Below are 53619 nucleotides of genomic sequence, written 5' to 3' on the forward strand. Positions count from 1 at the left end.
GAGGCCCTGGAAACCCGAGCCCTTCGCCTTGACGACATTGGCCAGGACCGACTTGCCCTGCATGTCGATCCCCGGGGCGCCCCCGCGGATCAGCTCGATATGGTCCACCTGGGCTGCGGGGATACGGCGCAGGATCTCCTCGATGTCGTCGGTCTTGGAGGTGGGCCGGGCGCCGTCGATGAGGATGTTGCCGGCCGAACCCTCGAAGCCGCGGACGTCGTCGCCGCCGTCGATGGAGAAGCCGGGCAGGCGCTGGACCATGTCCAGGGCCGTGGCGGGGCGCTGCTCGGCGAAATAGGCCGGAGGGTAGCTGATCACGCCCTGGGTCGCGGGGGCGGGCTGGGCCGCGGCCATGGCCGGCGCGGCGGCCGCCAGGACGGCGACGAGGCTCAGAGCAGGTATCATGTGACGGTCCCCCCAATGCGCGCAGAGGTGCCTGCGCTCAGGGAGTCACGCCAATTAAATGCCCGTAACCATCGCCGATGGGTCAGCCGGGGCGCTCACGGACTACGCCTGTAATTCAGAGAATTTACAGGCGTAGTTCTTGTGTCAACCGGCGGTATGTGAATTCGCCGTCATGTTCGGCGCCTAGACGCTGGTCCCGCCCACGGTAAGGCCGGTGATCTTCAGGGAGGGCTGGCCGACGCCGACCGGGACGCTCTGGCCCGACTTGCCGCAGACGCCGACGCCGGGATCGAAGTCGAAGTCGTCGCCGATCATGGTGACCCGGGTGAGGGCCGAGGGGCCGTCGCCGATCAGGGTGGCGCCCTTCACCGGCGTGGTGATCTTGCCGTCCTCGATCAGGTAGGCCTCGGTGCACTGGAACACGAACTTGCCGTTGGTGATGTCCACCTGGCCGCCGCCGAAATTGGCGCAGTAGAGGCCCCGCTTGGTGGCCTCGATCATCTCGGCGCGCGGGGTGGTCCCGTTGTCCATGGCGGTGTTGGTCATCCGCGGCATGGGCATGTGGGCGTAGGACTGCCGCCGGCCGTTGCCGCCGGCCTTCATGCCCATCAGCCGCGCGCTCATGCGGTCGTGCATGTAGCCCACCAGGATGCCGTCCTCGATCAGCACCGTGCGTTCGGTGGGGGTGCCCTCGTCGTCGACGGTGAGCGAGCCGCGGCGGCCCGGCAGGGACCCGTCGTCGAAGACGGTGACGCCCTTGGCCGCCACCCGCTCGCCGATGCGGCCGGCGAAGGCCGAGGTGCCCTTGCGGTTGAAGTCGCCCTCCAGCCCGTGGCCGACGGCCTCGTGCAGCAGGATGCCGTTCCAGCCGGCGCCGAGCACCACGTCCATCTCGCCGGCGGGGCAGGGGACGGCCTCCAGGTTCACCAGGGCCTGGCGGAGCGCCTCCTCGGCCTGCTCCTGCCAGTTGGCGGCGCCGATCCAGGCCTCGAAGCCGGCGCGGCCGCCGGCGCCGGTGAAGCCGTTCTCGCGGCGGCCGTCCTTCTCGACGGTGATCTGGACGTTGATGCGTGACAGGGGCCGCACGTCGCGAATCAGCCGGCCGTCGGCCCGCAGGATCTCCACCGTGCGGCGCTCCCCCGACAGCGAGGCCATGACCTGGACGACGCGGGGATCGCGGTCGCGGCACCAGGCGTCGATCTCCTGCAGCAGGGCCACCTTCTCGGAGAAGACCGGGGAGGCGGTGGGATCGTCCTCGCCATACAGCTTGGTGTTGGTGGCGCGCGGCGCTTCGTCGGAGCCGGACACGCCGTAATAGCCGCGCTTGGCGAGCGAGGCCGAGGCCGCCGCGCGGCGGATCGAGGCCTCGGAGATCTCGCTGGAGTGGGAGTAGCCGGCGGTCTCGCCTGCAACCACCCGCAGGCCGAAGCCCTCCGACGAATCATAGGCCGCCGACTTCAGCCGGCCGTCGTCGAACAGGAACGATTCGCTCTCCGAGCGCTCGACGAACAGCTCCCCGTCGTCGGCCCCCTGGAGCGCGTCGCCCAGGATCTCGCGGGCCCGTTCGGGCGAGACGCCGGCGGAATCCAGGATCGAGGGGGCGGGGGAGTGAGCATTCATGAGCGCGGCGCCTTGTCTGAGCAGGCCTCAGAGATAGGGGCTCGCGGCGCGAACGTCACCCCAAACCGCCTGCGGAGGCGGCGTTCGGCCCCTTGGCGCGGTCTTCCGCCGTTCGTCGAGCCAGGGTCTGACCAGGGTGCGTCACATCGTCCGAACGTCGCAGGCGAAGACGCAGATCAAGCCTGCGCCCCCAGGCCCGTCATTCAACCGGCTGACGGCCGTCAAACCCCGCCTTGATTCGCCTCAATCTTCCTTGGCAAGGCCTCGGTGAGCGCGTATGCACCCCGCTGAAGGGCCGGGCCTCGTCAGTTGCGGGGCGCGATCTTCTATGACGGCGGCGGGGGCGATCGCTTCAAGGCGAGACGCAGCCGGCCAAGCAGACCGAGGGGACATGAAGTCGAGGTTTCAGGGTATGCGAGCGCTGGCGGCAGGCGCCGCCGCGGGCGCAATGACAGCGTTTTGGGGCCTCACCGCCCTGGCGGCTGAGGATCGCGTGGGTCAGCCCACGCCGGGGGCGATCGACCTGCAGCCGGGGGTGACCCCGCTGCGTGAGGACGCCATCTTCTTCCACAACATGATCCTGCTGCCGATCATCACGGTGATCTGCCTGTTCGTGCTGGGGCTGCTGGTGTGGATCGTGATCCGCTACAACAAGCGGTCCAATCCGATCCCGGCCAAGTGGAGCCACAACACTCCGATCGAGGTGATCTGGACGGTGGTCCCGGTCCTGATCCTGATGTTCATCTCGATCTTCTCGTTCAAGCTGCTGTTCGCCTACCACGACATGCCCAAGCCCTACATGACGGTGAAGGCCACCGGGTATCAGTGGTACTGGGGCTTCGAATACCCGGACAACAAGATCGGGGAGTTCGTCTCCAACATCCTTCCCGAGGACGAGGCCAAGGCCAAGAACGTCCCCTATCGCCTGGCGGCCACCGAGCCCCTCGTGGTTCCGGTCAACCAGGTCGTCCGCGTGCTGGTCACCGGCGCCGACGTGATCCACGCCTTCGCGGTCCCCTCCTTTGGGGTGATCACCGACGCCGTCCCCGGCCGGGTCAACGAGACCTGGTTCAAGGTGGACCGTCCGGGGATCTATTACGGTCAGTGCCGTGAGCTGTGCGGCGTCGACCACGCCTTCATGCCCATCGAGGTCCACGCCGTGAGCCAGGCCGAGTTCGACGCCTGGGTCGCCGCCAAGGGCGGTTCGGCCGTCGGCGCCAAGCCCGCGGCACCGGCCGCGGCGGACGCCGCGGTCCCGGTCTCGGCCACCGCGCCGGCTCCGGCCTCCCCGACCAATCCCGCCGCGCCGGCTCCGGCCGCTGCGACGCCGACTTCCACGCCGCCTGCGCCTGCTCCGGCGCCGGCCGCGCACTGATCCAGGACACGCGTACGATGGCACATGCCGCCGCTCACGATCATCACGACGATCACGACCACAAGCCCGGGTTCTTCACCCGCTGGTTCTTCTCGACGAACCACAAGGACATCGGCACCCTCTACCTGATCTTCGCCATCATGGCCGGGATCGTCGGTGGGGCGCTGTCGGGCCTGATCCGCTGGGAGCTGTTCGAGCCGGGGATCCAGGTCTTCACCAAGGGCTCGCTCCTCGACCAGCTCGGCGTCGTGGAAGCCTCCAAGCACGGCTACAACGCCGTGGTCACCGCCCACGCCCTGATCATGATCTTCTTCATGGTCATGCCCGCCATGATCGGCGGGTTCGGCAACTGGTTCGTGCCGCTGATGATCGGCGCGCCGGACATGGCCTTCCCGCGGATGAACAACATCTCCTTCTGGCTGCTGGTGGCGGCCTGGGTGATGCTGCTCACCTCGATGTTCGTCGACGGCGGCCCGGGCCGCGGCTTCGGCGGCGGCTGGACGCTCTATCCGCCGCTCTCCACCACGGGCCACACCGGTCCGGCGATGGACTGCGCCATCCTGTCGGTGCACCTGGCCGGCGCCAGCTCGATCCTCGGCGCCATCAACTTCATCACCACGATCTTCAACATGCGCGCGCCGGGCATGACCCTGCACCGCATGCCGCTGTTCGTCTGGTCGATCCTGGTGACGGTCTTCCTGCTGCTGCTCTCGCTGCCCGTCCTGGCCGGCGCGATCACCATGCTGCTGACCGACCGCAACTTCCACACGCACTTCTTCGACGCCGCCGGCGGCGGCGACCCGATCATGTACCAGCACCTGTTCTGGTTCTTCGGGCACCCGGAAGTGTACATCCTGATCCTGCCCGGCTTCGGCATGATCAGCCACATCGTCTCGACCTTCTCCAAGAAGCCCGTCTTCGGCTACCTCGCCATGGCCTACGCCATGGTGGCCATCGGCTTCATCGGCTTCGTCGTGTGGGCGCACCACATGTACACGGTCGGCATGACCATCAATCTGCGGGCCTATTTCGTGGCCGCGACCATGGTCATCGCGGTGCCCACCGGGGTGAAGGTCTTCTCCTGGATCGCCACGATGTGGGGCGGCTCCATCGACTTCAAGACGCCCATGCTCTGGGCGATGGGCTTCATCTTCCTGTTCACCGTCGGCGGCGTGACCGGCGTGGTGCTGGCCAATGCGGGCATCGACTACAGCCTGCACGACACCTATTACGTCGTGGCCCACTTCCACTATGTGCTCAGCCTCGGCGCCGTGTTCGCGATCTTCGCGGGCTTCTACTACTGGTTCGAGAAGATCTGGGGCGTGAAGTACCGCGAGTGGCTCGGCGCGCTGCACTTCTGGATCACCTTCATCGGGGTGAACCTGATCTTCTTCCCGCAGCACTTCCTCGGCCTGCAGGGCATGCCCCGCCGCTACGTGGACTATCCCGAGGCCTTCACCCTCTGGAACCAAGTGTCCACCATCGGCTACCTGATCACCGCCTCGGGCGTGGTGGTCTTCCTGGTGATGCTCCTGGAAGCCGCCGTGTCGCGCCGCAAGGCCGAAGCCAACCCCTGGGGCGAAGGCGCCACGACGCTGGAGTGGACCCTGTCCTCGCCGCCGCCGTTCCACCAGTTCAACGAACTGCCGGTGATCAAGCCCGACCTCCACTAGGTCCGGTCCTCGCCAAAGACTTCAAGAGGGGCGCGGGCTGGAACCTTCCGGCACGCGCCCTTCGTCTGTTGAGAGTATATCCATGGCGATGTCGTCAGCCCTTCCCACGAGCCGCGCCCCCGCGCGCTGGCAGGATTTCCTGCAGCTCCTGAAGCCGCGGGTGATGTCCCTGGTGGTGTTCACCGCCATCACCGGCATGGTCTGCGCCGACTCGCCGATCAATCCGATCCTGGGCGCCATCGCCATCTTCTGCATCGCCGTGGGGGCGGGCGCCTCGGCGGCCCTGAACATGTGGTTCGACGCCGACATCGACGCCAAGATGCGCCGCACCCGCGGCCGCCCGGTTCCGGCCGGCCGGGTCCAGGGCGCCGACGCCCTGGCTCTGGGCGTGGTGCTGTCGATGTTCTCCGTCATGCTGCTGGGCATGACCGTGAACTGGCTGGCCGCCGCGCTGCTGGCCTTCACCATCGTCTTCTACGCCGTGGTCTATACGATGTGGCTGAAGCGCTCGACGCCGCAGAACATCGTCATCGGCGGCCTGGCCGGCGCCCTGCCGCCGGTCATCGGCTGGGCCGCGGCGACGGGGACCGTCCCGCTGAACGCCTGGCTGCTGTGCGCCATCATCTTCATGTGGACCCCGCCCCACTTCTGGGCGCTCTCGCTCTACACCAGCGAGGACTACGAGAAGGCCGGGGTGCCGATGATGCCGGTGGTGGCCGGCGCGGCCTCCACCCGCAAGCAGATCCTGATCTACAGCCTGCTGTTCACGCCGCTCTGCCTGGTCCCGGCCTTCACCGGCCTCGGCGGCCTGACCTACCTGGCGGTGGCGGCCGGCGGGGGACTGATCTTCCTCATCCTGGCCTGGCGGGTCTTCAAGAGCCGGGCCGGGGACGCGGCCGACCCGCGTCAGGACGACGGGCTGTACGACGTCAAGGCTGCGGCCAAGGACGCCCGCAACCTGTTCGCCTTCTCGATCCTCTACCTGACCCTGCTGTTCGCCACCCTGCTGGCCGAGCATCTCCTCGACCTGCCCGCCTTCGGAGGTTTTTGATGAGCGACCCGCAGAACGAAGGTCCCGTGGACGCCAAGGCCCGCCGCGGCCGCAATATCGCCCTGGCGCTCGGCCTGGTGCTGTTCGTGATCCTGGTCTTCATCGTCACCCTGGTCCGGCTGGGAGCCAATGCGCCCCATGCCTAAGCCCTCGCTCTCCCCGCAAGCTCGCCGCAACCGCCTGGTCGGCGTGATCTGCGGCGTCACCTTCCTGGGCATGGTGGGCGCGGCCTACGCCTCGGTCCCGCTCTACAAGGCCTTCTGCCAGCTCACCGGCTTCGACGGCGCCGTGCGCCGGGCCGAGGTGGCTCCCGACACGGTGCTGAACCGCAAGCTGCTGGTCCGCTTCGACACCAATATCCGCGAGCTGCCCTGGACCTTCACCGCCGAGCAGACCACCCAGACGGTGCGAATCGGCGAAACGGGCCTCGCCTATTTCAAGGTCACCAACAACGGCTCCACCGCGATGACGGGCCGGGCCATGTACAATGTCGTGCCGGAGTCGGCCGGGGCCTATTTCCAGAAGCTCGAATGCTTCTGCTTCTCCGACCAGACCATTCCGGCCGGAAAAACCATCGAGTTTCCCGTGGTTTACTTCGTCGATCCGAAATATGCGTCGGACTTCGAGACCAAGGGCAAGCCCGAGGTGACGCTGTCCTACACCTTCTTCCCGTCGGTCGACGCGGAGAAGGCCAGCCGGCGCGCCGATGCATCGCAGGCCAAGGTCCCTTCGGCCCTTGGCGGAAACACCAAGGCGGGGCTATAGCCTGCGCTGAGACTGCCGCGGGCTGCGGAGAGGCGCCCCCGGCTTTGAGATTTGAGAGGGGTTAGGACCGATAATGTCTGCCGGCGACGTCAAGCACGACTACCACCTGGTGAATCCCAGCCCCTGGCCCCTCGTCGGGTCCATTTCCGCGACGGTGATGGCGCTGGGCGGCGTGGTCTGGATGAAGGGCCTGTTCGGCCTGCCCCAGCACACCCCCTGGGTCTTCTACGCGGGCCTGGCCGGCGTGCTCTACACCATGCTCGGCTGGTGGATGGACGTGGTGAAGGAAGCCAACCAGGGCGACCACACCCCGGTCGTCGCCATCGGCCTGCGCTACGGCATGATCATGTTCATCGCTTCGGAAGTGATGTTCTTCGTGGCCTGGTTCTGGATCTTCTTCGAGATGGCCCTGTTCCACGAGGCCCGGACGCTCTCCTCCATCGAGGAGGTCCGCACGGCCTGGGCCACCTGGCCCCCCGCCGGCGTCGAGCTGGTGCCGGCCTGGAACCTGCCCCTGGTCAACACGCTGACCCTGCTGCTCTCGGGCACCACCGTCACCTGGAGCCACCACGCGCTGCAGACCGGCGACCGCAAGGGCGCGAAGATCGGCCTGGTCCTCACCATCCTGCTCGGCGTGATGTTCACCTCGATCCAGGCCTACGAGTACGCGCACATCCTGCAGCACAAGTACTTCTTCAGCGAGGAAGCCGCGAACGCCGGCCTCTACGGCTCGTCCTTCTTCATGGCCACCGGCTTCCACGGCTTCCACGTCCTGATCGGCACCATCTTCCTGACGGTCTGCCTGATCCGGATGCTCGGCGGCGGCTTCACCCCGAAGCAGCACTTCGGCTTCGAGGCGGCGGCCTGGTACTGGCACTTCGTGGACGTGGTCTGGCTGTTCCTGTTCGCCTTCATCTACGTCGTCTTCGGCGGAGCGGCTGGAGCGCACTAATCCATGAGTGGTCACAATCCGCTGCTGGCGGGGCTAGCGGGCCGCTGCCCCAATTGCGGAGAGGGACCTCTCTTCGACGGCTTCCTGAAAGTGGCCGCACGCTGTGAGGCGTGCGGCTACGATCTGGCCAAGGCCGACTCCGGCGACGGCCCCGCCGTCTTCGTGATCCTGATCGCGGGATTCCTGGCCTGCTTCGGCGCCCTCTTCACCCAGTTCTCCTTCAATCCCCCGGTCTGGGTGACCATGATCATCTGGCTGCCCCTGACGCTGTTCCTGTGCCTGGGCCTGCTGCGGCCGATGAAGGGGATCATGCTGGCGGCCCAGTTCGCCAACAGGGCGTCCGAGGCCCGACATGACGGACAGGACTGACCCCGCGCCCCGCAAGGGCTTTCCCCTCGGCCTGACCATCGCCACCCTGATCGCCGCGGCCATCCTGGTCTGGCTGGGGACCTGGCAGCTCCAGCGCCTGGCCTGGAAGGAAGACCTGCTGGCGCGGATCGCCGCCCTGCAGGCCGCCCCGGCCAAACCCCTGGGCGGCGCCCTCGACGCCCTGGCCCACGGCGCCAACGCCGATTTCACCCGTGTGGTCGTCGATTGCCCCGGTCTCGGCAGCGCCCCCTATCTCGAGCTCTATTCCGTCCGTGAGAGCGGCGCCGGCCTGCGGCTGATCTCGGCCTGCGTGGTGGAGAGCGCCAAGTACCGCACGATCCTGGTGGACCGCGGCTTCGTGGCCGACACCATCTCGGCCCGTCCCCCGGTGGACCTCGCCGACCGCACCCCGGTGCGGCTGGTGGGCGTGCTGCGCTCGCCCGACAAGGCCAGCTTCGTGACCCCGAAGAACGACCTGGCGGGCAACCACTGGTATTCCCGCGACATCCCCGCCATGGCCGCCCATCTGAAGGCGCCGTCGCCGGCCCCGGTCATCCTGACCGCCGAGACCAGCTCCAACCCCACCTGGCAGGCCCTGAAGCCCCAGCCCCTGCCGGCGGAGATTCCCAACCGCCACCTCGAATACGCGCTCACCTGGTTCGGCCTTGCGGGCGCCTTGGTCGCCGTCTATGCCGCCATGCTCTGGCGGTGGTGGAAGGCTTGATGCGGTACGTTTCTACGCGGGGGCAGTCGCCCTCGGTCGGCTTTGTCGATGCGATCCTCGCGGGCCTGGCGCCCGATGGCGGGCTCTATGTGCCCGAGGAATGGCCCAGCCTCACCCACAGCGAGATCGCCGCCTTCGCCGGCAAGCCCTACGCCCACGTGGCCGCCGAGATCCTGGCGCGCTTCGTCGGCGACGAGATCCCCCGCGAGACCCTGGCCGACATGTGCGCCGAGGCCTACGCCACCTTCACCCACGCCGCCGTCGTGCCGGTGAAACAGCTCTATCCGGGCGGCTTCATGGCCGAGCTGTTCCATGGGCCGAGCCTGGCGTTCAAAGACGTCGCGATGCAGCTGCTGGCCCGGCTGAGCGATCACGTCCTGGGCGCCCAGAAGCGGACCCAGACCATCCTGTGCGCCACCTCCGGCGACACCGGCGGGGCGGCGGTGGAGGCCTTCCGCGGCCGCGCCAACACCCGCATCGTCGCCATGTTCCCCGACGGCCGCATCAGCGAGGTGCAGCGCCGTTTCATGACCACCGCGGCCGAGGCCAATGTGCGCTGCCTGGCGGTGTCGGGCACCTTCGACGACTGCCAGGCGATCCTGAAGGACGCCCTGGGCGACCAGGTCCTGAAGCAGGCCGTGGGCCTGTCGGCGGTCAACTCCATCAACTTCGCCCGCATCGTCGCCCAGGCGGTCTATTACTTCACCAGCGCGGTGGCGATCGGCGCCCCGCACCGTCCGGTGGCCTTCGCCGTGCCGTCGGGCAATTTCGGCGACGGCTTCGCGGGCTTCATGGCCAAGCGGATGGGCCTGCCGATCTCCAAGATCATCGTCGCCACCAATTCCAACGACATCCTGGCCCGCGCCTTCCAGGACGGCCGCTACAGCCGCGGCGTGGTGGCCCAGACCCAGTCGCCGGCCATGGACATCCAGTCGGCCTCCAACTTCGAGCGGCTCTATTTCGAGGGCGTCCGCCGCGAGGGGACGGAAACGGCCCGCGCCTTCCAGGCCTTCGGAGAGACCGGGGTCATCGACATACCGCCCGGCGCCCTGGCCATGATGCGCGAGACCTTCGTGGGGATGTCGGTGGGGGAGCGCGACACCACCCGCTCCATCATCGCCACCCTCAACGAGACCGGCGAACTGATCGACCCGCACACCGCCGTGGGCATGGCGGCCCTGCGCCGCGCCCGGGACATCACCGACCCGATCATCGTGCTCTCCACGGCCCACGCGGCCAAGTTCCCCGAGGCCGTCAGCGCCGCCTGCGGCGAGACCCCGGTCATGCCGCGCAGCGCCCAGAACCTGGCGGGCAAGCCCGAGCGGTTCGATCGCCTGCCGGCCGACGCAGACACCATCAAGGCCTATGTCCGGGCCTTCGCGGAAAGCTGATCCTGGCCACCCTTCACACCCTCTCCAATGGCGTCCGCGTCGTCTGCGACCCGGTCCCCGGGCTTGAGACCGTGGCGCTGTCCGTCGTCGCCGGCCGCGGCGCGCGGTTCGAGGACGCCGCCCGCTCCGGATGGTCCCACCTGCTCGAACACATGGTCTTCAAGGGTGCGGGCGACCGCTCGGCCCGGGAGATCGTCGAGGTGGTGGAGGCCCAGGGCGGCTCCATCAACGCCGCCACCGGCTATGAGCGCACCAGCTTCCAGATCCGCGCCCTGGCCGGGGGGCTCGACCTCGGCTCGGCGGTGCTGGCCGACCTGATCCAGCGCCCGGTGATCGACCCCGCCGATCTCGCCCGCGAGAAACAGGTGGTGGGCCAGGAGATCGCCGAGGCCACCGACACCCCCGACGACGTGGTGTTCGAGATGGCCCAGGCGGCGGCCTTCAAGGACCAGGCGCTCGGCCGTTCGATCCTGGGCACCGACGCCTCCATCGCGCCCGCCACCCCCGAGACCCTGGCGGCCTGGCGGGCGGCCCTCTACGCCCCCGACAGCCTGATCTTCGCCGCCTCCGGGGCGGTGACCGAGGACGAGGTGCTGGCGGTGGCCGAACGCGACTTCGGCCAGGCTGTCGGCGCCCCCATCCCCGAGGCCGCGCCCGCCGCCTTCACCGGCGGCACGGAGACGGCGTCCAAGTCCCTGGAGCAGGCCAACCTGGTCTTCCTGCTACCCAGCGTCGGGGTCCGCCACGACGACTATTTTCCCCTGCGCCTGTTCGCCGAGATCCTCGGCGGCGGCATGGCCTCGCGACTGTTCCAGGAGGCCCGCGAGAAGCGGGGCCTGGCCTACGCGGTGGACGCCTATTCCGAGACCTACGCCGACACCGGGGTCCTGGGGGTGTTCGCCGGCTGCGCGGCCAAGGACGCCGCCGAGCTGGCCCGGGTGGCCGCCGGCGAGATCCAGAACCTGGCGACCAAGGTGGAGCCCGCCGAGCTCGCCCGGGCCAAGGCCCAGCTCAAGGCCGGCATGTTCATGGCCCGTGAGGCCCTGCAGTCCCGCGCCGAGCAGGCCGCCGGCCAGGTGCTGCTGTTTGGCCGTCTGCTCACCCCCGCCGAGATCGCCGACCAGATCGACGCCGTGGAGGCCGCCGACCTCGCCCGCCTGGGCGCCAGCCTGCTTCAGCCCGGCCGCGCCGCCGTCAGCGTGCTGGGTCCCAAGCCCGCCCTGAAGGCCGCCGACGCCTTCCAGAAGGCCCTGTTCGGCTAGACCTTGCCGGGGGTTGACGGCCTTGCCGGCGCGTCCGACCCTCGCCCCATGGCCCTGCTGGACTGGATCGCGCCGGAAAGCGGCCTACGCGTCGAGGGCGAGGGGGTCTTCCTGCGTCCGGCCCGCAACGCCGACTTCGAGGAATGGCGCGAACTGCGCGCCGCCTCGCGGGATTTCCTGCAGCCCTGGGAGCCGACCTGGCCGGCCGACGACCTGAGCCGCGCGGCGTTCAGACGCAGGCTGACCGCCTATGCGCGGGATCGGGAGGCCGGAAGCGCCTACCCGTTTTTCGTGTTCCGGGCCAAGGACGAGGTCCTGACCGGCGGCATCACCCTGTCCAACGTCCGCCGCGGCGTCGCCCAGATGGGCTCGGTGGGCTACTGGTGCGGCCAACCCTTTGCAAGACAAGGACAAACCCTGGCCGCCGTGCGGGCGCTCACCCTGTTCTCCTTCCGCACCCTGGCCCTCCATCGCCTCGAGGCCGCCTGCCTTCCCACCAATGAACCGAGCCGAAAACTGCTCAACCGTGCCGGGTTCACCGAGGAGGGATATGCCAAGGCTTATTTGAAAATTAACGGCGTTTGGCGAGATCATGTCCTGTTCGGTCTTGTCTCGCCGCTTCGCGCGACACTGGAGCCGGACGAGGGAGTGTCGGTCTAGCCGGCGCGTGGCCAGAGTTAGTCGAGGCGATGGCGAACGACCGTTGGATCTGGGACGCCACGACGACGCTTGAGGCGTTGGGCGCCGCCGACGTGGCGCTCTGGCTCTGGGAGCCCGAGCGCGATCGTCTTCGAATCACCGGCGCGTCCCGCGCGCTCGGCCTGGGTCCCCTTGCGCCGGAATGTTCGTCGGCCGCCATGCGCGCGCTGGCCATGCCCCAGGACCGGGCCCTGGCCGAGGACGTCCTGCGCGTGCAGGAGCCGGGGGGCGAGATCGCCGTGCGCCTGCGGATGCGCGGCGGCGGCGTCTGCATCTGGCGCGGCGTCTGGCTGGAGGAAGGCCTGCGCGCCGCCGGAGTGGTCGCCCCCGAGACCAAGTTCGCCGCTTCCGACGTCGACAAGCTGACCGGCCTGCTGGACCGCAAGAGTTTCATCGCCCAGGCCCGCGAGCGCCTGCAGGCGCCCGGCGTGCACGAGCTGGTGGTGGCCGACCTCGACCGCCTGCGCCGTCTGAACGAGGCCCTGGGCCACGAGCGCGCCGACCTGGTGCTGGCCGCCCTCGGCTCGCGCATGGCCGCGGCCTTCCCGCCCGGCGTGCTGATGGCCCGTATCGGCGAGGACGAGTTCGCCCTGCTGACCCCCATCCGCGCCATCAGCGCGGCCGAGACCCTGCGCAAGGCCCTGGAGCAGCCCCTGCGGGTGGCAGGCTTCGACATCCATCCCACCCTGTCGATCGGCGCCGTCGAGGCCATGGGCGGCGACGAGGCGCCCGAGGCGGCCGAACTGCTGCGCCGGGCCGAGCTGGCGGTGGAATCGGCCAAGAGCAACGGCCGCGGCGGCGGGGCCGCCTATGGCCGGACCATGGAGACCGACGGGCTTTCCCGCCTGGCCCTGGAGAGCGACCTGCGCGGCGCCATCGGCCGCGGCGAACTGACCGCCTATTACCAACCCATCGTGCGCCTCTCCACCGGGGCGCTGTCGGGCTTCGAGGCCCTGGTGCGCTGGAAGCACCCGCGCCGCGGCCTGCTGTCGCCCGATCAGTTCCTGCCGCTCTGCGACGAGATGGGGCTGATGAGCGACCTGGGCGCCCTGATGATGCGCCAGGCCGCCGAACAGCTGGCCGTCTGGCGGCGCGACCATCGCGCGGCCGGCGAGCTGACCGTGGCGGTGAACCTCTCCACCGGCGAGATCGACCGGCCCGACCTGGTGTCCGACGTCATGCGCATCCGCCGAGAGACCGGCCTGCCGCCGGGCGCCCTGAAGCTGGAGGTCACCGAAGGCGACGTCATGCGCGATCCCGACCGGGCCGCGGTGATCCTGCGCAACCTGCGCGAGGCCGGGGCGGCGCTGGCCCTGGACGACTTCGGCACGGGCTTCTCCTCGCTCAGCTACCTGACGCGCCTGCCCTTCGACACCCTGAAGATCGACCGCTATTTCGTGCGCACCATGGCCACCAACGAGGGCTCGGCGAAGATCGTCTCCTCGGTGGTCAAGCTCGGCCAGGACCTGGCGCTCGAGGTGGTGGCCGAGGGGGTGGAGAACGCCCAGATGGCCAAGGCCCTGCTGGCGGTGGGCTGCGACTACGGCCAGGGCTTCGGCTACGCCCCGGCCCTGTCGCCCCAGGAGGCCGAGGTCTATCTCAACGAGAGCTATGTGGACGGCGCGGCGCCGGTGAAGGCGCGGGGGTAGCGGCCGTCTGCGCGAAGGCCCCCTCACCCAACCTCTCCCCCTGAAGGGGGCGAGGAGATGTCTAGGCCCGGCCCGCCGTCGCCGTCAGCAGGCTGGCGTCCACCCCCAGCTTGGCGAGCGCCTTTGTCCATTTCTGATCGTGGTCGGGGCCGAAGATCAGGGCCTCGTCGGCCGGGCAGGTCAGCCAGACGTTCTCGCGGATCTCGTGCTCCAGCTGGCCGGCGCCCCAGCCGGCATAGCCGAGCGCCAGCAGGGAGCGGCGCGGATGGTCCTCCGCCGCCATCGCCTCCAGGGCCTCGCGGGTGGGGGTGAGCGCCACGCCGCCGCCCAGCTCGATGCTGTGGTCGCCGGCGCTGTAGTCGTCGGTATGGACCACGAAGCCGCGCTCGCGCTGCACGGGCCCGCCGATCAGCACCAGGTCCGGCGGCACCTCGATATCGGCCTTCACCTCCAGCCGCTTGAGCAGGTCGGGCACCGTCAGGCCCTCCACGGGGCGGTTGACCGCTATGCCCATGGCGTGGGTCTCGTCGTGGGCGCAGACCAGCACCAGGGCGCGCTCGAAGCGCGGGTCGCCGATGCCGGGCATGGCGATCAAGAGCTGGCCTGAGAGGAAGGTCGCCTCGTCCATGGCCCTAGTTTGAGGTTGATCGCGGCGCTTTCAAGTCTCGACCCCAGAAGTTCTGCGTTGAACCCGGCCCCCGCGGGTTTATCTGGTCTTCAAGACCATCACGGGAGAGAGACCATGACCATCAAAGTCGGCGACAAACTGCCCAGCGCCAACCTCGTCGCCGGGACCGCCGAAGGCCCCAAGCCCATGACCACCGACGAGATCTTCGGCGGCAAGAAGGTCGCCTTCTTCGCCGTCCCCGGCGCCTTCACCCCCACCTGCTCGGCCAAGCACGTGCCCGGCTTCAAGGAGCTGGCCGACCAGATCAAGGGCAAGGGCGTCGACTCCATCGTCTGCCTGTCGGTGAACGACGCCTTCGTCATGAAGGCCTGGGGCGAGAACCAGGGCGTCATGGACACCATGCTGATGATGGCCGACCCGGCCGGCGACTTCACCAAGGCCGTGGGCCTGGACATGGACGCCAGCAAGTTCGGCCTGGGCCTGCGCTCGCAGCGCTATTCCATGATCGTCGATGACGGCGTGGTGAAGGAGCTGAACGTCGAGGCCCCCGGCGAATTCAAGGTTTCGGCGGCCGACTACCTGCTGGCCCAGCTCTAGAACGATTTCGGGAACGGCCGGCTCAGGAACTTCGAGCCGGCCAGACCGTAGCGCCAGGGGGTCTGCACCCCCTTGGTGAGGCCGATGCGCGGTCCCACGGCGATCTCCCACTCTCGCATCGAGGGCTCCAGGTCGAAGGGCGGAGCGTCCAGCCGCGCGCCGTCATGTTCGCGGGTGACGCCCAGCGCCTGGCATAGGCGTCCCGGGCCGGAGCAAAGCAGGTGCAGAGGTTCCACGCCCCGCCGCTCGCGCATGAGATCGATCCCCGCCATGGGCTCCAGGGCGCGGATCAGGACCGCGCTGCCGGGTTCCTCCCCGCAGACCAGGTTCAGGCACCAGTGCAGGCCGTAGGAGCGATAGACATAGGCGTGGCCGATGGGGCCGAACATCGCGGCGTTGCGCGCCGTGGGTCCGGTGAAGGCGTGGGAGGCCGGGTCCTCGTGGTGGTAGGCCTCGGTCTCCACGATACGTCCGCCGACCCCGTCCACGGTCAGGACCATGCCGATCAGGTCGCGGGCCACCGCCGCCGGGTGGCGGGCGAACAGCTTGACGTCCCGGCCGCTTGGGTTCGAACTGTGGGGAAGAAAAGAAGCCGTCATCAGGGAAGAACGCCATGCCTTATGTCGAGGGCCAGACCATCCATGACGCCGACAGCCACGTCATGGAGCTTCCGGGCGCCATAATCCCCTATGTGGAGGCCCGCCACCGCGAAGCCTTCGCGGAGAAGACCGCCAAGAAGAACACCCTGGTCGAATGGTCGGCCAAGGCCCAGGCCCTGCACGACGATCCGGAGTTCCGCGCGGGGGACGAGGCCAACCTGCTCCTGCGCAAGAACTTCCAGGCGTTGGGGGCGTTCCGCAACACCGACCGGCCCAAGGCGCTGGATATGCTGGGCTTCGCCAGCCAACTGGTCTTCACCACCGCGGCGCTCGGCAACTACGGCCTGGAGGAGATGGGGGAGGTCGAGCTCGCCGTCGCCGGGGCGCGGGCCCACAACCGCATGATGACCGACTTCTGCTCGGTGGACCGCCGCCTGCTGGCCACCGGCTATGTCACCCTGGTGGATCTCGACCGGGCGGCCGACATCGCCCGCGAGGCCATCGAGATGGGGTGCAAGGGGCTGATCATCCCCTCGCGCCATCCGCCGCACCATTCGCCGAGCCATGCGGGCCTCGACCCGCTGTGGGCCGTGGCCCAGGAGGCCGGCGTGCCGATCCTGTTCCACGTCGGCGGCGAGGAGAAGATGCACGAGGCCTATCTCGAGAACGGCGGCCCCCGCGTCCTGGACTTCCACGGCGGGGCGGAGAACTTCACCTCGCTCACCTTCATGGCGATCCCGCTGTCGGTCTGGCAGACCCTCTCGGCCCTGGTGATCGACGGGGTGTTCGACCGCTTCCCGCGCCTCAAGTTCGGGGCCATCGAGCTGGGGGCCTCCTGGCTGCCCAGCCTGATGCGGTTCATGGATTCGGGCGCCGCGGCCTTCGGCAAGGAGGAACGGCTGCAGAGGCTCTCAGCCAAGCCCAGCGAGATCCTGCGCCGTCAGCTCCGCGTGACCCCCTATCCGCACGAGGACACCGCGTGGATCATCGCCAATTCCGGGCCGGAGATGTGCCTGTTCTCGTCGGACTTTCCCCATGTGGAGGGCGGCCGCAATCCGCTGAAGCGGTTCAATGACGCGCTCGACGGCGCCTCGGACGCCGCCAAGCGGGCCTTCTACCGCGACAACTTCATCGACCTGATGGGCAAGGGGCTGGACCCCGCCCTGCACGATCATCCGGCCCTGATGGCGGCGGAGTAGTCAGGTCTTCGCCGCCGCCAGGATCGGGCCGCCGGGGCCGGCCTGGACCAGGATGGCGGTCTTCAGTCTGGGATCGGCGCCCGCCGGCAGACGGTAGGTGAGGACCTGGCCGCCATAGGCGCCAAGCCGAGTCAGCTCGCGCACCACGTTGCGGTGGGGCAGGGTCTTGCCGGTGTTCTCGCCGCGCTTGACCGGCACCTGGACGACGGCGGGGTCATAGCGCACCAGCCAGACGTCGGCCTTTGTCGTCTTGCCGGCCCCGATGGTCACCGTGCCGCCGGAGACGGAGAGCCGTGGGCCGCCGGCCAGGGGAACCCTGCGGGCCGCCCCCTCGATCTCGCCGAGCCGGGTCCCCACCACGTCGGCGCGGCCGTTGATCACCACCTGGGGCGTCCAGACCTGGGTGTGATGCAGGCCCCTGGCGTAGGCCCACTGGCGGTCGGTGTAGGGCTTGCTGGCGAAGGTGTCCTTCCAGCCGAGCTGGTCCCAGTAAGTGACCCCGAAGGAGAGGGCGAGCACGTCGGGGCGGTCGGCGACCCTGGCCAGGTTGGCGTTGGCCGGCGGGCAGGACGAGCAGCCCTGGCTGGTGAACAGCTCCACCACGGTGAGCGGCCGGGCGGGCTGGGCCTGGGCGGGGAGGGCGGCGGCCAGGCCGAGGGCCAGGGCCAGGATGTGGCTCGATCGCACGGATGGTGCTCCATTGCGCGCCCGTCCGGCGCGGTCCTCGACAGGTTCGCCGCGCCCTGGCGTTCGGTTACAGCTCGGCTCAATGTAACGAAAACCTCCGTCGCCGCGTACCTGAGGCAGACACGTGGACCAGACCGAAGCGCGACTGCGGGCCTTGATGCTCGCCGGCCTGGCCGGCGACGCCGCGGCGCATCGCGCCCTGCTGGGGGAGCTCGGACGGCTCCTGCGCCGGTACTATGCGCGGCGGCTGGGCTTCGGGACGCCGGAGGCCGAAGACCTCGTCCAGGAAACCTTGATCGCCGTGCACACCCGACGCGCCACCTATGATCCGCAGCAGCCCTTCACCGCCTGGGCCTACGCCATCGCGCGCTACAAGATGATCGACCACCTGCGGCGGGCCAAGGTTCGGCCCTCCTCGCCTCTGGAGGAGGCCGACGGTCTGTTCACCGACGGCGGCGCCGAGGACCTGGTGGTCAAGCGCGACCTGGACCGGGTCCTGGCGGAGGTTTCGGTCCGCACCCAGGCCCTGATCCGCGATGTGAAGGTGGAGGGACTGTCGACCCGCGAGGCCGCCGAGAAGCACGGCCTGTCCGAGACGGCGGTGAAGGTCGCCGTCCACCGGGGCCTGAAGGCGCTCACCGCCCGGTTCGGAGGCGCCGATGAAAACCGATGAGCTGATCGATCGGCTGTCGGCCAATCTGGAGCCGGCCCCGCCCTGGTGGGTGACCCGCCGCGTCCTGATCGGCCTGTCCTGCGGAGCCTTCTTCTCGGCCCTGCTGATGGTGGTCTGGCTGGGGGTGCGGCCCGACCTGATGGACGCCATGACCGGGACGATGTTCTGGATGAAGTTCGCCTACACCCTGGCCTGCTCGGCGGTCCTGGCCGCGGCCCTGATCCGGGTGGCGAGGCCGGGCGGTTCGGTGCGCACCCTGGCCTGGGCGCTGGCCGCCCCCTTCGGCCTGGTGGGGCTGATGGCGGTGGTGCGGCTGGCCGGCGCCGACGCGGCTGCCCGGCAGGCGATGCTGATGGGGGATTCAGCCGAGGTCTGCCCCTGGCGCATCGTCATCCTCAGCCTGCCGATCCTGGCCGGCGCCGTCTGGGCCCTGCGCGGCCTGGCGCCCACCCGCCTGGTGCTGTCGGGCCTGGTGGCCGGGGGCTGCGCGGGGGCCATGGGCGCCTGGATCTACGCCTTCCACTGCAACGAGAGCGCCGCGGCCTTCATCGCCATCTGGTACACGGCGGGCATGGCGGCCGTGGCGATGCTGGGGGCGCTGGTGGGGCGGCGGCTGCTGCGCTGGTGATCACCGATTCTTGAACCGCCAACCTCACGAACGGCACGAACAAGCCCCCAGTGTCATCCCGCATGTAGGCCGCAGGCCGGAAGTGCGGGACCCATACTCACCGATCCCTCAGGCACGCCCCGCACATCTGGGTCCCGCACTTCCGCGGCTTCGCCGCTGCATGCGGGATGACACAGAGTGACTACCCCGCCAGCGCGTGGGCGCTGACGCTCTCATAGTCGGCCGCGCCCTCCATGACCCCTTCGGCCAGGCCCGGCGCCTGGGCCAGGACCTGGCTGGCATAGATGCGGGCGAGCGCCGCCTTGCTCATCCCCCAGTCGTCCGTGGCCCCGGCCAGGGCGAGGGCCTGCAGGCCCAGCATCCAGCCGCCCACCACGTCCCCGGCGAGCTTCAGATAGGGGGTGGCGCCCGACAGGGCCGTGGGGCCGCGGTTGGCCAGGATCCAGTCGGTGGCCCGCTCCAGGGCCGCGACGCCGGCGTCCAGGCGCGCGCCCACGCCCTCCAGGCCGGGGGAGCCCTTCAGCACCTGGGCGGTGGCGTGCATCTCGGCGGCCAGCGCGTCCATGACCCCGCCGTTCTCCATCGGCGCCTTGCGGCCCACCAGGTCGATGGCCTGGATGCCGTTGGTGCCTTCATAGATCGGGGCGATGCGGGCGTCGCGATAGTGCTGGGCCGCGCCGGTCTCCTCGATGAAGCCCATGCCGCCGTGGATCTGCACCCCCAGGGAGGCGACCTCCACGCCGATGTCGGTGGACCAAGCCTTGGCGATGGGGGTGAAGAGCTCGGCCCGGGCCTTGGCCACGGCGCGGGCGGCGGGATCGGTCGCCAGCCGGGCCACGTCGTTCAGCACGCCGGTCGACAGGCAGATGGCGCGAGCGGCCTCGATCTTGGCCTTCATCAGCATCAGGGAACGGCGCACGTCGGGGTGGCCGTAGATGACGCCGTCGGCGCTCCAGGCGGCGCGGCCCTGCTTGCGCTCCTGGGCGAAGGCCAGCGCCTGCTGGAAGGCCCGCTCGGCGATGGCCACGCCCTGGACGCCCACCTGCAGGCGGGCGGCGTTCATCATGATGAACATGTGGGCGATGCCGTTGTTGACCTCCCCCACCAGCTCGGCCTGGGCGCCCTCGAACAGCATGACGCAGGTGGGCGAGCCGTGGATGCCCAGCTTGTGCTCGATGGAGCCGGCGCGCAGGTGGTTGGGGTCGCCGAGATTTCCGTCATCGTCCACCAGCCGCTTGGTGGCAAGGAACAAGCTGATGCCCTTCACCCCCGGAGGCGCGTCGGGCAGCCGGGCCAGGACCAGGTGGCAGATGTTGTCGGCGGCGTCGTGGTCGCCCCAGGTGATGAAGATCTTCTGGCCGTGCAGACGGTAGCCGCCCTTGCCGTCGGGCTCGGCCCGGGTGGCGACGGCGGCGAGATCCGAGCCCGCCTGGGGTTCGGTGAGGTTCATGGTGCCGGTCCATTCGCCGCTGACCAGCCTGGGCAGGACCAGGCGCTTCTGGCGCTCGGTGCCATGCAGGGCGAGGGCCTCGATGGCGCCCTGGGTCAGCATGGGGCAGAGGCCGAACGCCATGTTGGCGGCATGCACCATCTCGAACACGGCAAGACCTAGGGCTCCGGTCAGACCCTGACCGCCATATTCCGGGTCCGACGACAGGGCGTTCCAGCCACCGGCCACGAACGCCTGATAGGCGGCGGCGAAGCCCGGCGCGGCGGTGACCTTGCCGTTGGCGTACTTGGCGCCCTGCGTGTCTCCGGCGCGGTTCAGGGGGGCGAGCTCGCTCTCCACGAAGGCGCCGGCGGCCTCCAGCACGGCCACGACCGTATCCTCGTCCAGGTCGGGGAAGGCCTGGGCCATCAGGGCCGAGTGGCCGACCGTCTTGAGGGCGAAGGCGAGGTCGCGTACCGGGGCGCGGAAGGACATGGGCGGCTCCTGAAGCTCTGGGCCGCTGTGTAGCTCCTGGCGTCCGGCGCGGCTACTTCTTGAAGGTCGCTCCGACGACGCCAGCGTCCGGCCCGTCGGGGCCCGCGGCGCGGCGGGACTTCTCGCCGGTGCGCTGGGTCCCCTTGTCCGAGACCAGGCCCTTGCGGTCGCCGAGGTCCTGGGCGGCGTTGGCCTCTCGGCCGGCGGTCTGCGGTGGCTTGTCCATGGCGTTCTCCAATCGACTCGCGAAAGGAAGGCGCCGGCGCGCGCACCGGTTCCCACCGGCGGCAGCCCCGGTCACGGCTTCGTGTGTCCCTCGCCGTCTTTCGGCCTCGCGAAAGCGCGACCATGTCGGTCTATGGCGCAGGCTCTGGAGGGCTCAGATGATCCGCACGGCACTTCTCGGACTGGGCCTCGCCCTTGGCCTGGCCACCACCGCCCTGGCCAATCCCGCCAGCCAGGATCCCGCCAAGGTCCCGGCCGGCGACTACGCCCTCGACAAGCGGCACGCCAGCCTGCTGGTGAAGGTCCCGCACATGGGGGGCTTCTCGAAGTTCACCATGCGCTTCGACCGCATCGACGGCGGCTTCACCTACGATCCGGCGACCTGGGGCGACACCAAGGTGACGATCACGGTCGATCCCACCTCGATCAACACCGGCCTGCCGGATTTCGACAAGACCATCGCCGGCCCCAGCTATTTCAACAGCGCCAAGTATCCGGCCATCACCTTCGTCTCCACCAAGGCCGAGGGCGTCGATGGCAAGGGGACGGTCAGCGGCGACCTCACCTTCCACGGGGTGACCAAGCCGGTGGTGCTGGACGTCACCTTCAACGGCGTCGGCCCCGGCATGCTGGGGACCGGCACGCGGATCGGCTTTTCCGGGACCACCCATCTCAAGCGTTCGGACTTCGGCGTCACCACCATGAGCCAGTTCGCCGGCGATGACCTCGACCTGCTGTTCGAGGTCGAGTTCGTGAAGAAGTAGGCCATGAGGCGCGACCGCTACACAGTCCCGGCCATCGTCCTGCACTGGCTGATCGCCGCGGCGATCCTGTTCCAGATGCAGCTGCCCTGGCGCTTCCACGACCTGAAGACGCCCGAAGCCTTCGCCCTGATCCAGCTGCACAAGTCGGTGGGGATCACCATCCTGGTCCTCAGCCTGGCCCGGCTCGGCTGGCGGATCGCCAACCCCCCGCCGCCGGAGCCCGCGACCCTGGCGGTCTGGGAGCTGTGGCTGTCGAGGGCCGTGCACTGGGGGCTCTACGCCCTGATGATCGGCATGCCGATCACCGGCTGGATCATGGTCTCCACCAGCAAGACCGGCATTCCGACGGTGCTCTGGGGTCTGATCCCCTGGCCCCACGTCCCGGGCCTGGCCGAACTGCCCACCGCCGGAAAGGCCGTCTGGAACGGCGCGGCCCACGAGACCCACGAAACCCTGGGGTGGGGATTCTACATCCTGATCGGCCTGCACGTGGCCGGCGCCCTGAAGCACCAGCTGTTCAGCCGCGACGAGCCTGTCCTGCATCGCATGGCGCCCGGCGCCCGGGCCGGCCGCTGGCTGGAGCCGCGCCTGCTGCTGATCGCGCTCGGCGTCGCCACGGCGATCGGCGGCGCCTGGCTGATCCATCCCCGGCCCCCGGCCTCGGCGCCCCTGCCGCCGCCGGCGGCCCAGGTGGCCGAGCCCGCGCCCGTCGCGCCGATGCCGACGCCGGCGCCCGTCGCGGAGGTCGCCGAGACCCCCACCGAGCCCTCGAAGTGGACCGTGTCCAAGGGTTCGGCCATCGGCTTCTCCAGCTCCTGGGGCGGCCAGGCGCTGGAGGGACGGTTCGACCAGTGGACGGCGGATATCGCCTTCTCCCCCGACGCCCTGGACCGCAGCCACGCCCGGGTGACCATCGATCTCGCCTCCGTCGCCACGGGCGATCCCCAGCGCGACGCGGCCCTGCCGGGCGCCGACTTCTTCGACGTGGCCACCCATCCCAAGGCGATCTTCACGGCCGATCGGTTCGAATCGGTTGGCGGCGACCGCTATGTCGCCCGAGGCAAGCTCAGCCTGCGGGGGGTCACCAAACCGGTGCGGTTGCCCTTCACCCTGAAGATCGACGGCGACAAGGCGCGCATGAGCGGTGTAACCAGCCTCGACCGGACCGCCTTCGGCGTGGGGCAGGGCGAGTGGCAGGCGACCGATCAGATTCCCGCACAGGTGAAGGTGAGCGTCCAGCTCACGGCGACCCGATAGAGACCGCCGTCGCGGCCCTGCGCGTTGGCGCGCTGGTCATCCTGCCCACCGAGACCGTCTATGGCCTGGGCGCCGACGCGGCCAACCCCACCGCCGTGGCCGCCATCTATGAGGCCAAGGGCCGTCCACGGTTCAATCCGCTGATCAGCCACGTGGCCGACCTGGCGACGGCCGAGCGCCTGGCGCTGTTCGACGACCGGGCGCGGGCGCTGGCGCGGGCCTTTTGGCCCGGGCCGTTGACGCTGGTCCTGCCCATCGCCTCCGACACGGTGGTCTGCGACCTGGCGCGGGCGGGGCTGGAGACCGTGGCGATCCGCGTGCCCGCCCACCCCCTGGCCCGGGAGCTGTTGGCCCGCTTCGGCGGCCCGGTCGTGGCGCCCTCGGCCAATCGCTCGGGGCGGCCCAGCCCGACCACCTTCGGCGACGCGATGGAGGAGACCGGCGACAAGGCCGCCGCCGCCCTCGACGGCGGGCCCTGCGCGGTGGGCCTGGAATCCACGGTGGTCGCCCTGCTGGACCAGCCGCGCCTGCTGCGGCCGGGCGCGGTGACGCGCGACCAGATCGAGGCCGTGATCGGGCCGCTGGCCGAAGCCGAGGACGACGCCAAGCGCTCGCCCGGCCGGCTGGCGCGGCACTATTCGCCCGAGGCCCCCGTCAGGCTGAACGCCGAGGCGCCGGCGCGGGGGGAAGCCTACCTGGCCTTCGGTCCGACTGACGTGACCGGCAATATCCTGAACCTCAGCGTGAGCGGCGACCTGCGCGAGGCCGCCGCCAATCTGTTCGCCTTCCTGCGCGCCGCCGACCGCACGAAGCCGGTCGCCATCGCTGTCGCCCCGATCCCGGCCGAGGGTCTGGGCGAGGCCATCAATGACCGCCTGAGCCGCGCCGCGGGCTTTGTCGGCTAGGGCCATCGGGAGTAGCTTAGTAACTATGACCATCTCCGTCCCCGCCGACGTCCTGTCCCGCCTGAAGGCCGTGCTCGGCGAGGGCGGGTGGAGCCAGGAGCCCGAGCGCCTGGCGCCCAAGCTGCTGGAATGGCGCGACCGCTGGAAGGGGACGACGCCGCTCCTGGCCCTGCCCAGGACCACCGCCGACGTCTCCGCGGTGGTGGGCATCTGCCATGAGGCGGGCGTGCCGATCACCACCCAGGGCGGCAACACCGGCCTGGTGGGCGGCCAGATTCCCCAGGGCGAGATCCTGCTCTCCACCGAGCGGCTGTCGCAGATCCGCGACGTGGACGCCTTCGATGACGTGATCGTGGCCGAGGCCGGGGTGACCCTGGCGGCCGTCCACGAGGCGGCCCTGCAGGTGCGCCGCCGGTTCCCCATGGGCCTGGCCTCGGAGGGCACGGCCACCATCGGCGGGATCGTGTCGACCAACGCCGGCGGCACGGCGGTGCTGCGCTACGGCAACACCCGGGACCTGGTGCTGGGCCTGGAGGCCGTGCTGCCCAATGGCGAGATCTGGAACGGCCTGAAGCGCCTGCGCAAGGACAACACCGGCTATGACCTGAAACAGCTGTTCATCGGCGGCGAAGGCACCCTGGGGGTCGTCACCGCCGCCAGCCTGAAGCTGTTCCCCATCCTGGCCAGCCGCGCCACGGCGGTGGCGGCGGTGGAGTCGCCGGAGGTGGCGATCCAGCTGCTGGTGCGGGCCAAGGAAGAGGCCGGGGGGGCGGTGGAGGCCTTCGAGCTGATGGGCCGGCGGGGCGTCGAGTTCGTGCTGAAGAATATCGCGGGCCAGCGCGATCCGCTGCACCAGGCCTATCCCTGGTACGTGCTGATCGAGATCGCCTCGGGCGAACCCGGCGCGGCGGAGTCGGCCATGGAGCGTCTGCTGGGCAAGGCCCTGGAGGACAGCCTGATCCTCGACGCCGCCATCGCCCAGAGCGAGGCCCAGGCCAAGGCCTTCTGGTCGGTGCGGGAGAACCAGTCGCCCGGCCAGAAGCCCGAGGGCGCGACCTGGAAACACGACATCTCAGTTCCCGTCAGCCAGGTGGCGAAGTTCATCGGCGAGGCGACGGCGGCCATGGAGGCCTTCGCCCCGGGCTGCCGGATCACCGCCTTCGGCCACGTGGGCGACGGCAACATCCACTACGACGTCATCCGTCCCGACGGCGGGGACGACGCGGCCCATTCGGCCAGGCGCAATGAGGGCTCGCGGATTGTCCACGATATCGCGGCCAGCATGGGCGGCTCGATCTCCGCCGAGCACGGCCTGGGCGCGATGAAGACCGAGGAGGCCCGGCGCTATAAGAGCCCGGTGGAGGTTGCGGCGCTCAGCGCGATCCGGCAAAGCCTGGACCCCAAGCGGATCATGAATCCCCGCGTCTTCTTCTGAGCCGCCATGCTGATTGTCCTGTCCCCCGCCAAGGCGATGAACTTCGCCGCGCCGGACAAGCCCCTGCCGATGACCACGCCGGAGATGGCCGACGACATCGCCCTGCTGTCGGAGACCACCCGCAAGCTGACCGTGGCCCAGGTGAAGCGCCTGATGAGCCTGTCGGACAACCTGGCCCAACTGAACCGCGAGCGGTTCCAGGCCTTCGATCCGGCCATGGAGGAGGGGCTGCAGGCGGCCTTCGCCTTCAACGGCGACGTCTATACCGGCTTCAAGGCCCGCGAACTGGACAGGAAGGCCCTGGCCTTCGCCCAGGACCACGTCCGCATCCTGTCGGGACTCTACGGCCTGCTTAGGCCCCTCGACGGCATCCAGCCCTACCGGCTGGAGATGGGCACGCGGCTGAAGACCAGGCGCGGCCCGAGCCTCTACGCCTTCTGGGGCGACAAGGTCGCCGAGGCGCTGAACGATCAGGCCAAGGGCCACAAGGACCCGACCCTGGTGAACTGCGCCAGCCAGGAATATTTCGGAGTCGTCGACCTGAAGGCGCTCAAGCTGCCGGTGGTCTCCCCCCGCTTCGTCGAGGAGAAGGACGGGCAGGCCAAGGTGATCAGCTTCTACGCCAAGAAGGCCCGCGGCCTGATGGCCCGCTACGCCGTCGACCACCGCATCGAAAAAGCCAGCGACCTGAAGGCCTTCGACAGCGAGGGCTACCGCTTCCAGCCCCAGGCCTCCAGCGAGACCGAGTGGGTCTTCTCCCGTCCGCAGCCGCCGCTGAACACCGCCTAGAGCTGTTCCCGTTTCGAATGGATCGAAACGGGGCTCTAGATTCTTGACTTGGTCGCTCTTCCTGATCGCCTGACTTGATCCAGGTCGAGCGGGAAGCGCTCTAGCCGAAGGTCGGACTGAAGCGGATGTTGTCGCGGGCCAGGCCGTCCATGACCACCTGGGCGCCGCCGCTCTTGATCATCCATTCCAGGCGGTGGTCGCGGTACTCCCGCTTGAACAGGCCCTGTTTCACCAGCTCCGCCACATTGGGCATGGCCGAGGCCGCCGCCGCGGCGCCGGCTTCCTGGGTGGTCTCGGCGACCGAGGGCCGGGCGTTGGCGCGGGCCAGCCAGTCGGCGAGTCTGCTCCCCTTTGCCGGCGGATTGCCGTGGCCCACCGAGCCGTTGAGATAGGGGACGACCGACAGGTCGCCCCAGCCGAAGCGCTCGCCGTTGAACCAGGGCCGGTCGGCCAGCTGGCCTTCCAGCCAGGCGAAGAAGCCGGCGGTCTGTTCGGCGGCCTTGGCGATCAGGGCCTGGGCCAGATCGCCCTCGGCGCGGCCGAACCAGTAGATCTCCGAGAGCCCCCAGTTGATGGCCTCGAAGTGGGTGTCCATCACCTCCTCCAGCATCCGCACCCGGGCGCGTTCGGCGGGGCTGGCCGGCAGCAGGGGCGGGGTCGGCCAGCGGTCCTCGATATATTCCAGGATGATGGTGGAATCGAAGACGGCCACCTCGCCGTCCACCAGGGCCGGCACCTCGGCGCGGGGGTTGGCCGCCAGGAAGTCGCCCTGGGCGCCGCCGGCGCCGAGGCCGCCCGGGGCCACGGCCTGGAAGGCCTGGCCCTTCTCGCGCAGGGCGATCTTGACCTTCTGGGCGTAGGGCGAGAGCGGATGGTCATAGAGGGTGAGCATGGCGGTCCTCCCGGGACGTCTCTGTCCCATCGGGAGCCCCCGCCGCCGGGGAAGTCAAATGGCTGGCCGCGGCTTGACGGACCGGGCGTCAACATCGCCTCTGTCGTCCCAATAATCGTCAGAAACGAGATCGGGAGCAGACGCCATGGCCTACAAACCCTTCGACCTGACCGGCAAGGTGGCCCTTGTCACCGGTGGCAATGGCGGCATCGGATTTGGCATGGTGGAGGCCATGGCCCAGGCCGGCGCCGACGTGGTGATCTGGGGCTCCAACGGGAAGAAGAACGCCGACGCCCAGGCCAAGCTCAAGGGCGCGGGCGTCCGGGTCCTGACCCAGGTGGTGGATGTGGCCGACGAAGAGGCGGTGAGGGCCGGCATGGCTGAGGCCGTGGCCAAGATGGGCCGCGTGGACACCGTGATCGCCAACGCGGGCATCGGCGGCGGCGCGTCCTCCTTCTCCGAGTTCCCCACCGAGACCTACCGCAAGGTGTTGTCGGTGAACCTGGACGGGGTGTTCTTCACCTTCCGCGAGGCCTGCAAGCACATGGTCGAGCGGGCGGGATCGGGCGATAAGGCCGGCGGCTCGCTGGTGGTGATCTCCTCCCTGTCGGCCCTCGACGGCGCGGCGCGCAACGAGGCGTACGCCGCCACCAAGGGGGCGGTGATCTCCATGATCCGCGCCATCGCCGTGGAGCACGCCCGCTATGGCGTGAGGGCCAACGCCATCCTGCCCGGCTGGATCGCCACCGACATGACGGCCGGCGCCCAGGGCAACGACAAGTTCAACGACGCGGTGATCAAGCGGGTGCCCATGCGCCGCTGGGGGCAGCCGGCGGACTTCGGCGGCATGGCGGTCTATCTGGCGTCGGACGCCTCGGCCTTCCACACCGGCGACAGCTTCCTGATCGACGGCGGCTACGGGATCTTCTGATCCGCTGACCTTGGGTCACGGTTTCCTTGCGGAGGCCGTGGCGCCATCCTGCCTGCAACGAGACTTCGGGAGAAAACGCCATGACCCTGCACACTCCGCTTTGCGACCTCCTGGGGGTCAAGCATCCGATCATGCTGGCCGGCATGGGGGGCGTCTCCTATGCCGAGCTGGTGGCCGCGGTCTCCAACGCCGGGGGCTATGGCGTGCTGGGCATGGCCGGGCGCACGCCCGACTTCATCCGCGACGAGATGCGCAAGGTCAAAAGCCTGACCGACAAGCCCTTCGGCGTCGACCTGCTGGCGGCTTCGCCCGAGAGCCTGACGGCCTCGGTGGAGATCATCATCGAGGAGGGCGCCTCCAGCTTCGTGGCCGGTCTGGGCGTCCCCATGCCGATCATGGAGAAGCTCAAGAAGGCCGGGCTGAAGGTCATGGTGGTCTGCGGGGCGGTGAAGCACGCGGTCAAGGCCGAGCAGGCCGGCTGCGACGCGGTCATCTGCCAGGGCGGCGAGGGCGGCGGCCATACCGGTCTCGTCGGCACCATGCCCCTGGTGGCCCAGGCGGTGGAAGCCGTGAAGATTCCGGTGGTGGCGGCGGGCGGCCTCTATGACGGACGCGGCCTGGCCGCGGCGCTCACCCTGGGCGCCGTCGGCGTCTGGATGGGCACCCGCTTCATCGCCAGCCACGAGGCGCATGCCGGCGAACTCTACCGCCAGACCATCGTCGAGGCGGCCGACGAGGACACCGTCCGCACGCGGTCCTATTCCGGCAAGCCGATGCGGGTGCGCAAGAACCCCTATGTCGAGGACTGGGAGACCCGTCCGCAGGACATCCAGCCCTTCCCCATGCAGGCGATGATCTCCACCCAGGCCGGCGTCATGGGCGGCATCGGCGGCCAGATCGAAGGCCTCGACCCCGACAAGTCCTGCTTCGCCATGGGCCAGTCGGCGGGGGGCATCCACGAGGTGCTGCCGGCCGCCCAGATCGTCGCCAACCTGGTCTCCGAGGCGGAAGCCGCCCTGGCCCGGGCCAGCAAGCTGGTGGTGAAGGTCACGGCGTAGTCACCTCCCTCCCCTTCATGGGGAGGGGCAGGCCGCGATAGCGGCTGGGTTGGGGCGTACCGGCAAGATCCCCCACCCGTCCGGCGTCCCGCCCCGTCCACCCTCCCCATGAAGGGGAGGGAGGCTCTCACATCAAGACGATCAGGGTGGAGGCGCGGTGTGTGCGGCGCCTCCACCCCTCGTGCGCCACCGAGCTGGGGGTCAGCCGCGGCGGCCTTGGCCGTCGTCCTCCGGGGAGGTCGGAACGACGGCCTATTCGCTAGGCCGCCAGCTTGGCGGCGGTCTGCGCGATCTTGCGGCCCTGGTAGCGGGCGCCTTCCAGTTCGTTCTCGCTGGGCTGCCGCGATCCGTCGCCGCCGGCGATGGTCGAGGCGCCATAGGGGCTGCCGCCCGTGACCTCGGAGAGGGTCATCTGGCCGGCGAAGCCGTAGTCCAGCCCCACCACCACCATGCCGAAGTGCAGCAGATTGGTGATCACCGAGAACAGGGTCATTTCCTGGCCGCCGTGCTGGGTGGCCGTGGAGGTGAAGGCGCCGCCCACCTTGCCGTTCAGGGCGCCCTTGGCCCACAGGCCGCCGGCCTGGTCGAGGAAGGACGCCATCTGCGAGTTCATGCGGCCGAACCGGGTGCCGACGCCCACGATGATGGCGTCATAGTCGGCCAGGTCCTCGATCCTGGCGATCGGAGCCTCTTGGTCGAGCTTGAAGTGGGCCGCCTTGGCGATCTCTTCGGGCACGGTCTCGGGGACGCGCTTGATGTCCACCGTGGCGCCGGTGGCGCGGGCGCCTTCGGCCACGGCCTTGGCCATGGCTTCGACGTGCCCGTAGGCGGAGTGATAGAGGACGAGGACCTTGGTCATGGGAGGGGTTCCGATCGGGGAGGGGAGGGCCGCCCCGGCTTTCACCGGGGCGGTAAGGACAGAGAGTTAGGCGGCGTCGACGAGGACGAGTTCAGCGTCCTCCAGGGCGGTGACGCGCACCGTGGCTTCATCGCGGATCGCCGCGCCGTCGCGGGCCTTCAGGGTCACGCCGTTGACTTCCACCGAGCCGGTGGCGGGCACCAGGTATCCGAAGCGGTCGGCGCCCAGCTCGTATTCGGCGGTCTCGCCGGCCTTCAGGGTGGCGGCCACGACCCGGCCATTGGTGCGGATCGGCAGGACGTCGGTGTCGCCCTCCACGCCGCTGGCCAGGGTCACGAACTTCCCGGCGCGGTCACCCTTGGGGAAGGGCTTGGCGCCCCAGCTCGGCTCGCCGCCCGTCTTGTTGGGCTGGATCCAGATCTGGAACAGGGTGGTGGGCTCGCTCTCCAGGTTGAACTCGGCGTGGCGAATGCCCGAGCCCGCGCTCATCACCTGGACGTCGCCGGCCTCGGTGCGACCGGTGTTGCCCAGGCTGTCCTGGTGGGTGATGGCGCCGGTGCGGACATAGGTGATGATCTCCATGTTCGCGTGGGGGTGCGGCGGGAAGCCGGAATTGGGCGCGATGCGGTCATCATTCCAGACGCGCAGAGGGCCCCAGCCCATCCGCTTGGGGTCGTAATATTCGGCGAAGGAGAAGTGATGCTTGGCGTCGAGCCAGCCGTGGTTGGCGCCGCCGAGGGAGTCAAAGGATCTGCGTTCGATCATCTCGTGGTCTCCTGATCTTGAGGAACGCGCGGCAAGCCGTCGCGCCGCTGTTGAGATCAAGGTAGCCATCCCCACTCAATCCGAAATAGAAACGATGGAAACAGATCGTTTCGGAAATCGCCATGCCACGTCTTCCCGACTTCGAGGCCTGGGCCATCTTCGCCAAGGTGGCCGAGACCGGCGCGTTCGCCCGCGCCGCCGCCGAGCTGGAGCTCTCCAAGGCCACGGTCTCCAAGGCCGTGGCGCGGCTGGAAGGCCGGCTGGGGACCACCCTCTTCCACCGCACCTCCCGCAAGCTGTCCCTCACCGAGAGCGGGCGGACGGCCCTGGAGCGGGCGCAGCGCCTGTTGGCCGAGGGCGAGGCGGTGGAGGCCGAGGCCGCCGCCCAGTCGGCGACGCCCCAAGGGCTGGTGCGGCTGGCCGCGCCGATGTCCTTCGGGGTGCGGCACGTGGCGCCCCTGATCCTGGAGTTCCTGAAGCTCTACCCCGATGTCTCCATCGACCTCAGCCTCAGCGACCAGAAGGTGGACCTGGTGGGGGAGGGGTTCGATCTGGGCCTGCGGATCGGCGCCCTGCCGGACTCCTCCCTGCTGGCGCGCCGGCTGTGCGCCGTGCGGATCGTGCTGGTGGCCTCGCCCGCCTATCTCCAGGCCCACGGGCGGCCGACCCATCCCCGCGACCTGATGCTGCATAAGGCCCTGACCTACGCCTATGTCCTGACGCCGGAGGTCTGGCGGTTCACGCACCCCACCCAGGGGGAGCAGGCGGTGAGCGTGAGCGGGCCTCTGAAGGTCAACAATTCCGACGCCCTGGGACCGGCCCTGCGCGAAGGTCTGGGCCTGGCCCTGCAGCCGGAGTTCCTGATCTGGCAGGAGCTCACCGACGGGACCCTGGAGCCGGTGATGTGCGACTGGCGCACCCCGCCCATCGCCCTGCACCTGGTCTCGCCGCCCGGGCGGCTGCGGCCAGCCCGCGTGCGGGTGCTGTACGACTTCCTGGCGCAGCGCCTGGCGACGGCGCCCTGGGCCGTGGCGGAGGAGTTGGAGAAGACCTAGTCCTGCCGCCTATTCCGCGCCCTTGGTGAACTCCGCGAAGGATCCCAGGCAGCCCTGCCAGACGCCGATGTGCTGCTTCACCTCGTCGGCGGTCATCCGCAGATTGACCAGGGTGGCGTAGGCGACGTTCGGCTTGCCGTCGTCGGCGATGAAGCCGCGGCAGGCCACCTGGCCCTTGTTGAAGCTGTTCATCTCCGCGAAGCTCACCCCCTTGGCCGAGAAGGCGGTGGTGAAGATCAGGGCGTGGCAGGCCTTGCCCTTGGCGTCGCAGTCCACGTACTGGGCGCCGAAATCCCCGCCGGGGGTCTCCACATTGACGAAGACCTCGGTCCCCGCCGTCTTGGCGATCTCCGCCTTGGCGTTCATCGATTTCAGCAGGGTGACCAGGGCGGCGGGATCGCGCACGTCGAACAGCGTCTTGGCAGGGGTGGCGGCCTGGGCGGCGACCGCCAGGGCGGCGAGGGCGACGGCGAGGGGAACGGTGCGCATGGGTCTTCCTTGGGCGATGCGAAGCGTGGGCATAGCGTAATTCCCCGCATCCGGCGGCAGGAGAATGGCGCTCGCCCGCCGCGCGCGCCGGGATGACAAGGGCGCGGCCCCTCTCCTAGAGTAGAGCCATGCGCCGTCTGATGCTTCCGTTCGCGCTCGCCGCCCTGGCCTTCCCGGCCCTCGCCCAGGACCGCAGCCCGGCCCTGCGCCAGAACCTGGTGGACCTCGCCTATGTGCTGGGGGAAAGCCACGCCCTGCGCCAGGCCTGCGCCGGGATCGAGGACCAGTACTGGCGCACCCGCATGATCAACATGGTGGCCGCCGAGAAGCCTGACGAGGCCTTGGACCGTCGCCTGAAGGAAAGCTTCAACACCGGCTTCGCCTCCCGACAGAGCGAGTTCCAGGCCTGCACCCCGGCCAGCCGCCGGGCCGAGATGGCCGCCGCCAACCATGGCGTGGACCTCTCCAACCGCCTGGCCAAGGTGATGATCAAGACCGAGCGCGAGGCGCCGCCCACCATCTTCGAATTGAACGCGGCAGGCGAGACGACGGCCCCTTCGGCACGCTAAGGTCGTCTCCGGACACTCGGAGACGTTGTCATGGCTGCTGCGACAATCGCGTCGATCGCCTTCCTGATCCTGGCCCTGGTGATCGTGCTGGGCGCCATCAAGATCGTGCCCCAGGGCCGCGAGTACACCGTCGAGCGGTTCGGCCGCTACACCCGCACCCTCAAGCCCGGCATCTCCTTCCTGACCCCCTTCGTCGAAGGCGTGGGGCGGCGCATCAACATGATGGAGCAGGTGCTGGACGTGCCGCGCCAGGACGTGATCACCAAGGACAACGTCTCGGTCCAGGTGGACGCAATCGTCTTCATCCAGGTGATGGACGCCGCGGCGGCGGCCTATCGCGTCACCAATCTCGACTATGCCATCACCCAGCTGACCATGACCAACCTGCGCACGGTGGTGGGCAACATGGAGCTGGACGAGGTGCTGAGCCAGCGCGACCAGATCAACACCCGCCTGCTGGATGTCATCGACCAGGCCACCAGCCCGTGGGGGGTGAAGGTGGCCCGCATCGAGATCAAGGACCTGCAGCCGCCGCCGGACATCACCAACGCCATGGCGAGGCAGATGAAGGCCGAGCGGGAGCGCCGGGCGGTGATCACCGAGGCCGACGGGGAGAAGCAGGCGGCGATCACCGTGGCCGAGGGCGCCAAGCAGTCGGCCATCCTGCAGGCCGAAGGCCGCCGCGAGGCCGCCTTCCGCGACGCCGAGGCCCGCGAACGGGCGGCCGGCGCCGAGGCCACCGCCACCAAGCTGGTCTCTGACGCCATCGCCAGCGGCGACGTCAACGCCATCAACTATTTCGTGGCCCTGAAATACGTCGAGGCCTTCGCCAAGCTGGCCGAGAGCCCGCAGCAGAAGACGGTCATCGTGCCGGCCGACATGAGCTCCATCGTCGGCTCAATCGCCGGAATCGGCGAGCTGGTGAAGACCATCCAGTCCGACCGTCCGCCGCCGCCGCGACCGCCCTCGCCGCCGCGCGCGACGGCGGTTCCCAAGGCGGGGAGCTGACCCCGTGGAGGGCCTGATCCAGCTGGCGGTCGCCAATCCGTTCTGGGTATGGGCGGCAATCGGGGCCCTGGTGCTGGCCGCCGAGGTGGCCACCGGCTCGGGCTGGCTGCTGTGGCCGGCGGCGAGCGCGGCGGCGACCGCCGTGGCCGTGGCGCTGTTTGGCCTGCCCTGGGTGGGCGCCGTCGGCCTCTATGCCGGCCTGACCATCGTCACCACCCTGCTGGCGCGGCGGTTCTGGCCGGCGCGGCAGGCTGGCGAGGCCGACGACATCAACGACAACGTGGCCCGGCTGGTGGGCCACCATGGCAAGGCGATCGCCAACTTCCACGACCGCGCGGGCCGGGTGTTCATCGACGGCAAGGAGTGGGCCGCCGATCTCGACGACGACCAGCCCCTGGCCCGCGGGGCGGCGGTGGAGGTGACCGGCGTCAGCGGAGCGCGGCTGCGGGTGCGTCCGGCTCGCTGATCTCGGCCAGGAAGCTGCGCAGGGCCTTGAGGAAGGGCGTCACCGCGCGGAACTCGTTGTCGGTGAAACCATCCCGCAGGGCCTCGGTCTTGGCCTTCATCGCCTTCATGACGGCGGTGGCGGTCTCGATCCCGGTGCGGGTGATCTTCACCCGCTTCTTGCGGCGGTCGGCGGTGTCGGCCAGCACGGCCACCAGGTCCATGGCCTCCATCCGCTGGAGGATGTTGGTGAGCGCGCCCTTGGTCATCAGCATGATGCGCGCCAGCTCCGCCGGGGTCTGGCCGTCGCCATGGCGCATGAACCAGCGCAGCAGCTCGAAGTGGGCGTGGGTCATGCCCTCGGGCAGGTGGCGGCAGACCGCCATGCGCAGATAGTGCTCGATCATCCCGATCTCGCCGAACACCTCCACATAGGGGTGATCGTGGGCCAGCGGCGCGTTGCGGAGGGGGGTGGGCGTCGTCATGCGCGCCTCCATATCGTTCAACCGTGAACGATATGGGTTGCGCCGGGAAGGACCGCAAGGGCGGCGCGCGGATTCGCCTAACGCCGGTTGGCGGCCAGGGCTTCCTTCAGGCCGCGGCCCGCCAGGGCGTCGGCGTGTTCGTTCAGTTCATGACCCGCGTGGCCCTTGACCCAGCGCCAGTCGACCTTGTGTCGCTCGCGGGCGGTGTCGAGCCGGCGCCAGAGGTCCTCGTTCTTCACCGGCTTCTTGTCGGCGGTCTTCCAGCCGCGCTTCTTCCAGCCGTGGATCCACTCCGAGATGCCCTTCATGACATAGGTGCTATCGGTGTGGAGCTCGACGTCGCAGGGCTTGTTCAGCGCCTCCAGGGCCTGGATGGCGGCCATCAGCTCCATGCGGTTGTTGGTGGTGTCGGGCTCGCCGCCGCAGATGTCGCGGCGGTGGCCGCCGGAGATCAGCAGGGCGCCCCAGCCGCCCGGCCCCGGATTCCCCGAGCAGGCGCCGTCGGTATAGATCACCACCTTCGGCGTCACGCGGGGTCCCCGAACAGCACCAGGTCCGGCGCCTCGCGATGGACGGCCAGCTTGCGCTCGTATTCCAGGGGGTCCTTGGGGCGCACCAGGGCGCCGGCCGGCGTCGCCCCCCAGGCCTCCAGCCGGGTCAGGAAGAACCGCATGGCCGCCCCGTGGGCCAGGATCGGCAGGGCGGCGCGCTCGGCGGCGCTCAGGGGGCGGTGGCGCTCGTAGCCAGCCACCAGGGCGCGGGCGCTGGTGATGTTGAAACTGCCGTCGGCCTCGAAGCACCAGGCGTTCAGCGCCACGGCGATGTCGTAGGCCAGGGCGTCGACGCAGGCGAAATAGAAGTCGATAGCGCCGGCGAACTTGCCGGCGCTGAAGAAGACGTTGTCGGGGAAGTAGTCGGCGTGGACGATGCCGGCGGGCAGGCCCTCGGGCCAGGCCTTGGCCAGGCGGTCGAGGTCGGCGCCGATGGTGGCCGCCAGGCCCGGCTTGAGGTCGTCGGCGGCCCCGCGCAGGGTCGCGAACAGCGGCGCCCAGGCCTCCTGGCCCAGGTCGTTGGCCCGCGTCCCCGGGAAGCCCTGGGCCGCCAGGTGCAGGCGGGCCAGGCCCTCGCCGGCCTCGCGGCAGTGGGCGGCGGTGGGGCGTCGCACCGACAGGCCGGGCAGGAACTCGACGATGGCCGCGGGCTTGCCCCGCACCCGCTTGATGGTCTGGCCGGCGCGATCGGTCATGGGCGCGGCGCAGGGATAGTCGTGCCGGGCCAGCCAGAGCATGAGGTCGAGGAAGAAGGGCAGTTCCTCCTCCCGCATCCGCTTCTCGTAGACCGTCAGGAAATAGCGCCCGACCGTGGTCTCCAGCAGGAAGTTGGAGTTCTCCACCCCCTCGGCGATGCCCTTGAACGCCACCGGCGTCCCGAGGTCGTAGTCGGCGAGCAGGAGGGCGAGCTCCTCGTCGGTGATGTCGGTGTAAACGGCCATGCTGGCGCCGGGATGGGGGAGGCCGGCCCGGGCGTCAAGCCTTGGAGACCACCCAGAGGTCCTGGCCGCCGTCATAGTCGCTCGGCGGCGCCCAGTTCCCGCGATGGAAGGAGACCACCTCGAGGCCGGCCGCGGCGATGGCCTGGGTCAGGGCCGCCGCGTCGTGGGCGATGGCCCGCTCCGGGCTGCGCGCATCCACGACGCTGGAGGTGGCGTCATAGGGCTGGAAGTCGAACTGCGGCGCCTCGGCGGGCCGGGGCGAGAAGGCGGTGAAGGCGAAGCGGCCCCCCGGCTTCAGCACCCTGCGGGCCTCCTCCAGATAGTGCCGCACCGGACCGAACCGCATGTGGGTGAAGACCGACATGGCGAAGGCCACATCGATGGACCCGTCGGCCGCCGGAAACACCACCGCGTCCTCGGCCAGGGTCCCGGACCGGTTGTAGTCGCCGTTCCAGATGTCGAGGTGGACGAAGTTCAGTTGCGGATAGCGCCGCCGGCACATGCCGATGGCGGCCTTCGAGAGATCGAAGCCGGTATAGGGATGGTCGGTCAGATGGGCGGCCATCCGCCCGGTGCCGCAGCCGATGTCCAGCAGGGTGTCGCCGGGGCGCAGGCCGCCATAGGTCCGCAGCCAGCCCACGGCCTGCAGGCCGATGGCGTGGTGGTCGCCATTGCCGACATTGTGGATCACGCTCCACGGATCGCCCGGCCGTCGCGTCGGCAGGCTCTTGATGTCGAGCCACAGGCCCGAGAGCGCGCGGCGCAGGGGCGGCGGGGCGTAGCTGGCGAGGGCGCGGATCGTGGACATCAGCCCTCCACCAGCACCCGGGGCAGCTTGAAGCTGACGGTCTCGCGGGCGGCGTCGACCTCCTCCACGGTGACCTCGAAGGTCTCGCCGAGCCGGTCGATCAGGCCCTGGACCAGGACCTCGGGGGCCGAGGCGCCGGCGGTGACGCCGACCGTCCGCGCGCCCTCCAGCCAGGCGAGGTCCAGGAAGGAGGCGTCGTCGATCAGGTGGGCCTGGGCCACCCCCTCGCGCTTGGCCACCTCCACCAGGCGCACCGAGTTGGACGAATTGGCCGAACCCAGGACCAGCAGCACGTCGCTGCGGGCGGCCACGCTCTTCACCGCCTCCTGGCGGTTGGTGGTGGCGTAGCAGATGTCTTCCTTGTGCGGCGCGGCGATCTCCGGGAAGCGCTCGCGCAGGGCCGCCACGATGGCGGCGGTGTCGTCCACCGACAGGGTCGTCTGGGTGGCGAAGGCCACGTTGCTCGCATCCTTCGGGGTGAAGGCGCGCGCGTCCTCCACGGTCTCGATCAGGGTCACCGCGCCCTCGGGCAGCTGGCCCATGGTGCCCACGACCTCCGGATGGCCGGCGTGGCCGATCAGCACGATCTCCATCCCGGCGTCATAGTGGCGCTGGGCCTCGACATGGACCTTGGAGACCAGGGGGCAGGTGGCGTCGAGATAGAGCATCTTGCGCGCCTTGGCGTCGGCGGGCACCGACTTGGGCACGCCGTGGGCGGAGAACACCACCGGCCGGTCGACCGGGCACTCGTCCAACTCCTCGACGAAGACGGCGCCAAGCGCCTTCAGCCGGTCCACCACGTGGCGGTTGTGGACGATCTCGTGGCGCACATAGACCGGCGCGCCGTACTTCTGGATCGTGCGCTCGACGATCTGGATGGCGCGGTCGACCCCGGCGCAGAAGCCGCGCGGGGTGGCGAGCAGGACCGTCAGCGGGGGGCGGGGGCGGGCAGGTTCGGACATGACCCCAAACTAGGCGTCCGAGGCTTCCGCCGCCAGCCGCGTTGCGGCCTCAATCGATAGTCAGTAGTAGAGGTCCGACCGTGCGGACCCCCGCGCGACAACTCTCTCTGTTCTGGACGACCCCATGCGCCGTTCCCTCCTGCTGGCCGCCTGCGCGTTCCTCGCGGCCGCCACCACCCTTCCCGACCTCGCCATGGCGCAGGCCCGCCGCGGCGGCGACCAGCAGCGTCAGGAGCAGGAGGCGGCCAAGAAGAAGAAGCAGAAGGAAGAATGGAACGACGTTCAGGCGCCGCTGCAGGCCCTGCGCAACGCCGGACCGTGCCCCTTCGTGAAGGTGCTCTACGACGCGGGCCGCTACATCGAGTTCAAGGACAACAAGGAAGCCTCGGCCAATGTCGGCTATTCCGGCGAGATCCAGGGGATCTCGGCGGGCTGCCAGTACAAGGAGTCCGATCCGATCCAGGTCCAGATGGAAGTGCTGTTCGAGCTGGGCCGCGGCCCGCAGGCCCAGGGCTCCTCCAAGACCTATCGCTACTGGGTGGCGGTGACCAAGCGCAACGAGGCGGTGATCGCCAAGCAGTACTTCGACCTGCCGGTGACCTTCGCGCCTGGCCAGGATCGGGTCTATGTCACCGAGAAGATGGCCCAGATCGTCATTCCGCGCGCCAAGGACACCACCAGCGGCGCCAATTTCGAGGTGCTCGTCGGCTTCGACGTGACGCCGCAGATGGCCGCCTTCAACCGTGACGGCAAGCGCTTCCGGGTGAACGCCGGCACGGGCGCCGTGGCCGCGACGGGGACTCCCGACCGTCAATGAGTGATCTGAAACGGGGCCTGAGCGAAGCGGTCGCCGCCGCCTTCGCCGCCGCGGGTCTGCCGGCCGAGCTGGGCCGGGTGACCCCGTCCGACCGGCCCGACCTGGCGGACTTCCAATGCAACGGCGCCCTGGCGGCCGCCAAGAGCGCGCGCCGCGATCCCCGCGAGATCGCCGCCGGCGTCACCGCCATGCTGGCCGCCGATCCGCGCCTGTCGGTGGTGGAGATCGCCGGCCTGGGCTTCATCAACATGCGGGTCTCCGACGCCGCCCTGTCGGCGCGCGCCAACGAGATCGCCGCTGACCCCCGCCTGGGGGCGGGCTCGGTCGCCACCTCGCGCCGGATCCTGGTGGACTATGCCGGGCCCAACGTCGCCAAGCCGATGCATGTGGGCCACCTGCGGTCCTCCATCATCGGCGAGGCCATCAAGCGGATCTTCCGGTTCCGGGGCGACATGGTGGTGGGCGACGCCCACTTCGGCGACTGGGGCTACCAGATGGGCCTCATCATCGGCGCCGTCATGGACGAGGACCCCTTCATCAAGGCCCTGGTGGAGCAGCTCAACGGCCGCGGCCGGCCGGTGACGCCGGAGGAGGAGAAGACCGCCTTCGCCGCCCTGCAGGACCGGGTGAGCCTGGAGGATCTGGACCGCCTCTATCCGGAGGCCGCCGCCAAGGGCAAGGCCGACCCCGAATACCGCGACCGGGCCCGCCGGCTGACGGCCGAACTCCAGGCCAAGGTCCCGGGCTATCACCTGCTGTGGCGGCATTTCGCCCGGGTGACCAAGGTCGCCCTGGAGCGGGATTTCCACGCCCTGGGAGTCGATTTCGACCTCTGGAAGGGCGAGAGCGACGTCGACGACCTGATCGCCCCGATGATCAAGGAACTCGACGCCAAGGGCCTGCTGGTGGACGACCAGGGCGCGCGGATCATCCGCGTGGCTCGCGAGGGCGAGACCAAGAAGAAGAAGCTGCCCGACGGGACCGTGATCGTGGCGCCCAGCCCCGATCCGCTGCTGGTGGTGTCCTCCGAAGGCTCGGCGATGTACGGCACCACCGACCTGGCCACCGTGCTCGACCGCCAGCGCAGCTTCGATCCGGAGCACGTCCTCTACGTGGTCGACCAGCGTCAGGCCGACCATTTCGCCACCGTGTTCCGCGCCGCCTACCTGGCCGGCTATGCGGCCGAGGGAAGCCTGGAGCACATCGGCTTCGGCACCATGAACGGCCCCGACGGCAAGCCCTTCAAGACCCGCGAAGGCGGGGTGCTGAAGCTCAACGACCTGATCGAAATGACCCGCACCAAGGCGCGCGAGCGCCTGCGGGAGGCCGATCTGGGCGCCGAGCTCGACCCCGACGCCTTCGACGACACCGCCCACAAGGTGGCCGTCGCGGCCCTGAAGTTCGCCGACCTGCAGAACTTCCGCGGCACGTCCTACGTCTTCGACCTGGACCGCTTCTCCAGCTTCGAGGGCAAGACCGGCCCCTATCTGCTGTACCAGGCGGTGCGGGTGAAATCCCTGCTGCGCAAGGCCGAGGGCGAGGGGGTCAAGACCGGCCCCATCACCGTCTCCGACCCGGCCGAGCGGGATCTGGTCCTGCTGCTGGACGCCTTCGACCAGGCGCTCAACGACGCCTACGACAAGCGCGCCCCGCACTTCGTGGCCGAGCACGCCTTCAAGCTGGCCCAGGCCTTCAGCCGCTTCTACGCCGCCTGCCCGATCCTGTCGGCCGAGCCCGTGCTGCGCGCGTCGCGACTGGCGCTCGCCGACACCACCCTGCGCCAGCTGGAGCAGGCCCTGGACCTGCTGGGGATCGCCGCACCCGCCCGGATGTAGAGCAGAAAGCGGTCGTCGCCAGTCTTCTCAGCGCCAACTGGCACGCGGCCGTCCATGGCGCCCGATCGCGCATTGACTCATGGCGGCCCTTCGAACAGGTTCCGCCTCGACTCTCGCGGGAGAGACCGGGCCTTGAGCCCGGAGCCGAAGGCGCAACCGCCCCGGAAACGCTCAGGCAAACGGACCGCGAAGGCTGATGAACGCTGGAAAGTAGCGGCCCCCGTTCGGGTCGCTCGCCGAAGGAGCAAGGGTCGGGTTCGACCTGAAATCTCTCAGGCCCAAGGACAGCGGGGGCAGGGCGACGGCGGATTTTCCGCGGGCGTCTGCAATCGTCAGCCGGAGTCTCATACGTGTCCGATGAAGCCCTGAAGACCACCCCGCTGGCCGCCGCGCACGTGGCCGCCGGCGCGCGCATGGTGCCCTTCGCGGGCTATTCCATGCCCGTCCAGTACAAGGACGGGGTGCTGAAGGAGCACCTCTGGACCCGTGAGCACGCCGGCCTGTTCGACGTCTCTCACATGGGCCAGGCCCGGCTGCGCGGCGTCTCGCCGCTCTCGGCCTTCGAGGAGATCACGCCGGGCGACTTCATCGGCCTGAAGCCCGGCAAGCAGCGCTACTCCGTCCTGCTCAACAAGACCGGTGGGGTGATCGACGACCTGATGGCCGCCCGCCCCGACGACGATGGCCTGTTCGTGGTGGTCAACGGCGCCTGCAAGGACAACGACTTCAAGGTCATCGACAACGAGCTGGCCGGACAGGTCACCATCGAGCGGCTGGAGGATCGCGCCCTGCTGGCGATCCAGGGCCCCGAGGCCGCCGCCGTGGTCGGCCGCCACCTGCCCGCCGCCCTGCGCATGGTGTTCATGGACAGCCGCGCCATGCCGGGCTTCGGGACCAACATCCTGATCTCCCGCTCGGGCTACACCGGCGAGGACGGCTACGAGATCTCCGTCCCGGCCCATCTGGCCGAGACGATCTGGAACCTGCTGCTGGAGGACGAGCGCGTCCGTCCCATCGGCCTGGGCGCGCGGGACTCCCTGCGTCTTGAGGCCGGCCTGCCGCTCTATGGCCACGACGTGGACGAGACCGTCAGCCCCATCGAGGCCGACCTCGCCTTCGCCGTCTCGGTGAAGCGTCGCGAGGCCCGTGACTTCCCCGGCGCCGCCCGCATCGCCAAGGAGCTGGCGGAGGGTCCGTCGCGCAAGCGGGTCGGCCTGCGCGTCCTGGAAGGCGCTCCGGCCCGCGAGGGCGCCGAGATCGCCGACGAGAGCGGCGCCGTGGTCGGCGTCGTCACCTCCGGCGGCTTCTCGCCGAGCCTGGGCTATCCCATCGCCATGGGCTTCGTGCCGCCGGCGCTGTCGGCGCTCGGCACGAACCTGAAGGTCATCGTCCGGGGCAAGCCGCAGGCCGCGCAGGTCGTGGCCATGCCCTTCGTTCCCAACCGCTATGTCCGCAAGGTCTGAGGAGATCACCCCGATGCGTTTCACCAAGGATCACGAGTGGGTCGCCCTCGAGGGCGATGTGGCCACCGTCGGCATCACCGCCTACGCCGCCGAGCAGCTGGGCGACGTGGTGTTCGTCGAGACCCCCGAGGTCGGCAAGACCGTAAAGGCCGGCGACGGCCTGGCGGTGGTCGAGAGCGTCAAGGCGGCCTCCGACGTCTACGCCCCCATCTCCGGCCAGGTGGTGGAAGCCAACACCGAGCTGGGCGACGCGCCGGAGACGGTCAACGCCGTGCCGGAGTCCGGCGGCTGGTTCGCCAAGCTGAAGGTCGCCGACAAGGGTGAGTTCGACGCCCTGATGGATCGCGCCGCCTACGAAGCCTATCTCGGGACCCTGTAAGCACCCATGCGTTATCTGCCCCTCACGCCGCTCGACCGGGCCGAGATGCTCGGCGTCATCGGCGCCGACACCATCGACGACCTGTTCGCCGACGTGCCCGCCGCGGCCCGCAAGGCCGACCTCTTCGACCTGCCGCTACACGCCGGCGAGATGGAGGTGGAGCGCGAACTCTCGGCCCTCGCGGCCAAGAACCGGCCCGCCGGGGCGGGACCCTTCTTCTGCGGCGCCGGGGCCTACAAGCACCACGTGCCGGCCACGGTGGACCACATCATCCAGCGGTCGGAGTTTCTCACCAGCTACACCCCCTACCAGCCGGAAATCGCCCAGGGGACCCTTCAGGTCCTGTTTGAGTTCCAGACCCAGGTGGCGGCCCTGACCGGCCTGGAGGTGGCCAACGCCTCGATGTACGACGGCTCCACCGCCTGCGCCGAGGCCGTGATGATGGCCCAGCGGGTCACCCGCCGGAAGAAGGCGGTGCTGTCGGGCGGCCTGCACCCGCACTACGCCGCCGTCACCCAGACCATCGCCCACGCCGAGGGCATGGAGATCGCCCGCCAGGCCGTGGCCATCGACGCCGAGGCCGCGGTGCTGTCGGCCATCGACGCCGAGACCGCCTGCGTGGTGGTCCAGACCCCCAATGTCTTCGGCGTCGTCACCGACGTGACGAAGATCGCCGAGGCGGCCCACGCCGCCGGCGCCCTGTTGATCGTGGTGACCACCGAGGCGGTCTCCTACGGCCTGCTGAAGTCGCCCGGCGAGATGGGCGCCGACATCGCCGTCGGCGAGGGCCAGTCCATCGGGGTCGGCCTCAACTATGGCGGCCCTTATATCGGTCTCTTCGCCGCCCGGGAGAAGTTCGTCCGCCAGATGCCGGGCCGGCTGTGCGGCGAGACCGTCGACGCCGAGGGCGCGAGGGGCTTCGTGCTGACGCTGTCGACCCGCGAGCAGCACATCCGCCGCGAGAAGGCGACCTCGAACATCTGCACCAACTCGGGCCTCTGCGCGCTGGCCTTCACCATCCACATGACCCTGCTGGGGGAGCGCGGCCTGCGCGAACTGGCGGCGCTCAATCACAGCCGGGCCCGCGAGTTGCGCGACGCGCTGGCCGCCGTCCATGGCGTGGAGATCCTCTCGCCGCGCTTCTTCAACGAGTTCGCCATCCGGGTCCCCGGGAACGCGACCCGGATGGTGGAGGATCTGCTGGCCGACGGCGTCGTCGCCGGCGTGCCCTTCAGCCGTCTCGACCCGAAGGCGGGCCTGGACGACGTCCTGCTGGTGGCCGCCACCGAGACCACCACCCGCGACGATATCGCCGCCTTCGCCAAGGCCCTGCACACGAGGACCGCCCGATGAGCATGTCCAATATCGGCCGCCCGACGCGGCCGCAGGCCGGCGTCTCCGCCGCCGCCCACACCTCCCTGACCGGGGCCCGCGGCCTGCTGCAGGATGAGGCCCTGATCTTCGAGATGGACGGCTGGGACAAGACCGGCGTCGATTTCGACGTGCCCGACCAGGACGCCTCGGACCTCGGGGACCTGGTGCGCGGCGCCCCCATCGGCCTGCCGGGCCTCTCCGAGCCCGAGGCCATGCGCCACTATGTGCGCCTGAGCCAGAAGAACCACGCCATCGACCTGGCCCTCTATCCGCTGGGCTCGTGCACCATGAAGCACAACCCGCGGCTCAACGAGAAGATGGCCCGCCTGGCCGGCTTCGCCGATCTGCATCCCATGGCGCCGCAGTCCACGGCCCAGGGGGCGCTGGAGCTGATGGACCGCCTGGCCCACTGGCTGAAGACCATGACCGGCATGCCGGCCGTGGCCCTGTCGCCCAAGGCCGGGGCGCACGGCGAACTGTGCGGCCTGCTGTCCATCAAGGCGGCCCACGAGGCCAAGGGCCAGGGCCATCGCCGCACCGTCCTGGTGCCCACCTCCGCCCATGGCACCAATCCCGCCACCGCGGCCTTCGTGGGCTATGACGTCACCGAGATCGCCCAGACCCCCGACGGCCGGGTCGACCTTTCCGACCTGGCGGCCAAGCTCTCGCCCGACGTGGCGGCCATCATGGTCACCAACCCCAACACCTGCGGCCTGTTCGAGCGGGACATCATCGAGATCGCCCGCCTGACCCACGCGGCTGGGGCCTACTTCTACTGCGACGGCGCCAACTTCAACGCCATCGTCGGCCGGGTGCGCCCGGGCGACCTGGGCGTCGACGCCATGCACATCAACCTGCACAAGACCTTCTCCACGCCCCATGGCGGCGGCGGGCCGGGCGCGGGTCCGGTGGTGCTCTCGGCCGCCCTGGCGCCCTTCGCCCCCGCCCCCTGGGTGGTGAGCGACGGGCAGGGCTTCCAGCTGGTGGAGGAGACCGAAGGGGAGGCCGCCCAGGCCTTCGGCCGCATGGTGGCCTTCCATGGCCAGATGGGGATGTTCGTCCGCGCCTACGCCTACATGCTCAGCCACGGGGCCGACGGTCTCCGGCAGGTGGCCGAGGACGCGGTGCTCAACGCCAATTACATCAAGGCCAAGCTATCTGCGGTGATGACCCCGGCCTTCCCGGACGGCCCATGCATGCACGAGGCCCTGTTCGATGACAGCTGGCTGGAGGGAACCGACGTCACCACGCTCGACTTCGCCAAGGCGATGATCGACGAGGGCTTCCACCCCATGACCATGTACTTCCCCCTGGTTGTGCACGGGGCGATGCTGATCGAGCCGACGGAGACTGAGAGCAAGCAGGAGCTGGACCGCTTCTGCCACGCCCTGATCCTGCTGGCCAAGGCGGCCAAGGCCGGGGACGTCGAGCGGTTCAAGGGCGCGCCCTATCTCGCGCCGCTGCGACGCCTGGATGAGACCTTGGCGGCCCGCAAGCCTCGGTTGACGTGGCGCCCAGAGCCCACAACTGTGGCGCCGGCGCCCATGGCGGCCGAATAGCTACAGTCTGGACGAAATTTAACCCGCCCGAACCTTTACGACTCCGTCGGGCGTTCCCATACCTGATGGGCGCGGTGACCGACCGACCTCCCCGATTGGGCGGGCCGCGCGCTCCAGGTTTGAAAACGTGTCCTACGCCCTCCCCAGCGTGCGCGCCCTGCGCGCCTCCGACGAGTCTGCCCGCGAACTGGCGGCGAAGATCGGTCGATTCCTGCTCGTCATGCTTGGCCTGGCCATCATGGCCGTGGGCCTGGTGACGGCGGTGCTGCCGGGCCACCTGGGGCTGCCGATCCTGGTGGTCGGGCTGATGATCGTGCTGCGCAACTCCTTCAAGGCGCGCCGCCGGTTCGTCGGCATCCAGCGGGCGCACCCGAAGATGGTCTTCCCGCTGCGGCGCCTGATGCGCCGGGAGCCGGAGATCGCCGCGGTGTTCTGGCAGCAGATGCTGCGGATGGAGAAGGTGGTCCTGCCGGGCCGCTACCGCTTCGCCCGCCGGCTGCGCCGCTTCCTGCATCCCCGTCGGCGCGGGTCGATCTTCGCCCGTTAGGCGGTTCAGGGTGTGGCGCCGGCGCCGCGGCGTCCCCGAAATGGGCGTAAACCTTAAAATTTAACCGGCCTGTCGCCTTTACGACTCTCTTGTGCGTTCGCATATGCGCTTCAGGACGACCGCCCGACCTCCCCAAGCGGGCGCGCGTCCCAAATCCTGGTTCGAACAAAAAACGTGTCCTACGCCATGCCCAGCATGCGCGCCCTGCGCGCCTCAGACGATTTCGCCCGCGAGTTGGTGGCGCGGACCCTTCGCGTGGGTCTGGCCCTGCTCGGCGTGCTGATCGTGCTGGCCGGGATCGCGGTCGCGCCCCTGCCGGGCCCCGGCGGGATCCCGGTGATCGTGGTCGGCCTGATGCTGGTGCTGCGCAATTCGTTCAAGGCCCGCCGGACCTTCGTCAAGTTCCAGCACGCCCACCCCAAGATGGTCTTCCCCATCCGCCGCCTGCTGCGGCGGGAGCCGGAGATCATCCTGGTGGCCTGGCAACAGGCCCTGCGCATCGAGCGCCTCGTCGTGCCGAGGAAGCTGCGCTTCGCCGTCAGGACCCGCCGCCGCTTCCGCCGCCGGTAACCCCCAAAGAAAAACCCCTCCCGCGAGGGAGGGGTTCTGATCTTTCGTCTCTGGGACCCAGGCCTATTGGAGCTTGGCGCCCATCTGGCCGATCGCGCCGTCGATCAGCGGGTCGGACTTCAGACCCGCCAAGCGCGTGGTGAGCACGGTCTCGGCGATCTGGGCGGCGAGGTCGGCGGCCGCGGCCTTGACCTCGGCCGAGGCCTGGGCTTCGGCGGTGGCGATCTTGCGCTCGGCGAGTTCGCCGCGACGCTTGATCTGGTCTTCCAGCTGGACCTTGGCTTCGGCCGCCATGCGCTTGGCGTCCTCCTGGGCGTTGGCCAGCAGTTCGGCGGACAGCTTCTCGGCGTCGGCGCGTTGCTTCTTCACATCGGCCAGCAGGCGGGTCGCTTCGTCGCGCAGCGCCTGGGCTTCGTCCAGTTGCGCCTGGATGGCCTTGGCGCGGGCGTCGAGCGCCCCCACGGCCATGCCCGGCACCTTGGCGTAGATCAGGGCGCCGATGAACACCAGGAGCCCGACGGTGACCCAGGTGTGCGCGTCTTGCAGGAGTTCCACGGTCAGAGTCTTTCTAAGCTAGGCCTTCACGGCGGCTTTGAGCTCGGCCGCGGTGGCGGCCTTGCCGGTCAGCTTGGCCACGATGGCTTCGGCGGTGTCGGAGGCGATGCCGGAGACTTGGCTGAGCGCCTTGTCGCGGGCTTCGAAGATCCGAACCTCGGCGGCGGCCAGGCTCTTGGCGAGCTTGGCTTCCTCCTCGGCCTGGCGGACGGCGCTTTCAGCCTTGGCCTTCGCCTTGGCGTCGCCGGCAAGCTTCTGAGCCTGGGCGCGCGCCTGAGCGACTTCCTGGGCGACCGCGGCGGCCTGCGCCTCGGACTCTTCCTTCATCTTCCGCGCGGCGGCGATGTCACCGGAGATCCGGTCCTCGCGCGCCGTGATGGTGCCGCCCAGCTTGGGGACGAACACCTTGGAGAACAGGAAGAAGAGGATGCCGAAAATGATCAGCATCCACACCATCTGGCCCGGCCACTGGGCCAGGTCGAACTGAGGCAGACCGCCCGAGCCATGCTCGGCGGCGGCGCCCGCTGCGGCGTGAGCCGCTTCGGTCACGGGCTCGGCCACGGGGCTTAGACCTGAACGAAGAGGATGATGAAGGCCATCACGAGGGCGAAGATGCCCATGGCTTCCGTCACGGCGAAGCCGAGGAACAGCATGCCGCGTTCGTTGGCCGCGGCCGACGGGTTGCGCATGGCGGCTTGCAGATAGTTGCCGAACAGGATGCCGAGGCCGGCGCCGGCGCCGATGAGGCCGGTCATGGCGAGGCCCGCACCGATGTACTTGGCGGCAGTAACGTCCATTTGGATAAATCCCTTTGTAGAGGTGGGGTTAGTGGCCGTGATCGAGGTTCACGACATCGCTGAGATAGGTGCAGGTCAGGGCCGCGAAGACGAAGGCCTGCAGGAAGGCGACGATGAATTCCAGGGCCATCAAGGCGATGACCATGGAAAGGCTGAGGGCCGAGCCGACGAGGCCCAGATAGGCCAGGCCGCCGTTGGCGATGGCGAAACCGCCCAGGCCGACGACGAAGCTGCCGAACATGTACATCACGACGTGGCCGCCGATGATGTTGCCGAACAGTCGCATGGCCAGCGTCACGGGGCGCACCAGGAAGGAGATGAACTCGATCGGCACCAGGATGAACAGCATCGGCCAGGCGACGCCGGAGGGCACGAAGAGCTTGAAGAAGCCCAGGCCGTTCTTGGCGAAGCCCACCACCAGCACGATGAAGAAGGTGAGCAGGGCGAGCGTCGCGGTCACCGCGAGCTGGGCCGTCACCGCGAACTGCTCGGGGAACATCCCGATCAGGTCGAGCACCGCGACGAAGGAGAACAGGGTGAAGATGAAGGGCAGGAAGGGCCGGCCGCGGTCGCCGATCATCGAGCCGGTGAGGCCCTTGTCGACGAGGTCATAGACGGTTTCGGCCAGGGCCTGCATCCGGCCGGGGACGACGGCGCCCCGCGACGAGAACAGGAAGAAGGCGGTGATCAGGGCCGCGGCGCCCATCATGGTGGCCACGGAGTTGGTGATCGACAGGTCGATCGCGCCAAGGCCCGGGACCATCACGGGCGGCAGGTCCACGATCTTCTGGATCATGAACTGGTGCATGGGCTCGATGGCGGCCATTAGCGGTTCAAGTCCTCATCCTCGTTACGCACGTCCGGCGACGCCGGGGTGTTCAGTTTCGCCGCCGTCCGGTTCGCGGACGTGTAGGCGTTATAGGCCGACAGGGCGGTTCCCAGCATCAGGCCGGCGACCAGTCCCCAGGGCGTGGTGTGGAGAAAGTGGTCGAACAGCCACCCGAACCCCAAACCCCCCAAGACCCCGCCGATCACCCCCCCCAGGAGGCGATAGCCTTCGCCCATCGCGCGCTCGGCTGAGGCCTTGTGGGGGCCACGCTTGGTCGCGGTCTCGAAGGCGTCGAGCCGTTCGTCGAGGCGCTTGATGGCCTCTTCGTTCGGATCGTCCGGCTGCGGCATTTGCGTAAGGTCTTTATAGGGACCGCGACAACTGTCCGCGGCCCGGCCAGGTCGCGGCGGAACCTATAGAGCCGGGTGCAGTGCGTCAAGGCTGGGAAACTGATATTTAAGAGCCTGATTTCTAACAGTTTTTCGGGCCGCGTCAAACGGTCTCGCCCGCGACTCCTGAGGGAGGGGTATCGCACGTCGCCTCCTCGCCCCCTTTGGGGGGAGGGCGCTACTGCGCCGCCATGGCCTCGGCCTGGCGCAGGTCCACCGAGACCAGCTGGGAGACGCCGCGCTCGGCCATGGTGACGCCGAACAGGCGGTCCATGCGGGCCATGGTCACCGGGTTGTGGGTGATGGCGATGAAGCGGGTCTGGGTCCGCCGGCGCATCTCGTCCAGCAGGTTGCAGAAGCGGTCGACATTGGCGTCGTCCAGGGGCGCGTCCACCTCGTCCAGCACGCAGATGGGCGCCGGGTTGGCCAGGAAGACCGCGAAGATCAGGGCCGCGGCGGTCAGGGCCTGCTCGCCGCCGCTCATCAGGCTCATGGTGGCCATGCGCTTGCCGGGCGGGCAGGCATAGATCTCCAGGCCCGCCTCCAGGGGATCGTCGCTCTCCACCAGGCGCAACTCGGCCTGGCCGCCCTCGAACAGGCTCTCGAACAGGGCCTTGAAATGCTCGTTGATGACGTCGAAGGCGGCCACCAGGCGCTCGCGGCCCTCGCCGTTCAGCTCGTCGATGCCCTGGCGCAGCTTGGCGATGGCGCCGGTGAGGTCGGCCTTCTCGGCCTGCATGGTCTCCAGGCGTGCGGCGTGCTCGGTCGCCTCCTCCTCGGCCCGCAGGTTCACCGGCCCGATGGCGTCGCGCTGGCGCTCCAGATTGTAGAGGTGGGCCTCCATGCCTCCGGCGTCGCCGGGGATGGCGATGGCCGCGTCGGCCAGGCTCTGGGCCAGCTGCTCGGGCTCGACCCGGGCGGTCTCGCGGATCTGGGCGGTGATCTCGGCCAGGCGCTCGGCGGCGGCCTCCAGCTTCGCCGACAGACTGGCGCGCAGCTCGCGGGCCTCGCCGGCGGCGGCGTCGCTGGCGCGCACGGCCCGGTCGGCCTCGGCCCGCGCGCCCTCGGCCTGGGCGAGCGCATCGCTGCTCTTGGCCCGGCGGGCCTCGGCGGCGCTCAGTTCGTCCAGCAGCTTCTCGAAGCGCTGCTGATGGGTGGCTGGCGCCTCGTGGGCCTGGTCCAGCAGCGCCTTGGCCTTGGTCCGCGCTTCCTCCAGATGCTCCAGGCGCTTGGCTGCGGCCTGGGCGCGGCGGGTCCAGTCGTCGCGGTCGCGGCTCAGGTTTTCCAGACGCCGCGCCCGGCCCTCGCGTTCGCGGGCCTCGACGTCCATGGCGCTGCGGGCCTCGGCGGCGGCCTCGCGGGCGGGACCGGCGGCGGCGCGGGCGGCGGCTAGGCGGGCGGCGATGTCGCCCACCGCGGTGTCCTCGGCCGAGTCCGACTGGGCGACCCGCAGGATCGATTCGGCGTCGGCCAGCTCGGCCTCGAAGCGGCGGATGACGTCGTCCAGGGACTGGGCGTGGGCCTCGCGGCGGGTGGCCTCGCGGTCGAGCTTCTCCAGCACGGCGCGGGCGGCGGCCACCTTCTGCTCGGCGACCGGGGGCTGCCGGCGAGCCTCGCGCAGGGCGTCCTCGGCGGCGCGGACCCGGGCGTTGGCGGCCGCCTGCGCGTCGCGGGCGGTCTTGGCCCGGGGCTCCAGGGCCTCGATCTCGGTCTCGACCTCGGTGAGGCGGGTCTTCTGCTCCATCCGCACGGCGGCGGGCTTGGGGGCGTCGGCCCGGGCGGTGAAGCCGTCCCAGCGCCACAGGTCGCCCTCCTTGGAGACCAGCCGCATGCCCGGCTGCAGACCGGCCTGCAGCCGGTCGCCGTCGGCGCGGCTCACCAGGGCGACATAGGCCAGGCGGGCGGCGAGTTCGCGGGGAGCCTTGACCAGGGGGGCCAGCGGCGTGGCGCCCTGCGGCCAGGCCGGCGCCTCGGCGTGGTGTCCGCCCCAGAAGGCGGGCGCCTTGGGGTCCAGGGCCGCGTCCAGATCGTCGCCGAGGGCGGCGGCCAGGGCCTGCTCATAGCCTCGGTCGGGGGAGACGGCGTCGAGGGCCGGGGTGAAGCCGCCGCGCTTCTGCTGGGCGACGATGCCGGCCAGGGCGCGGGCCTCGGCGGTGAGGCGGCCGAGCTGTTCGTCGGTCTTGCGGGCCGCCTCGCGGGCGGTGAGCTCGGCCTCCTGGGCCTTGGCGCGCGCCTCCTCGGCGGTCTCCAGGGCCGCGCGCAGGGCCGTGAGCGTCGCCTCGGCGCGCTCCAGCTCGGTCTTGGCCTCGGCGGCCTGGGGATTGATGGCCGGGCCGATCTGTTCGCGTTCGTGCCGGGCCTGCTCCAGGGCGCGGCGGGTGCGATTGACGCGGCCCTGCGCCTCCTCGACCCGGGCGGCGCCGGCCCGGCGGCGAGCCTCCTCGGCGGCGGCCTGGGCGGCCAGGGCCTCGACGGCGGCGTCGGCCTCCACGCGGGCGGCCTCGGCGGCGCGGGCGGCGGCCTCCAGTTCCGGCGCGCGCTCGGGGGCCGCGGCGATGGCGGCCTCCAAGGCCTCCAGGTCGCCGGCCATGCGGGAAAGGGCGAGCTGCGAGTCCTCCACCATCTGGGTCTCGCGGGCCCGGTCGGCGTCGATGCGGGCCACCTCGCCCGTCAGACGCTCCACCTCGGCGGCCAGGGCCTCGCCCTCGCGCTCCAGGCGGTCGCGGTCGATGGCCAGGCGGTGCAGCACGGCCGCAGCGATGGTCTCGGCCTCCCGCAGAGGCTTGATCTGCTCCTCGGCGGCGGCCGCCGCGGTGGTGGCCACGGCGGCCTGCCGGGCGGTGGCCTCGACGGCGGCGATGGCGGCGGCGGCCTCGGCCTGCAGCCGTTCGGCCGCGCCGCGGGCCTCGTTCCAGCGGGCGTAGAGCACCGCGCCCTGCAGGGCGCGGATCTCCGCCGACATCTTCTTGTAGCGGTCGGCCTGGCGCGCCTCGCGCTTCAGCCGGTTGAGGGCGCTCTCCAGCTCCTTGGCGACGTCCTCCAGCCGGGTGAGGTTGGTCTCCGCCGCCCGCAGCCGCAGCTCGGCCTCATGGCGCCGCGTGTGCAGGCCCGAGACGCCGGCGGCCTCCTCCAGGATCATCCGCCGGTTCTGCGGCTTGGCGGCGATCAGTTCGGAGATCTGTCCCTGGCGCACCAGGGCCGGCGAGTTCGAGCCGGTCGAGGCGTCCGCGAACAGCAGCTGGACGTCACGGGCGCGCACTTCGCGGCCATTGATCCGGTAGGTGGAGCCCTCGCCCTTGTCGATGCGGCGCACCACCTCCAGGACCGGATGGTCGTTGAAGGCCGCCGGCGCCTTGCGGTCGGCGTTGTCGATGGTGAGCATCACCTCGGCGTGGTTCCGCGAGGCCCGGCCGCCGGAGCCGGCGAAGATCACATCGTCCATCCCGCCGGCCCGCATGGCCTTGGCGGAATTGGCCCCCATCACCCAGCGCAGGGCCTCCAGCAGGTTCGACTTGCCGCAGCCGTTGGGTCCGACAATGCCCGTGACTCCGGGCTCGATGCGGAACTCGGTCGCATCGACGAAGGACTTGAAGCCCGAAAGGCGAAGCCGCTGGAAGTGCACTTTTGTGCGGGACCCTTCCTACTTCTTGGCTTGGGCCGCGGCGATGGCGGCGTCGAACTCGGCCAGGGTGGCTTCGCCTTCCTTGAAGGTCTTGCCGTTGATCTGGAAGGTCGGGGTGGAGGTGATCTTCTGCTCCTTCGAGGCCTTCTCGACGCGGGCGTTGAGCGCCTTCAGGGCCGCCTCGTCGGTGATGCAGGCGTTGAACTGCGGCTCGGTCATGCCGGCCGACTGGGCCACCCGCAGCAGGACGCCGCGCATGTCGCCGGTGGTGAACATCTCCTCCTGGGAGTGGAACACGGCGTCCAGGACGCTGAAGTACTTGTCCTTGCCGGCGCAGCGGGCGGTGAGGAAGGCGGCGGCGGCCACCTCCACCGGCGGGGTCAGGAACTCCTTGAAGGTGTAGTGCACCTTGCCGGTGTCGATGTATTTCGCCTTGAAGGCCGGGAAGACCTCATTGTTGAACTTGGCGCAGTGGACGCAGGAGGCCGAGGCGTACTCGGTGATCTGCACCGGCGCCTTGGGGTCGCCCAGGGTCATGTCGGCGGCGTCGGTCTTGCCGCCGCCCTTGGAGCAGCCCGCCAGAGCGAGCGCGCCCATGACGGCGACGACGAGGAGGCGGCGGCTGAAGTTCGGCATTTGAGCCCTCTACGGAATTCCGAATGAAAGATTAAAGCGCGATTCCCCCGAGGACGGGGGCAAAGTCAACGGCTGCGGCGATCGCGCATCACGCCGCGACCCAAGCTCAGCAATGCGGCCTTCAGAGGGCCGTCGGGCGCATCGGCCAGGCTGGCGGCCAACCTGGCCTCCTCGCCGGCGTCCAG

At 69.7% G+C, this 53619-nt stretch carries 59 protein-coding genes and 1 riboswitch (2 of these 60 running past the window's edge); of the genes, 35 read left to right on the forward strand and 24 right to left on the reverse strand.

What is annotated here, in order from left to right; translation table 11 throughout:
* Together AC1RN5_RS13720 and tldD are read right to left on the reverse strand one after the other, a co-directional pair.
* Positions 1–405, reverse strand: the 5' portion of a protein-coding gene (locus tag AC1RN5_RS13720) for a TonB-dependent receptor plug domain-containing protein (RefSeq protein ID WP_493041718.1). 1617 nt of this gene lie to the left of the window's left edge; only the first 405 of its 2022 coding nucleotides appear in the window; the start codon lies at positions 403–405; its stop codon lies beyond the left edge, outside the window.
* Positions 406–588: 183 nt separating this feature from the next.
* Positions 589–2025 carry a metalloprotease TldD gene (tldD, locus tag AC1RN5_RS13725; RefSeq protein WP_493041719.1) on the reverse strand — a complete coding sequence of 479 codons (1437 nt, stop codon included), beginning with the start codon at positions 2023–2025 and terminating at the stop codon, positions 589–591.
* A gap of 391 nt (positions 2026–2416) precedes the next feature.
* Between tldD and coxB the strand changes: the two genes are divergently transcribed.
* From coxB to AC1RN5_RS13785, 12 genes are all read left to right on the forward strand, one after another.
* Positions 2417–3400 (forward strand): cytochrome c oxidase subunit II, encoded by a 984-nt coding sequence (gene coxB / locus AC1RN5_RS13730; RefSeq protein WP_421934588.1) that lies wholly within the window; start codon positions 2417–2419, stop codon positions 3398–3400.
* Positions 3401–3417: 17 nt separating this feature from the next.
* Positions 3418–5073 (forward strand): cytochrome c oxidase subunit I, encoded by a 1656-nt coding sequence (gene ctaD, locus AC1RN5_RS13735; RefSeq protein ID WP_493041720.1) that lies wholly within the window; start codon positions 3418–3420, stop codon positions 5071–5073.
* A gap of 82 nt (positions 5074–5155) precedes the next feature.
* On the forward strand, positions 5156–6124 hold the full coding sequence (gene cyoE, locus AC1RN5_RS13740) for a heme o synthase (RefSeq protein WP_493041721.1): 969 nt from the start codon (positions 5156–5158) through the stop codon (positions 6122–6124).
* Positions 6124–6270, forward strand: coding sequence for a cytochrome c oxidase system small membrane protein (locus tag AC1RN5_RS13745; protein WP_421934591.1), 147 nt, complete (start codon positions 6124–6126; stop codon positions 6268–6270). Before cyoE ends, AC1RN5_RS13745 begins: the two co-directional genes overlap by 1 nt.
* The gene (locus AC1RN5_RS13750) at positions 6263–6889 is read left to right on the forward strand and encodes a cytochrome c oxidase assembly protein (protein WP_493041722.1); all 627 of its coding nucleotides are present in this window, start codon (positions 6263–6265) and stop codon (positions 6887–6889) included. Before AC1RN5_RS13745 ends, AC1RN5_RS13750 begins: the two co-directional genes overlap by 8 nt.
* A gap of 73 nt (positions 6890–6962) precedes the next feature.
* Positions 6963–7841: a cytochrome c oxidase subunit 3 gene (locus tag AC1RN5_RS13755; protein WP_493041723.1), complete on the forward strand. Its 879-nt coding sequence runs from the start codon at positions 6963–6965 to the stop codon at positions 7839–7841.
* A gap of 3 nt (positions 7842–7844) precedes the next feature.
* On the forward strand, positions 7845–8210 hold the full coding sequence (locus AC1RN5_RS13760; RefSeq protein WP_304701505.1) for a DUF983 domain-containing protein: 366 nt from the start codon (positions 7845–7847) through the stop codon (positions 8208–8210).
* Positions 8194–8934: an SURF1 family protein gene (locus AC1RN5_RS13765; protein WP_493041724.1), complete on the forward strand. Its 741-nt coding sequence runs from the start codon at positions 8194–8196 to the stop codon at positions 8932–8934. The genes AC1RN5_RS13760 and AC1RN5_RS13765 overlap by 17 nt, the downstream gene beginning before the upstream one ends.
* A complete protein-coding gene (gene thrC, locus AC1RN5_RS13770) occupies positions 8934–10325 on the forward strand; it encodes a threonine synthase (RefSeq protein WP_493041725.1) in 1392 nt (463 codons plus the stop codon). The genes AC1RN5_RS13765 and thrC overlap by 1 nt, the downstream gene beginning before the upstream one ends.
* Positions 10325–11587, forward strand: a complete 1263-nt coding sequence (locus AC1RN5_RS13775) for a M16 family metallopeptidase (RefSeq protein WP_493042138.1) — start codon at positions 10325–10327, stop codon at positions 11585–11587. Before thrC ends, AC1RN5_RS13775 begins: the two co-directional genes overlap by 1 nt.
* 48 nt (positions 11588–11635) lie before the next feature.
* A complete protein-coding gene (locus AC1RN5_RS13780; protein WP_421934597.1) occupies positions 11636–12247 on the forward strand; it encodes a GNAT family N-acetyltransferase in 612 nt (203 codons plus the stop codon).
* Between the two features lie 29 nt (positions 12248–12276).
* Complete coding sequence (locus tag AC1RN5_RS13785; RefSeq protein ID WP_421934598.1) at positions 12277–13935, forward strand: putative bifunctional diguanylate cyclase/phosphodiesterase; 1659 nt, start codon at positions 12277–12279, stop codon at positions 13933–13935.
* Positions 13936–13996: 61 nt separating this feature from the next.
* Here AC1RN5_RS13785 and AC1RN5_RS13790 read toward each other — a convergent pair whose 3' ends face one another.
* Complete coding sequence (locus AC1RN5_RS13790) at positions 13997–14563, reverse strand: YqgE/AlgH family protein (protein ID WP_493041726.1); 567 nt, start codon at positions 14561–14563, stop codon at positions 13997–13999.
* Positions 14564–14677: 114 nt separating this feature from the next.
* Between AC1RN5_RS13790 and AC1RN5_RS13795 the strand changes: the two genes are divergently transcribed.
* Positions 14678–15160, forward strand: a complete 483-nt coding sequence (locus AC1RN5_RS13795) for a peroxiredoxin (RefSeq protein WP_493041727.1) — start codon at positions 14678–14680, stop codon at positions 15158–15160.
* Here AC1RN5_RS13795 and AC1RN5_RS13800 read toward each other — a convergent pair.
* Complete coding sequence (locus AC1RN5_RS13800) at positions 15157–15759, reverse strand: DNA-3-methyladenine glycosylase (RefSeq protein WP_493041728.1); 603 nt, start codon at positions 15757–15759, stop codon at positions 15157–15159. The genes AC1RN5_RS13795 and AC1RN5_RS13800 overlap by 4 nt on opposite strands.
* Before the next feature lie 14 nt (positions 15760–15773).
* Here AC1RN5_RS13800 and AC1RN5_RS13805 point away from each other — a divergent pair, with 14 nt between their 5' ends.
* Complete coding sequence (locus AC1RN5_RS13805) at positions 15774–16958, forward strand: amidohydrolase family protein (RefSeq protein WP_493041729.1); 1185 nt, start codon at positions 15774–15776, stop codon at positions 16956–16958.
* On the opposite strand, the gene AC1RN5_RS13810 is transcribed toward AC1RN5_RS13805, so the two are convergent.
* Positions 16959–17645 carry a DUF1223 domain-containing protein gene (locus AC1RN5_RS13810; RefSeq protein WP_493041730.1) on the reverse strand — a complete coding sequence of 229 codons (687 nt, stop codon included), beginning with the start codon at positions 17643–17645 and terminating at the stop codon, positions 16959–16961.
* 124 nt (positions 17646–17769) lie between these two features.
* Here AC1RN5_RS13810 and AC1RN5_RS13815 point away from each other — a divergent pair, with 124 nt between their 5' ends.
* Both AC1RN5_RS13815 and AC1RN5_RS13820 read left to right on the forward strand, forming a co-directional pair.
* Complete coding sequence (locus tag AC1RN5_RS13815) at positions 17770–18318, forward strand: sigma-70 family RNA polymerase sigma factor (protein WP_493041731.1); 549 nt, start codon at positions 17770–17772, stop codon at positions 18316–18318.
* Positions 18305–18946, forward strand: coding sequence for an NrsF family protein (locus AC1RN5_RS13820; protein WP_493041732.1), 642 nt, complete (start codon positions 18305–18307; stop codon positions 18944–18946). The genes AC1RN5_RS13815 and AC1RN5_RS13820 overlap by 14 nt, the downstream gene beginning before the upstream one ends.
* A gap of 181 nt (positions 18947–19127) precedes the next feature.
* Here AC1RN5_RS13820 and AC1RN5_RS13825 read toward each other — a convergent pair whose 3' ends face one another.
* The gene (locus AC1RN5_RS13825; RefSeq protein ID WP_493041733.1) at positions 19128–20870 is read right to left on the reverse strand and encodes an acyl-CoA dehydrogenase family protein; all 1743 of its coding nucleotides are present in this window, start codon (positions 20868–20870) and stop codon (positions 19128–19130) included.
* Between the two features lie 52 nt (positions 20871–20922).
* A complete protein-coding gene (locus tag AC1RN5_RS13830) occupies positions 20923–21096 on the reverse strand; it encodes a hypothetical protein (RefSeq protein WP_493041734.1) in 174 nt (57 codons plus the stop codon).
* Positions 21097–21253: 157 nt separating this feature from the next.
* Here AC1RN5_RS13830 and AC1RN5_RS13835 point away from each other — a divergent pair, with 157 nt between their 5' ends.
* The 5 genes from AC1RN5_RS13835 to yaaA are packed head-to-tail and all read left to right on the forward strand — an operon-like array spanning position 21254 to position 26245.
* On the forward strand, positions 21254–21859 hold the full coding sequence (locus AC1RN5_RS13835) for a YceI family protein (RefSeq protein ID WP_493041735.1): 606 nt from the start codon (positions 21254–21256) through the stop codon (positions 21857–21859).
* A gap of 3 nt (positions 21860–21862) precedes the next feature.
* Positions 21863–23116 (forward strand): YceI family protein, encoded by a 1254-nt coding sequence (locus AC1RN5_RS13840; protein ID WP_493041736.1) that lies wholly within the window; start codon positions 21863–21865, stop codon positions 23114–23116.
* Positions 23117–23133: 17 nt separating this feature from the next.
* On the forward strand, positions 23134–24021 hold the full coding sequence (locus tag AC1RN5_RS13845; protein WP_493042139.1) for an L-threonylcarbamoyladenylate synthase: 888 nt from the start codon (positions 23134–23136) through the stop codon (positions 24019–24021).
* 25 nt (positions 24022–24046) lie between these two features.
* A complete protein-coding gene (locus AC1RN5_RS13850; RefSeq protein ID WP_493041737.1) occupies positions 24047–25456 on the forward strand; it encodes an FAD-binding oxidoreductase in 1410 nt (469 codons plus the stop codon).
* Between the two features lie 6 nt (positions 25457–25462).
* Positions 25463–26245, forward strand: a complete 783-nt coding sequence (yaaA, locus tag AC1RN5_RS13855) for a peroxide stress protein YaaA (RefSeq protein ID WP_493041738.1) — start codon at positions 25463–25465, stop codon at positions 26243–26245.
* Positions 26246–26345: 100 nt separating this feature from the next.
* On the opposite strand, the gene AC1RN5_RS13860 is transcribed toward yaaA, so the two are convergent.
* On the reverse strand, positions 26346–27137 hold the full coding sequence (locus tag AC1RN5_RS13860) for a glutathione S-transferase family protein (RefSeq protein WP_493041739.1): 792 nt from the start codon (positions 27135–27137) through the stop codon (positions 26346–26348).
* A 145-nt stretch (positions 27138–27282) separates the two neighbouring features.
* Between AC1RN5_RS13860 and AC1RN5_RS13865 the strand changes: the two genes are divergently transcribed.
* Together AC1RN5_RS13865 and AC1RN5_RS13870 are read left to right on the forward strand one after the other, a co-directional pair.
* A complete protein-coding gene (locus AC1RN5_RS13865; protein ID WP_493041740.1) occupies positions 27283–28068 on the forward strand; it encodes an SDR family NAD(P)-dependent oxidoreductase in 786 nt (261 codons plus the stop codon).
* 80 nt (positions 28069–28148) lie between these two features.
* On the forward strand, positions 28149–29126 hold the full coding sequence (locus AC1RN5_RS13870; RefSeq protein WP_493041741.1) for an NAD(P)H-dependent flavin oxidoreductase: 978 nt from the start codon (positions 28149–28151) through the stop codon (positions 29124–29126).
* 259 nt (positions 29127–29385) lie between these two features.
* Here AC1RN5_RS13870 and wrbA read toward each other — a convergent pair whose 3' ends face one another.
* Positions 29386–29985: an NAD(P)H:quinone oxidoreductase gene (gene wrbA / locus AC1RN5_RS13875; RefSeq protein ID WP_493041742.1), complete on the reverse strand. Its 600-nt coding sequence runs from the start codon at positions 29983–29985 to the stop codon at positions 29386–29388.
* A 66-nt stretch (positions 29986–30051) separates the two neighbouring features.
* Positions 30052–30750 carry a pirin family protein gene (locus tag AC1RN5_RS13880; protein WP_493041743.1) on the reverse strand — a complete coding sequence of 233 codons (699 nt, stop codon included), beginning with the start codon at positions 30748–30750 and terminating at the stop codon, positions 30052–30054.
* 122 nt (positions 30751–30872) lie between these two features.
* On the opposite strand from AC1RN5_RS13880, the gene AC1RN5_RS13885 reads away from it, so the two are divergent.
* Entirely contained in the window at positions 30873–31805 is a 933-nt protein-coding gene (locus tag AC1RN5_RS13885) for a LysR family transcriptional regulator (protein ID WP_493041744.1), read from the forward strand.
* Between the two features lie 9 nt (positions 31806–31814).
* On the opposite strand, the gene AC1RN5_RS13890 is transcribed toward AC1RN5_RS13885, so the two are convergent.
* On the reverse strand, positions 31815–32294 hold the full coding sequence (locus tag AC1RN5_RS13890) for a hypothetical protein (RefSeq protein ID WP_493041745.1): 480 nt from the start codon (positions 32292–32294) through the stop codon (positions 31815–31817).
* A gap of 128 nt (positions 32295–32422) precedes the next feature.
* Between AC1RN5_RS13890 and AC1RN5_RS13895 the strand changes: the two genes are divergently transcribed.
* Genes AC1RN5_RS13895 through AC1RN5_RS13905 form a run of 3 tightly spaced genes read left to right on the forward strand, consistent with a single transcriptional unit; the run spans position 32423 to position 34337 of the window.
* Complete coding sequence (locus tag AC1RN5_RS13895; RefSeq protein WP_493041746.1) at positions 32423–32863, forward strand: TIGR02301 family protein; 441 nt, start codon at positions 32423–32425, stop codon at positions 32861–32863.
* Between the two features lie 30 nt (positions 32864–32893).
* Complete coding sequence (locus AC1RN5_RS13900) at positions 32894–33871, forward strand: SPFH domain-containing protein (RefSeq protein ID WP_421934623.1); 978 nt, start codon at positions 32894–32896, stop codon at positions 33869–33871.
* 4 nt (positions 33872–33875) lie between these two features.
* On the forward strand, positions 33876–34337 hold the full coding sequence (locus AC1RN5_RS13905) for an NfeD family protein (RefSeq protein ID WP_493041747.1): 462 nt from the start codon (positions 33876–33878) through the stop codon (positions 34335–34337).
* On the opposite strand, the gene AC1RN5_RS13910 is transcribed toward AC1RN5_RS13905, so the two are convergent.
* The 5 genes from AC1RN5_RS13910 to ispH form a co-directional block, all read right to left on the reverse strand.
* Positions 34300–34800: a MarR family winged helix-turn-helix transcriptional regulator gene (locus AC1RN5_RS13910; protein ID WP_493041748.1), complete on the reverse strand. Its 501-nt coding sequence runs from the start codon at positions 34798–34800 to the stop codon at positions 34300–34302. The two genes, AC1RN5_RS13905 and AC1RN5_RS13910, sit on opposite strands and share 38 nt — an antisense overlap.
* 77 nt (positions 34801–34877) lie before the next feature.
* Entirely contained in the window at positions 34878–35330 is a 453-nt protein-coding gene (rnhA, locus tag AC1RN5_RS13915) for a ribonuclease HI (RefSeq protein ID WP_493041749.1), read from the reverse strand.
* Positions 35327–36292 (reverse strand): homoserine kinase, encoded by a 966-nt coding sequence (gene thrB, locus AC1RN5_RS13920; RefSeq protein WP_493041750.1) that lies wholly within the window; start codon positions 36290–36292, stop codon positions 35327–35329. The genes rnhA and thrB overlap by 4 nt, the downstream gene beginning before the upstream one ends.
* A 34-nt stretch (positions 36293–36326) precedes the next feature.
* Complete coding sequence (locus tag AC1RN5_RS13925) at positions 36327–37100, reverse strand: class I SAM-dependent methyltransferase (protein WP_493041751.1); 774 nt, start codon at positions 37098–37100, stop codon at positions 36327–36329.
* Complete coding sequence (gene ispH, locus AC1RN5_RS13930) at positions 37100–38062, reverse strand: 4-hydroxy-3-methylbut-2-enyl diphosphate reductase (protein WP_493041752.1); 963 nt, start codon at positions 38060–38062, stop codon at positions 37100–37102. Before ispH ends, AC1RN5_RS13925 begins: the two co-directional genes overlap by 1 nt.
* 124 nt (positions 38063–38186) lie before the next feature.
* Between ispH and AC1RN5_RS13935 the strand changes: the two genes are divergently transcribed.
* The 8 genes from AC1RN5_RS13935 (at position 38187) to AC1RN5_RS13970 (ending at position 46606) form a co-directional block, all read left to right on the forward strand.
* On the forward strand, positions 38187–38879 hold the full coding sequence (locus AC1RN5_RS13935; RefSeq protein WP_421934630.1) for a Tat pathway signal sequence domain protein: 693 nt from the start codon (positions 38187–38189) through the stop codon (positions 38877–38879).
* The gene (locus tag AC1RN5_RS13940; protein ID WP_493041753.1) at positions 38876–40714 is read left to right on the forward strand and encodes an arginine--tRNA ligase; all 1839 of its coding nucleotides are present in this window, start codon (positions 38876–38878) and stop codon (positions 40712–40714) included. The genes AC1RN5_RS13935 and AC1RN5_RS13940 overlap by 4 nt, the downstream gene beginning before the upstream one ends.
* 106 nt (positions 40715–40820) lie before the next feature.
* Positions 40821–40911, forward strand: a riboswitch (glycine riboswitch).
* Positions 40912–41064: 153 nt separating this feature from the next.
* Positions 41065–42177: a glycine cleavage system aminomethyltransferase GcvT gene (gcvT, locus tag AC1RN5_RS13945; RefSeq protein ID WP_493041754.1), complete on the forward strand. Its 1113-nt coding sequence runs from the start codon at positions 41065–41067 to the stop codon at positions 42175–42177.
* Between the two features lie 13 nt (positions 42178–42190).
* Positions 42191–42556, forward strand: a complete 366-nt coding sequence (gene gcvH, locus AC1RN5_RS13950; RefSeq protein ID WP_493041755.1) for a glycine cleavage system protein GcvH — start codon at positions 42191–42193, stop codon at positions 42554–42556.
* A 6-nt stretch (positions 42557–42562) separates the two neighbouring features.
* Positions 42563–43909 carry an aminomethyl-transferring glycine dehydrogenase subunit GcvPA gene (gene gcvPA, locus AC1RN5_RS13955; protein ID WP_493041756.1) on the forward strand — a complete coding sequence of 449 codons (1347 nt, stop codon included), beginning with the start codon at positions 42563–42565 and terminating at the stop codon, positions 43907–43909.
* Positions 43906–45489: an aminomethyl-transferring glycine dehydrogenase subunit GcvPB gene (gcvPB, locus tag AC1RN5_RS13960; protein ID WP_493041757.1), complete on the forward strand. Its 1584-nt coding sequence runs from the start codon at positions 43906–43908 to the stop codon at positions 45487–45489. Before gcvPA ends, gcvPB begins: the two co-directional genes overlap by 4 nt.
* A 127-nt stretch (positions 45490–45616) precedes the next feature.
* A complete protein-coding gene (locus AC1RN5_RS13965) occupies positions 45617–46036 on the forward strand; it encodes a hypothetical protein (RefSeq protein WP_493041758.1) in 420 nt (139 codons plus the stop codon).
* Positions 46037–46222: 186 nt separating this feature from the next.
* Positions 46223–46606 carry a PGPGW domain-containing protein gene (locus AC1RN5_RS13970; RefSeq protein WP_493042140.1) on the forward strand — a complete coding sequence of 128 codons (384 nt, stop codon included), beginning with the start codon at positions 46223–46225 and terminating at the stop codon, positions 46604–46606.
* 63 nt (positions 46607–46669) lie between these two features.
* On the opposite strand, the gene AC1RN5_RS13975 is transcribed toward AC1RN5_RS13970, so the two are convergent.
* The 8 genes from AC1RN5_RS13975 to AC1RN5_RS14010 all read right to left on the reverse strand — a co-directional run.
* On the reverse strand, positions 46670–47161 hold the full coding sequence (locus AC1RN5_RS13975; protein ID WP_421934637.1) for a F0F1 ATP synthase subunit B: 492 nt from the start codon (positions 47159–47161) through the stop codon (positions 46670–46672).
* A gap of 18 nt (positions 47162–47179) precedes the next feature.
* Positions 47180–47710, reverse strand: a complete 531-nt coding sequence (locus AC1RN5_RS13980) for a F0F1 ATP synthase subunit B family protein (RefSeq protein ID WP_493041759.1) — start codon at positions 47708–47710, stop codon at positions 47180–47182.
* 17 nt (positions 47711–47727) lie between these two features.
* Positions 47728–47958, reverse strand: coding sequence for a F0F1 ATP synthase subunit C (locus tag AC1RN5_RS13985; protein ID WP_421934639.1), 231 nt, complete (start codon positions 47956–47958; stop codon positions 47728–47730).
* A 28-nt stretch (positions 47959–47986) separates the two neighbouring features.
* A complete protein-coding gene (locus tag AC1RN5_RS13990; RefSeq protein ID WP_421934640.1) occupies positions 47987–48784 on the reverse strand; it encodes a F0F1 ATP synthase subunit A in 798 nt (265 codons plus the stop codon).
* Positions 48784–49137: an AtpZ/AtpI family protein gene (locus AC1RN5_RS13995; RefSeq protein ID WP_304701558.1), complete on the reverse strand. Its 354-nt coding sequence runs from the start codon at positions 49135–49137 to the stop codon at positions 48784–48786. The genes AC1RN5_RS13990 and AC1RN5_RS13995 overlap by 1 nt, the downstream gene beginning before the upstream one ends.
* 217 nt (positions 49138–49354) lie before the next feature.
* On the reverse strand, positions 49355–52798 hold the full coding sequence (smc, locus tag AC1RN5_RS14000; RefSeq protein WP_493041760.1) for a chromosome segregation protein SMC: 3444 nt from the start codon (positions 52796–52798) through the stop codon (positions 49355–49357).
* A gap of 18 nt (positions 52799–52816) precedes the next feature.
* Complete coding sequence (locus AC1RN5_RS14005; protein WP_493041761.1) at positions 52817–53434, reverse strand: thioredoxin domain-containing protein; 618 nt, start codon at positions 53432–53434, stop codon at positions 52817–52819.
* Positions 53435–53499: 65 nt separating this feature from the next.
* Positions 53500–53619 carry the 3' end of a DUF721 domain-containing protein gene (locus tag AC1RN5_RS14010; protein ID WP_493041762.1) on the reverse strand. It continues 432 nt past the right edge of the window, so only the last 120 of its 552 coding nucleotides appear in the window; the start codon falls outside the window, past its right edge — the gene reads right to left on this strand; its stop codon occupies positions 53500–53502.

It is taken from the genome of Phenylobacterium sp. GW821-FHT12F10, from assembly GCF_058806695.1.

Excerpts from the sequence above, each read along its gene's own strand:
- AC1RN5_RS13765 (WP_493041724.1), top strand. The coding sequence starts at position 8,194 with ATGACGGACAGGACTGACCCCGCGCCCCGCAAGGGCTTTCCCCTCGGC.
- ispH (WP_493041752.1), bottom strand. The coding sequence starts at position 38,062 with ATGTCCGAACCTGCCCGCCCCCGCCCCCCGCTGACGGTCCTGCTCGCC.
- AC1RN5_RS13880 (WP_493041743.1), bottom strand. The coding sequence starts at position 30,750 with ATGATCGAACGCAGATCCTTTGACTCCCTCGGCGGCGCCAACCACGGC.
- AC1RN5_RS13805 (WP_493041729.1), top strand. The coding sequence starts at position 15,774 with ATGCCTTATGTCGAGGGCCAGACCATCCATGACGCCGACAGCCACGTC.
- AC1RN5_RS13885 (WP_493041744.1), top strand. The coding sequence starts at position 30,873 with ATGCCACGTCTTCCCGACTTCGAGGCCTGGGCCATCTTCGCCAAGGTG.
- AC1RN5_RS13865 (WP_493041740.1), top strand. The coding sequence starts at position 27,283 with ATGGCCTACAAACCCTTCGACCTGACCGGCAAGGTGGCCCTTGTCACC.
- AC1RN5_RS13835 (WP_493041735.1), top strand. The coding sequence starts at position 21,254 with ATGATCCGCACGGCACTTCTCGGACTGGGCCTCGCCCTTGGCCTGGCC.
- AC1RN5_RS13990 (WP_421934640.1), bottom strand. The coding sequence starts at position 48,784 with ATGGCCGCCATCGAGCCCATGCACCAGTTCATGATCCAGAAGATCGTG.
- wrbA (WP_493041742.1), bottom strand. The coding sequence starts at position 29,985 with ATGACCAAGGTCCTCGTCCTCTATCACTCCGCCTACGGGCACGTCGAA.
- AC1RN5_RS13760 (WP_304701505.1), top strand. The coding sequence starts at position 7,845 with ATGAGTGGTCACAATCCGCTGCTGGCGGGGCTAGCGGGCCGCTGCCCC.
- gcvH (WP_493041755.1), top strand. The coding sequence starts at position 42,191 with ATGCGTTTCACCAAGGATCACGAGTGGGTCGCCCTCGAGGGCGATGTG.
- coxB (WP_421934588.1), top strand. The coding sequence starts at position 2,417 with ATGAAGTCGAGGTTTCAGGGTATGCGAGCGCTGGCGGCAGGCGCCGCC.
- cyoE (WP_493041721.1), top strand. The coding sequence starts at position 5,156 with ATGGCGATGTCGTCAGCCCTTCCCACGAGCCGCGCCCCCGCGCGCTGG.
- ctaD (WP_493041720.1), top strand. The coding sequence starts at position 3,418 with ATGGCACATGCCGCCGCTCACGATCATCACGACGATCACGACCACAAG.
- AC1RN5_RS13830 (WP_493041734.1), bottom strand. The coding sequence starts at position 21,096 with ATGGACAAGCCACCGCAGACCGCCGGCCGAGAGGCCAACGCCGCCCAG.
- AC1RN5_RS14005 (WP_493041761.1), bottom strand. The coding sequence starts at position 53,434 with ATGCCGAACTTCAGCCGCCGCCTCCTCGTCGTCGCCGTCATGGGCGCG.
- AC1RN5_RS13900 (WP_421934623.1), top strand. The coding sequence starts at position 32,894 with ATGGCTGCTGCGACAATCGCGTCGATCGCCTTCCTGATCCTGGCCCTG.
- gcvPA (WP_493041756.1), top strand. The coding sequence starts at position 42,563 with ATGCGTTATCTGCCCCTCACGCCGCTCGACCGGGCCGAGATGCTCGGC.
- AC1RN5_RS13790 (WP_493041726.1), bottom strand. The coding sequence starts at position 14,563 with ATGGACGAGGCGACCTTCCTCTCAGGCCAGCTCTTGATCGCCATGCCC.
- AC1RN5_RS13780 (WP_421934597.1), top strand. The coding sequence starts at position 11,636 with ATGGCCCTGCTGGACTGGATCGCGCCGGAAAGCGGCCTACGCGTCGAG.
- AC1RN5_RS13910 (WP_493041748.1), bottom strand. The coding sequence starts at position 34,800 with ATGACGACGCCCACCCCCCTCCGCAACGCGCCGCTGGCCCACGATCAC.
- AC1RN5_RS13940 (WP_493041753.1), top strand. The coding sequence starts at position 38,876 with ATGAGTGATCTGAAACGGGGCCTGAGCGAAGCGGTCGCCGCCGCCTTC.
- gcvPB (WP_493041757.1), top strand. The coding sequence starts at position 43,906 with ATGAGCATGTCCAATATCGGCCGCCCGACGCGGCCGCAGGCCGGCGTC.
- AC1RN5_RS13970 (WP_493042140.1), top strand. The coding sequence starts at position 46,223 with ATGCCCAGCATGCGCGCCCTGCGCGCCTCAGACGATTTCGCCCGCGAG.
- AC1RN5_RS13850 (WP_493041737.1), top strand. The coding sequence starts at position 24,047 with ATGACCATCTCCGTCCCCGCCGACGTCCTGTCCCGCCTGAAGGCCGTG.
- AC1RN5_RS13935 (WP_421934630.1), top strand. The coding sequence starts at position 38,187 with ATGCGCCGTTCCCTCCTGCTGGCCGCCTGCGCGTTCCTCGCGGCCGCC.
- yaaA (WP_493041738.1), top strand. The coding sequence starts at position 25,463 with ATGCTGATTGTCCTGTCCCCCGCCAAGGCGATGAACTTCGCCGCGCCG.
- AC1RN5_RS13840 (WP_493041736.1), top strand. The coding sequence starts at position 21,863 with ATGAGGCGCGACCGCTACACAGTCCCGGCCATCGTCCTGCACTGGCTG.
- AC1RN5_RS13995 (WP_304701558.1), bottom strand. The coding sequence starts at position 49,137 with ATGCCGCAGCCGGACGATCCGAACGAAGAGGCCATCAAGCGCCTCGAC.
- thrC (WP_493041725.1), top strand. The coding sequence starts at position 8,934 with ATGCGGTACGTTTCTACGCGGGGGCAGTCGCCCTCGGTCGGCTTTGTC.
- AC1RN5_RS13860 (WP_493041739.1), bottom strand. The coding sequence starts at position 27,137 with ATGCTCACCCTCTATGACCATCCGCTCTCGCCCTACGCCCAGAAGGTC.
- tldD (WP_493041719.1), bottom strand. The coding sequence starts at position 2,025 with ATGAATGCTCACTCCCCCGCCCCCTCGATCCTGGATTCCGCCGGCGTC.
- AC1RN5_RS13755 (WP_493041723.1), top strand. The coding sequence starts at position 6,963 with ATGTCTGCCGGCGACGTCAAGCACGACTACCACCTGGTGAATCCCAGC.
- AC1RN5_RS13785 (WP_421934598.1), top strand. The coding sequence starts at position 12,277 with ATGGCGAACGACCGTTGGATCTGGGACGCCACGACGACGCTTGAGGCG.
- AC1RN5_RS13800 (WP_493041728.1), bottom strand. The coding sequence starts at position 15,759 with ATGACGGCTTCTTTTCTTCCCCACAGTTCGAACCCAAGCGGCCGGGAC.
- AC1RN5_RS13890 (WP_493041745.1), bottom strand. The coding sequence starts at position 32,294 with ATGCGCACCGTTCCCCTCGCCGTCGCCCTCGCCGCCCTGGCGGTCGCC.
- AC1RN5_RS13745 (WP_421934591.1), top strand. The coding sequence starts at position 6,124 with ATGAGCGACCCGCAGAACGAAGGTCCCGTGGACGCCAAGGCCCGCCGC.
- AC1RN5_RS13895 (WP_493041746.1), top strand. The coding sequence starts at position 32,423 with ATGCGCCGTCTGATGCTTCCGTTCGCGCTCGCCGCCCTGGCCTTCCCG.
- thrB (WP_493041750.1), bottom strand. The coding sequence starts at position 36,292 with ATGGCCGTTTACACCGACATCACCGACGAGGAGCTCGCCCTCCTGCTC.
- AC1RN5_RS13825 (WP_493041733.1), bottom strand. The coding sequence starts at position 20,870 with ATGTCCTTCCGCGCCCCGGTACGCGACCTCGCCTTCGCCCTCAAGACG.
- AC1RN5_RS13985 (WP_421934639.1), bottom strand. The coding sequence starts at position 47,958 with ATGGACGTTACTGCCGCCAAGTACATCGGTGCGGGCCTCGCCATGACC.
- AC1RN5_RS13750 (WP_493041722.1), top strand. The coding sequence starts at position 6,263 with ATGCCTAAGCCCTCGCTCTCCCCGCAAGCTCGCCGCAACCGCCTGGTC.
- AC1RN5_RS13925 (WP_493041751.1), bottom strand. The coding sequence starts at position 37,100 with ATGTCCACGATCCGCGCCCTCGCCAGCTACGCCCCGCCGCCCCTGCGC.
- AC1RN5_RS13820 (WP_493041732.1), top strand. The coding sequence starts at position 18,305 with ATGAAAACCGATGAGCTGATCGATCGGCTGTCGGCCAATCTGGAGCCG.
- AC1RN5_RS13870 (WP_493041741.1), top strand. The coding sequence starts at position 28,149 with ATGACCCTGCACACTCCGCTTTGCGACCTCCTGGGGGTCAAGCATCCG.
- AC1RN5_RS13795 (WP_493041727.1), top strand. The coding sequence starts at position 14,678 with ATGACCATCAAAGTCGGCGACAAACTGCCCAGCGCCAACCTCGTCGCC.